Below are 57,671 nucleotides of genomic sequence, written 5' to 3'. Positions count from 1 at the left end.
AAAGCCGTTTATAGAGGAAGGACTCGTGGAACACTCGCTCTTAGTTTGGTTGTTGCCGACTCTCGCCTTGGTTGCCGGTGTCGCCATTGGATTCCTGGTTGCCCGTCTGCTGCCGAATGCCGCGCCTAACCGCACGCAGCGTCAGTTGGATGACATTCAGGAACGTTTTGACAGTTATCAGAACGAGGTTGTTACCCACTTCAACAGCACCGCGACCCTGGTCAAGAAGCTCACCCAGAGCTACCAGGAAGTACAGGATCACCTCGCCGATGGCGCCAACCGCCTGGCCCTCGACGACATCACCCGTCAGCGCCTGCTGGCTGCGTTGCATTCCGATGCCCCGCAAACTGCGCGGGAGCGCCTGACCCCACCGCGGGAAAACCAGGAGCCACCACGGGACTACGCGCCAAAAACGCCGAACGCCCCGGGCATGCTGGATGAGCATTACGGCTTGAAGAAGTAAGTCATTTTCAAGCAATAAAAAAAGCCCGGCTGATCGATGATCAGCCGGGCTTTTTGTTGGGCACTCACTTCATCAGCCAACACCGATCAAATGTGGGAGCTGGCTTGCCTGCGATCGCGGTGTGCCAGCTTACACCGCCATCGCGGGCAAGCCCGGCTCCCACATTGATCGAGTTCGGCCTCAGGAGACGAGTTGCTCCTGAAGACGCCCACCCTCGATCCGCACATGCCGCCCATGGAAGCGCTTGAGGCTGCTGCGATGGCCGACGCTGACGATGCTCAGCCCCGGCAACTCATCGATCAAGGCTTGGTACAACGTTGCCTCATCCTCTTCATCCATCGCCGAGGTGGCTTCGTCCATGTACAGCCATTGCGGTGCAAACAACAGCGCGCGGGCAAACGCCAGGCGTTGCTGCTCACCCGGCGAGAGCATGCGTTGCCAGTGGTTGGCTTCGTCCAGACGGCCGACCAAGTGCGGCAAGCGGCAGGTTTCGAGCACCTGTGCATAACGTTCCGGCGGGTAGACGCTGTCGGCCTGTGGATAACTCAGCGCGGCCTTCAGGGTGCCAATCGGCAGATACGGTTTCTGCGGCAGGAACAGGTAACGCGCCGCCGGCAGGCGGATGCTGCCGTGGCCCGCCGGCCACAAGTGCCCCATGGCGCGCAGCAAGGTACTTTTACCGCTGCCGGAACGCCCGCTGAGCATCACACGCTCGCCCGGCTCCACGGTCATGTCGCCATCGGTCAGCAAGTGGCGACCGTCGGCCAAGTCCATGCCCAAGTCTTTCACCACCAGACGCTCGCCTTCCGGGCGCACATCAATGGCCGGGGCACGCTGCTCGTTTTCACTCATGGCCTGGTGGAAGCTGAGCAGACGATCACTGGTCGCGCGCCAGCTGGCGAGGTCAGCGTAAGCGCTGATAAACCAGCTGAAGTTGCCCTGCACATTGCCGAACGCCGAGTTGATTTGCATCAGCTCACCCAGTTCGATCTTGCCGGCGAAATAGCGCGGCGCAGCGACGATGAAGGGAAAGATGGTTGCGATCTGTTCATACCCGGCGGTGAAGAAGGTCAGGCGCTTGGACACTTTCATAATGTCCCAGAAGTTGCGCCAGACCTTGCCGAAACGTGCGCTCAAGCGCTGGTTTTCATTCGGCTCGCCGTTATACAGGGCGATGCTCTCGGCATTCTCGCGCACGCGCACCATGGAGAAACGCAGGTCCGCTTCGAAGCGTTGCTGTTGGTTGCTCAGGCCGATCAAGCGACGGCCGATCAAGTGGGTTATCCAACTGCCGATCCCGGCGTAGACCAGCGCACACCAGAACATGTAACCCGGGATGGTAAAGCCAAACACCTCGATGCTGCCGGAAACGCCCCACAAAATAATCGAGAAGGACACCAGGCTGACGATATTGCGCAGCAGACCCAGGCCCAGGCCCAACGTGTTCGAGGTGAAGTTATTGAGGTCTTCGGATATTCGCTGGTCTGGGTTATCGGTGTAACCGCCCTGCTCCAGCTGGTAGTAGTTCTTGTCGGCGAGCCACCGTGCGAAGTGCTTTTCGGTGAGCCAGGCACGCCAGCGAATGGTCAGCATCTGGGTCAGGTACAGGCGGTATACCGCGCCGAGAATCGCCACGGCGGCAATCCCGCCAAAATAGCCGATCAACTGCCAGAAGGCGGCGGTGTCCTTCTTCTCCAGGGCGTTGTAGAAATCCTTGTACCAGTGGTTGATCCACACCGAGATCGCCACGCTGAACAGCGACAGGCCAACCAGTGCAGCCAGTAGCAACCAAGCCTTGCCCTTCTCTTCACTGCGCCAATAGGGCGTGATCATCGCCCAGGTTCGGCGCAAGAATTGCCCACGCACCGCGTCATTGACCGCGCCATACTCAGCGTTCTGATTCATCGTTCAGGCTCGATAGGGAAAAGATGACAGGCGTTTGAACCGATCATAGACGATCGGTTCAGAGCTCCCTGCGGCCTGAAGCGGATTGTTCAGACTTTGTTCAGCGCCGTACTGGGCGCTTCTGCAGCTTGCGCTGCAAAGTCCGTCGGTGCATGCCCAGGGCGCGGGCGGTGGCGGAGATATTGCCTTCGTGCTCGGTCAGTACGCGCTGGATGTGTTCCCACTGCAGGCGGTCCACCGACATCGGGTTTTCCGGCACCAGGGTATCGAGGTCAGCGTGCTCGGAGAGCAAGGCGGCCAGCACGTCGTCGGCGTCTGCCGGCTTGCACAGGTAGTTGCAGGCGCCGCGCTTGATGGCCTCGACAGCGGTGGCGATGCTGGAGTAGCCGGTGAGGATCACCACGCGCATTTCCGGGTCGAGTTCCAGCAGTTTAGGCAGTAGCACCAGCCCGGAGTCGCCGTCCATTTTCAGGTCGAGCGCGGCGTAGTCCGGCAAATCGGCCTGGGCGATGGTCAGGCCTTCTTCGGCCGAGCCTGCGGTGCTTACGCGGAAACCACGGCGGCTCATGGCACGCGCCATCACGCGGGTAAAGGTGGCATCGTCATCTACCAGCAACAGGTGCGGCAGTTCTTCGCCTTCGACTTGGATCTCGTCACTCATCGATATCTCCTCGTGCGACACGGGGCAGGCGCAGCTCGGTGAGCGTGCCACCTTCCTCATGACTATAGAGCTTCACTGAGCCGCCCGCGCGGGTCACGCTGGCCTTGCTCAAAAACAGGCCGAGGCCGAAGCCTTTGCCCTTGGTGGTAAAAAAGGGTTTACCGATCTGCTCGGCAATGGCCAGCGGCACGCCAGCGCCGTGGTCACGAATACTGATGGTCACGTCTTCGGCATCCCAATCCAGCTGCACGCCCAGCCCTTCGGGGCAGGCGTCGGCAGCGTTGTTGAGCAGATTGAGCAAGGCTTGGGTCAGGTCCGGCGGCGGCGCCATGCGCGGCACGCTGCCCTGGCCCAGCAGGTTGAAGCGGTAACTGGCTTCGGGGCGCATCAGGTGCCAGCGGTTCAGGGCTTCGTCGAGCCACTGGGTCACGTCCTGCATTTCCACCGCCAGGCGGCGATTGGCTTCGGCGGCGCGCACCAGTTGCTGCAGGGTCAGCTTGCACTGCTTGACCTGTTCCTGCAGCACGCTCAAATCTTCTTGCAGGGCCGGGTCGTGATGGTCCTGGGTCATTTCCTTGAGCAGTACGCTCATGGTCGCCAACGGCGTGCCCAGCTCGTGAGCGGCACCGGCGGCCTGGGTGGCGACGGCCAGGAGTTGCTGGTCACGCAGGCCTTCTTCGCGGCGAATGGCGCGTAATTCTTCCTGGCGACGCAGCTCTTCGGCCATGCGCGCGGCAAAGAAAGTAATCACCGCCGCAGACAGCGCAAAGCTCAGCCACATCCCATAAATCTGCAGATTTTCCCTAGCGATAGGGAAGGTCTGCAACGGGTAGAACTGTGCCAGCAGCAAGGTGTACAGCATCAGCGCGATACCCGACAGCACCACCGAGTAGCGCCATGGCAAGGTCACGGCGGCAATGGTCAGTGGCACCAGGTAATACGAGACGAACGGGTTGGTGGAACCACCGGAGAAATACAGCAGCACACTGTGGATAAACAGGTCGCAAGCCAACTGCAGGGCGTATTCCAGCTCGGTCACCGGCCAGGTGGTACGCAGCCGAATGGCCGTAAACACACACAGCACGGTGGAAAAGCCGAGGGTCACGGCCAGCTGCAGCCACGGCAATGGCAGCAGGTCGAACCAATACGCGAGCCCGACGGAACCGGCCTGTGCGGCCAGTACCAGGGTACGAATGAACGTCAGGCGCCAGAGGTTCTGGCGGGTGGCGGAAGTCAGTTTTACGGCGGCGAGCATGAGCTCTCCCGGTGAGCGCTGCAGGCGGATCGCCAGGAGTATAAACGAAGCAGGCCGCCTGGCACGGCGCGTGTGGCTCTTTGACGCAGGCCGAGCGAATGACCGTTCGTCGGCGCCCCCACAACTTGTAGCGAATGTGTAAACCCGAAGAACCCGACAGCACCGTCTACAGTCATACCGAACACGACTATCCCAAGGAGCTTCCATGTCTCGTTTCACTCGCAGTGCAGCCGTACTGACCCTGAGCGCCAGCGCCCTGGCCACCCTCCCGGCGATGGCCGCCGATGAGCTGCATTACAACCAGATATCCCTGCGCGCCGAGGTCAGCCAGGAAGTGGCCCGCGACAAGATGATCGTCACGCTTTATACCGAGTCGCAAAATACCGACCCGGCCAAGCTCGCCGCCGAAATCACCACCACCCTGAACAAGGCCCTTGGCGAAGCGCGCGAAGTCAAAGGCGTGACCCTGCGCCAGGGCAGCCGTAGCAGCTACCCGATCTACGACAACAAGAATCAGAAGATCACCGGCTGGCGTGAGCGCGCCGAGCTGCGCCTGGAGAGTGCGGACTTCCCGGCGCTGTCCAAGCTTACCGGCGAGCTGCTCAATACCCTGAAAATGGAAAACATGGACTTCGCCATCGCCGACAACACGCGCAAGGCCAGCGAAGATGCATTGCTCAAAGACGCGGTTGCCGCCTTCAAAGCGCGCGCCCAACTGGCCACCGATGCGCTGGGCGGCAAGGGCTACAAGATCGTTAACCTGAACTTCAACACCAATGGCTATCCGATGCCTTACGCCCGCAGTGGCGGGATGATGATGAAAGCAGCCATGGCGGATTCGGCGCCGACGCCGGAAGTCGAAGCCGGCACCAGCCAGGTCAACATGAGCGCTGATGGCGTGATCGAAGTACAGATGCAGTGACCTCTACCTGACAAACCTGAACGGCGGTAACCTCGGTGACCGCCGTTTTTGTTTGGGCGGCTTTATAGGCCTGCTACTTCAGGAGTTTCCATGCAAAGTTCTGCGTTCAAACCGCTACTCCTGGCTGCAAGCCTGCTGGCTTTTATGCCGATGGCCCAAGCGGCCAGCACCCTGGTCTACTGCTCGGAAGCCAGCCCCGCCGGCTTCGACCCCAGCCAGTACACCAGCGGCACCGACTTCGATGCTTCCGCCGAAACCGTGTTCAACCGCCTGACCCAGTTCAAGCGCGGCGGCACCGAAGTCGAACCCGGCCTGGCCACGAGCTGGGAGGTATCCAAAGACGGCCTGACCTACACCTTTCATCTGCGCGATGGCGTCAAGTTCCACACCACCGACTACTTCACCCCTACCCGCGACTTCAACGCGGATGACGTGCTGTTTACCTTCAACCGCCTGCTGGATGCCGACAGCCCCTTTCGCAAGGCCTACCCGTCCGAGTCGCCGTACTTCACCGACATGGGCTTGAACACCACGATCAAAAACCTCGAAAAACTCGACGATCACACCGTGCGTTTCAACCTGAACAACGTCGATGCCTCGTTCGTGCAGAACCTGGCGATGAGCTTTGCTTCGGTGCAATCGGCCGAATACGCCGCGCAGCTATTAAAAGAAGGCAAGGCTTCGGATATCAATCAAAAGCCCGTAGGCACCGGGCCGTTTGTGTTCAAGCGCTACCAGAAAGACTCGCAGATTCGCTACGCGGCCAATAAACAGTATTGGAAGCCCGAGGATGTGAAGCTCGACAACCTGGTGTTCGCCATCACCCCGGACGCGGCCTCGCGCTTGCAGAAACTCAAGGCCGGCGAATGCCAGGTCAGCGGCTACCCACGCCCCGCCGACATTGAAGTGATGAAGCAGGACCCGAATCTGCGCGTGCTGCAGCAAGCCGGTTTCAACTTGGGCTTTCTGGCGTACAACGTCACTCACCCGCCGCTGGACCAGCTCAAAGTGCGCCAGGCCCTGGACATGGCCATCGACAAACCGGCGATTATCAAGGCTGTTTACCAAAGCGCCGGGCAATTGGCGCAGAACGCACTGCCACCGGCGCAGTGGTCTTATGACCCCAACATCAAGGACGCGCCGTACGACCCGACCAAGGCGCGGGCGCTACTAAAAGAAGCAGGGGTTGCACCAGGTACCACCATCAATCTGTGGGCGATGACTGTGCAGCGCGCCTCGAACCCCAACGCGCGAATGTCGGCACAAATGATCCAACAGGATTGGGAAAAAGTCGGTATCAAAGCCAATATCGTTAGCTACGAGTGGGGCGAATACATCAAGCGCGCCAAAAATGGCGAGCACGACGCGATGATTTACGGCTGGACCGGCGACAACGGCGACCCGGATAACTGGCTTGGCGTGCTCTACAGTTGTGCCGCGGTCAAGGGCAGCAACTACGCTAAATGGTGTAACCCGGCCTACGACAAACTGGTGCAACAGGCCAAGGTCAGCAGTGACCGTGAGCAGCGCATCAAGTGGTATCAACAGGCACAGAAAATCCTTAAGGAACAAGTACCTATAACGCCTATCGCAAACTCGACGGTTTTCCAGCCTATTCGCAAAGAAGTGCAGAACTTCAAGATCAGCCCGTTTGGCCTGACACCGTTTTATGGTGTCAGTCTAGATAAGTAACAGCGACGCCCCAACCGAGTGCGCCAGACGCCTCGGTCGGGCTTTTTTGGTGCGTCAAATGCACTGAAAAAACCCTCTATATATATGCATTTATGTACAAACTTTCATAAATGCGACATTCCTGTACGTTCGTACCACAGTTTGGCTCTCGCGACGGTTCAGCATCTTGCAATGGGTATGGCGCCTGCATAAGTATCCGCAGGCCGACTCACGAGGTCGCCCTCACCACCAAAAATGACAACAAATCATGAGGCCAACATGCTTAAACACGCAGTCATTCCGCTTTTAGTGAGCGCTGGCCTTATGGCCGCAGCCCCATTCGCCCAAGCGGCGACTAACCTGGTGTTCTGCTCCGAAGGGAGCCCGGCCGGTTTCGACGCCGCCCAGTACACCACCGGAACAGACTTCGATGCTTCGGCCGAAACCATGTTCAACCGTCTGACCCAGTTCGAACGCGGCGGCACCGCTGTTGTTCCTGGGCTGGCCACCAGCTGGGACGTGTCCCCGGATGGCCTGACGTACACCTTCCACCTGCGCGAAGGCGTCAAGTTCCACACCACTGCGTACTTCAAGCCGACCCGTACCTTCAATGCCGATGACGTGCAGTTCACGTTCAACCGCATGATCAACAAGGACGACCCGTTCCGCAAAGCCTCCCCCACCGAGTTCCCGTACTTCACGGACATGGGGATGGACACCAACATCAAGAACATCGAGAAAGTCGATGACCACACCGTCAAGTTCATCCTTGGCACCGTGGACGCTGCTTTCATCCAGAACATGGCAATGAGCTTCGCTTCGATCCAGTCGGCTGAATATGCCGCCCAACTGTTGAAGGAAGGCAGGGCCCAGGACATTAACCAGAAGCCGGTCGGCACTGGTCCGTTCGTGTTCAAGAGCTACCAGAAAGACTCCAACATCCGTTTCACCGGCAACAAGGATTACTGGAAACCTGAAGATGTGAAGATCGACAACCTGATCTTCGCCATCACCACTGACCCGTCGGTGCGTATCCAGAAGCTCAAGAAAAACGAATGCCAGATCACTCTGTTCCCACGTCCAGCCGACCTGAAGACGCTGAGCGAAGACAAAGACCTGAAAATGCCGAACCAGGCCGGTTTCAACCTGGGTTACATCGCCTACAACGTAATGCCGGTGCTCAAAGGCCAGACTGCGCCTAACCCGCTGTCGGACCTGCGCGTGCGTCAAGCCCTGGACATGTCGGTAAACAAGCAGCAGATCATCGATTCGGTTTACCAGGGCGCTGGCCAACTGGCCGTCAACGCCATGCCACCAACCCAATGGTCCTACGACACCACCATCAAAGATGTTCCGTACGATGTGACCAAAGCCAAGGCTTTGCTCAAGGAAGCCGGTATCAAGGACGGCACCGAAATCACCCTGTGGGCGATGCCGGTTCAGCGTCCGTACAACCCGAACGCCAAGCTGATGGCTGAGATGCTGCAGAACGACTGGAAACAGATCGGCCTGAAGGTCAACATCGTCAGCTACGAGTGGGGCGAGTACGTCAAGCGCGCCAAAGGCGGCGAGAACCAGGCCATGCTGATTGGCTGGAGCGGCGACAATGGTGACCCGGACAACTGGCTGAACGTAATGTTCGGTTGCGACTCGCTGGCCGGTAACAACTTCTCCAAATGGTGTGACAAAAAATTCGATGGCCTCGTGAAAGATGCCAAGGCCACATCGGATGTCGCCAAACGCACCGAGCTGTACAAGCAGGCGCAACATATCCTCAAAGATGCAGTCCCGTTGACACCTATCGCGCACTCGACGGTGTATCAACCCATGCGCAACACCGTGCAGGACTTCAAGATCAGCCCGTTTGGCTTGAACTCCTTCTACGGCGTGAGCGTAAGCGGCAAGTAAGGATTAGTAACGGCGACGCGTCATAACGTCGCCGTTATTGCATCCGCCTGGACCATAGGAAACAGACCACATCCGAAACGTTGCCGTCCTACAGCAATGAGCCGCGACCTGTGCATCCGTTACCTACAAGGTCAATCCGTTTTGGCGTATTTACTGCGAAGTCCGAGACCCATAACGTCGTAGGACAGCAGAAGCACCAAGCACGGAAAGGCACTTGCTGTGTGTGGGATCAGTGATGTCTCCCAGGCAAAAGCCTGGGTGATTGCTCGCTGATGACAACAACAAACAAGGATTGGGATCGTCATGCGCCATACCACCGTTCTATCCGCAATTTTTGGCACCAGCCTGCTGGCTGTGGCTACGATGGGCCAAGCCGCCGACAAGAAGAGCCTGGTGTTCTGCTCTGAAGGCAGTCCGGCAGGGTTTGACACCGCGCAATACACCACCGCCACCGACAACGATGCCGCCGAGCCGCTGTACAACCGCTTGGTTGAATTCGAAAAGGGCTCAACCAATGTGGTACCTGGGCTGGCAACCAAGTGGGATATTTCCGAAGACGGCCTGACTTACACCTTCCACCTGCGTGAAGGGGTGAAGTTCCACAGCAACAAGGAGTTCAAGCCGACGCGCGACTTCAACGCCGACGACGTGCTGTTCACCTTCAACCGTATGCTTGACCCTGAATACCCGTTTCGCAAGGCCTACCCCACCGAGTTCCCGTACTTCACCGGGATGAGCCTGAACAAGAACATTGCCAAGGTCGAGAAAACCGACCCTTACACCGTGGTGATGACCCTGAACACGGTCGACGCCGCGTTCGTACAAAACATCGCCATGAGCTTTGCCTCGATTCTGTCGGCCGAGTACGCCGAGCAGCTGCTTAAAGAAGGCAAACCGAGCGACATCAACCAGAAGCCGATCGGCACTGGCCCGTTTGTGTTCCAGCGCTACCAGAAAGACTCGCAGATTCGTTATGTGGGCAACAAACAGTACTGGGACCCGAGCCGCGTGAAGCTCGACCAGCTGATTTTTGCGATCAACACCGACGCATCGGTGCGGGTACAGAAGCTCAAGGCCGGCGAATGCCAGATCACCCTGCATCCGCGCCCGGCCGACGTCGACGCTCTCAAGGCCGACCCGAATCTGCAATTGCTGACCAAGCCGGGCTTCAACCTCGGCTACATCGCCTACAACGTGCGCCACAAACCCTTCGACCAGCTCGAAGTGCGCCAGGCGCTGGACATGGCGGTGAACAAGCAGAGCATCCTCAACGCCGTGTACCAGGGCGCCGGTCAGCTGGCGGTCAACGCCATGCCGCCGACCCAGTGGTCCTACGACGACACCATCAAGGACGCCGCCTACGACCCGGAAAAAGCCAAGGCACTGCTCAAGGCTGCCGGCGTGAAGGAAGGCACCGAGATCACCCTGTGGGCGATGCCGGTGCAACGGCCGTACAACCCCAACGCCAAACTGATGGCCGAGATGCTGCAAAGCGACTGGGCCAAGATCGGCCTCAAGGTCAAGATCGTCAGCTACGAGTGGGGCGAATACATCAAGCGCACCAAGAACGGTGAGCACGATATCAGCCTGATCGGCTGGACCGGCGACAACGGTGACCCGGACAACTGGTTGGGCACCCTGTATAGCTGCGACGCCATCGGCGGGAACAACTACTCCATGTGGTGTGACCCGGCGTACGACAAGCTGATCAAGCAAGCCAAGGTCGTCACCGACCGCGAACAAAGGACTGTTCTGTACAAACAGGCGCAGCAACTGCTTAAAACACAGGTGCCGATCACGCCAGTCGCCCACTCGACGGTCAACCAGCCGTTAAGCGCCAAAGTTGAAGGGTTCAAAGTCAGCCCCTTCGGCCGCAACGTGTTCTCGGGCGTCAGTATCACCCCATAAGAAAATAACCGGATTTGCAGGGAGCGAAGTTAGCTCCCTGGCAAACGTGCAGCCTTTTGTTGGTAAATTTCCTACGGCAAACGTTTGCAAGGCTTGAACGAGTTACACACCCAATAGCCGGTTCACCTAAAAAGACCGGCATTAAAAAGAGAACCAAAGGAGCTTCACCCATGAAACTGAGCAGCAAAGCGCTTCTGGCCTTGGCCATCAGCAGCATCACGGCAACCGCCTTCGCTGAACCTCAAAGCCAGGACTTCGTTCCTACCACATTGGCCGGCACCAGCGCCCAAAGCGAGGCCAAAGGCTTTGTCGACGGTCAAAGCCTGGGCGGTACTACCCGTAACTGGTTCTCCAGCGAGCGTAAATTCCGTGGCCAGCGCTTCTCTTACAAGAAGCACGGCGTGACAGAAACCGACGCGAACCGTACGAACTGGCTGCAAGGCACCATCCTTAACTACTCCTCGGGCTTCACCCAAGGCACCGTGGGCGTGGCGACCGAAGTGGCGGCTTACAACGTTGTGGCCCTGGACCGCAGCAAGCGTGACATCAAGGGCGGTTCCAACCGTACGCTGGCTGACTCCGACGGCGATGCCGTAGGCCAGTGGAGCAAACTGGGCCTGGCCAACGTGAAGTTCCGTGTCTCGAACACCACCTTGACCGCCGGTCGCCAGAACTTCAGCAGCGGCATTGTCGACACCATCGGTAACCGCGCACTGCCTTCAAGCTTTGAAGGTGTGTCGTTCGACAGCCAGGAACTCAGCAACCTGTCGTTCCAGGGCGGTATCTTTGACCGCGTTTCGCCACGTACCGAACAGAGCCTGTCGAAATTCCGCTCCGAGTACGGCAATGGCCAGGAAACCGACAAGGTCAAAACCCTGGGCTTCAACTACCAGCCGTTCAAAAGCCTGAAAACCAGCGTTTTTGCCGCTAACGTCGAAGACTTCTGGAACCAGTACTACTTCGGCGCTACCCACGAACTGGGTGATGCCCAGACTCTGGCACTGACCACCGGCTTGAACTACTACAAAACCACCGACACCGGCAGCAAGAAGATGGGCAAAATCGACAACGACACTTACTCGTTGTCTCTGGGCCTGACTCACCAAGCCCACAGCCTGACCTTCTCCTACCAGGCCGTTAACGGTAACGAGTACTTCGACTACCTGCACGAAACCAACGGCATCTACCTGGCCAACTCCCTGACCTCTGACTTTAACGGTCCGAACGAGAAGTCCTTCCAGGTTGCCTACGGCCTCAACATGGCTGAATACGGCGTGCCAGGCCTGAAGTTCAACATCTACTCGGCTCGCGGCTGGGGCATTGATGGTACTCACTACACCGGCGACGGCGGCGTGAAAGGCTTCGCTTACAACGGTATTCAGTCCCAAGACGGCGAGAAGCACCAGGAATACGGCGTAGGTACTTCCTACGCTATCCAGAGCGGCCCTCTGAAAGCCACCACCATCCGTGGCACCTACGTCACTCACCGTGCCAGCGCCCAACAGGCTGACGGCAACATCCGTGAGTTCCGCCTGGTCACTACCATCCCGTTCAACATCCTTTAATTAGCGCCAGGTAGACGGCGGGTTCATGACGAACCCGCCGTCTACGCTTGTCTGGTTCAATCGATTGCAGAGGGCTCTGAATGAAAATGCTCCCGCTACAAGCTGCCATTGCCGCTGCGCTGTTGAGCGTCGCGATCGGCGTTTCGGCCAAACCGCTGGTGGTCTGCACCGAAGCCAGCCCGGAGGGTTTCGACCCGGTCCTGTACACCACGGCCGTCACCGCTGACGCCGCTGCCGAAACCATGTTCAACCGCCTGGTGGACTTCAAGCCCGGCACCACCGAAGTGATTCCTGCACTGGCCAAGGCCCTGCCGGAAATCAGCGCCGATGGCCTGACCTACACCTTTCACCTGCGTGACGACATCAAGTTCCACACCACCGACTACTTCAAACCCACGCGCAACATGAATGCCGACGACGTGCTTTGGAGCTTCCAGCGCCAGCTGGACCCGAACCACCCTTGGCATAACAAGTCCGCTGTGGGCTACCCGTACTTTGAAAGCATGGGTTTCAAGGAACTGCTCAAGAGCGTAACGAAGACCGACGACCACACCGTTGTCTTCACCCTGACCCGTCCTGAAGCACCGTTCCTGGCCGACCTGGCCATGGCGTTTTCCTCGATCCACTCCGCCGAATACGCCGACCAGTTGCTCAAGTCCGGCAAGACCGATGACCTGAACGCCAAGCCGATCGGCACCGGCCCGTTCATCTTCACCCGCTACGCCAAGGACGCCCAAGTGCGCTTCAAGGCCAACCCGGATTACTTCCGTGGCAAGCCGCCAGCTGACCCGTTGATCCTGGCCATCACTACCGACAGCAACGTGCGCCTGCAAAAGCTCAAGGCCAACGAATGCCAGATCGCGCTGTATCCCAAGCCCGATGACGTGCCGAGCGCCAAGGCTGATCCAAACCTGAAAGTCGCGGAACTGGCGGCCATGACCACCAGCTACACCGCCATGAACACCACCCACAAGTACATGAGCGACGCGCGGGTGCGTCACGCGATCAACATCGCGTTCGACAAGAAAGGCTACAACGAATCCCTGTATGGCAAAGGCAACGCCATCGACGCCACTGGCCCGTATCCACCGACGCTGCTGGGTTTCAGCGACAAGCTGAAGAACCCGCCACGTGACCTGGACAAGGCCCGCGCCCTGCTCAAGGAAGCCGGCGTACCGGAAGGCACCGAGTTCACCCTGTTCACCCGTAACGGCGGTGGCCCGACCAACCCTAACCCAATGCTCGGCGCCCAGCGCATGCAGGCAGATCTGGCTCAGATTGGCCTGAAGGTCAACATCAAAGTCATGGAATGGGGCGAAATGCTCAAGCGCGCAAAAAACGGCGAGCACGACATGGTTTCCGCCGGCTGGGCTGGGGATAACGGTGACCCGGATAACTTCCTCACGCCAAACCTGAGTTGCGATGCAGCCAAAAACGGCGAAAACTACGCCCGCTGGTGTAACAAAGAGTTTCAAGACTTGATCGATAAGGCACGCGCCATCGAGGAACCCTCGAAACGGGCTGCACTCTACGAACAAGCCATGGACGTTTTCGAGAAGGATCAACCCTGGATTCCCATGGCTTACCCGAAAATGTTCACCGCCATGCGCAAAAACGTCGAAGGCTTTACCCAAAGCCCTCTGACTACAAATAACTTCGCCACCACCCAGGTGAAGTAATAAGAGACGCTCGGCACCGTCGACATTGACGGTGCCGAACCTGCCTAACCGGCTGATTGAGGTACACAACAAGATGTTTAGCTTTATTGCCCGCCGATTGGGGTTACTGATCCCCACGTTTTTCGGCATCACGTTGCTGACGTTTGCGTTGATTCGCATGATCCCCGGCGACCCTGTCGAAGTCATGATGGGCGAACGACGAGTCGACCCAGAGATGCACGCACAGGCAATGGAACGCCTCGGCCTTAACAAGCCGCTGTACGCGCAATATTTTGACTACGTAGGCAAGCTCGCCCAGGGCGACCTCGGTGAATCCCTTCGCACCCGCACCAGCGTGTGGACCGAATTCACCGCCCTCTTCCCCGCGACCCTGGAACTGTCCATGGCCGCCCTGTTGTTCGCCGGTATCCTGGGCCTGTTGGCCGGGGTGATCGCGGCCTTGAAACGAGGATCCCTGTTCGACCATGGGGTGATGGGCATCTCCCTCGCGGGATATTCGATGCCGATCTTCTGGTGGGGCCTGATCCTGATCATGTTCTTCTCGGTAAGCCTGGGCTGGACCCCGGTTTCCGGGCGTATCGACCTGCTCTATGACATCGAGCCACGCACCGGCTTTATGCTGATCGACACCTTGCTGGCTGACGAGCCGGACGCTTTCTGGGATGCCTTGCACCACCTGATCCTGCCGGCCATCGTGCTCGGCACCATCCCGCTGGCGGTGATCGCCCGGATGACCCGTTCATCGATGCTCGAAGTACTGCGCGAAGACTACATCCGCACCGCCAAGGCCAAAGGCCTGTCGCCGGCGCGCGTGGTGTTCGTACACGGCCTGCGTAACGCGCTGATCCCAGTACTCACCGTGGTCGGCCTGCAAGTCGGCACCCTGCTGGCCGGTGCGGTCCTGACCGAAACCATTTTCTCGTGGCCCGGCATCGGCAAATGGCTGATCGAAGCCATTGGCGCGCGAGACTACCCGGTGGTGCAAAACGGCATCCTGCTGATCGCCTGCCTGGTGATCCTGGTGAACTTCGTGGTGGATATCCTCTACGGCTTCGCTAACCCACGCATCCGTCACCAGCGCTGAGATCATGACCATGACCCCATCTACACAAGCGGTAGCAGTCGATCAAAGCCTGCTGTACCCGTCCCCTTACAAAGAATTCTGGCAAGCCTTCTCCAAGAACAAAGGTGCGGTTGCCGGCCTGCTATTCATGACCCTCATCGTGTTTTGCGCGATCTTCGCCCCGTGGGTTGCGCCGCATAACCCAAGCGAGCAATACCGCGATTTCCTGCTGACCCCGCCGTCGTGGCTGGAAGGCGGGCAGATCCAGTTCCTGCTCGGTACCGACGAGCTGGGCCGTGACCTGCTTTCGCGCCTGATCCAGGGTTCGCGCCTGTCCTTGCTGATCGGCTTGTCGTCGGTGGTGATGTCGCTGATTCCAGGCATCCTGCTAGGCCTGTTCGCTGGCTTCTTCCCGCGCCTGCTTGGCCCAACCATCATGCGCTTGATGGACATCATGCTGGCCCTGCCGTCGCTGCTGCTGGCTGTCGCCATTGTCGCGATCCTCGGCCCTGGCCTGATCAACACCGTGATCGCTATCGCCATCGTGTCGTTGCCATCCTATGTGCGTCTGACCCGTGCTGCAGTGATGGGCGAACTGAACCGCGACTACGTGACGGCCGCCCGCCTCGCCGGCGCCGGCCTGCCACGCCTGATGTTCATCACCGTGCTGCCTAACTGCATGGCGCCGCTGATCGTACAGGCCACTTTGAGCTTCTCTTCGGCGATTCTCGATGCCGCGGCCCTGGGCTTCCTTGGCCTTGGCGTACAACCGCCAACCCCTGAGTGGGGCACCATGCTGGCTTCGGCCCGTGACTACATCGAACGCGCCTGGTGGGTCGTGAGCCTGCCGGGTCTGACCATTTTGCTCAGCGTGCTGGCAATCAACTTGATGGGTGACGGCCTGCGCGATGCGCTGGACCCGAAACTCAAGAACGCCGCCTGAGGAGATTCCCATGTCACTGTTAGAAATCAAGAATCTCAATGTGCGCTTCGGCGACAAGACCGCCGTGCCGGTGGTCGATGGCCTCGACATTTGCGTCGACAAAGGCGAAGTACTGGCGATCGTTGGCGAGTCGGGCTCGGGTAAATCCGTGACCATGATGGCGCTGATGGGCCTGATCGAGCACCCCGGGATCGTCACCGCCGACGCGCTGAACTTCGACGGCAAGGACATGCTCAAGCTGAGTAACCGTCAGCGCCGCCAGATCGTCGGCAAAGACCTGGCGATGGTGTTCCAGGACCCGATGACCGCGCTGAACCCCAGCTACACCGTGGGTTTCCAGATTGAAGAAGTGCTGCGCCTGCACCTGAAAATGTCCGGCAGACAAGCACGTAAACGCGCTATCGAGCTGCTCGAAAAAGTTGAAATCCCAGGCGCCGCCAGCCGTATGGATGCCTACCCGCACCAACTGTCCGGCGGTATGAGCCAGCGTGTGGCCATCGCCATGGCGATTGCCGGCGAGCCGAAACTGCTGATCGCCGACGAACCGACCACGGCCTTGGACGTGACCATCCAGGCGCAGATCATGGAGCTGCTGCTGGCCCTGCAGAAAGAGCAGAACATGGGCCTGGTGCTGATCACCCACGACCTCGCCGTGGTGGCCGAAACCGCCCAGCGTGTGTGCGTGATGTACGCCGGCCAAGCCGTGGAAGTCGGCCAGGTGCCGCAGTTGTTCGACATCCCGGCGCACCCGTACAGCGAAGCGCTGCTCAAGGCAATCCCGGAGCACAGCCTGGGCGCCACGCGCCTGGCCACGCTGCCGGGCATTGTTCCCGGTCGTTATGACCGGCCGCAGGGTTGCCTGTTGTCGCCGCGCTGCCCGTATGTGCAGGAATCCTGCCGTGCCCAGCGGCCTGGCCTTGACCCGAAAAGCAACAGCCTTGCGCGCTGCTTCTACCCCTTGAACCAGGAGGTGGCGTAATGGCCGTCGTTCTTACCGCCCGCGACCTGACCCGTCACTACGAAGTGTCCCGTGGCCTGTTCAAGGGCCACGCGCTGGTACGCGCGCTTAATGGTGTGTCGTTTGAGCTGGAAGCCGGCAAGACCCTGGCGGTCGTTGGCGAATCCGGTTGCGGCAAATCCACCCTGGCCCGCGCCCTGACGCTGATTGAAGAACCGTCGTCAGGCTCGCTGAAAATCGCCGGCCAGGAAGTCGCCGGCGCCAACAAGGCCCAGCGCAAGCAATTACGCAAAGACGTGCAGATGGTGTTCCAGAGCCCGTACGCGTCGTTGAACCCGCGCCAGAAAGTCGGTGATCAACTCGGCGAGCCGCTGCTGATCAACACTAATCTGTCCGCCGCTGAACGCCGCGAGAAAGTCCAGGCGATGATGAAGCAAGTGGGCCTGCGCCCTGAGCACTATCAGCGCTACCCGCACATGTTCTCCGGTGGCCAGCGTCAGCGCATCGCATTGGCCCGCGCCATGATGCTGCAACCCAAAGTGCTGGTGGCGGATGAACCGACCTCGGCGCTGGACGTGTCGATCCAGGCCCAGGTGCTCAACCTGTTCATGGACCTGCAGCAGGAATTCAACACCGCCTACGTGTTCATCTCCCACAACCTGGCGGTGGTGCAACACGTCGCCGACGACGTGATGGTGATGTACCTCGGCCGCCCGGTGGAAGTCGGCCCCAAGGACGACATCTACGCCCGCCCTCTGCACCCGTACACCCAGGCGCTGCTGTCGGCCACCCCGACCATCCACCCGGACCCGAACAAGCCGAAGATCAAAATCGTCGGCGAACTGCCCAACCCGCTGAACCCGCCACCTGGCTGCGCGTTCCACAAGCGCTGCCCGTATGCGACCACGCGGTGCAGCAGCGAGGAGCCGCAGTTGCGTGCCTTGGATAACCGTCAGGTGGCTTGCCACTATGCGGAGCAGTTTGTGGCCTGACCGATAAAAGATGCCTTGGGGGTCAACCCAGGGCATTAAGTGTGTTCTACAAGCCCTTCCCATCAGGTTGCGCATCAGCCTGTTGGGAGGGGCTTTTTTTCGGCTTATCACCGAGTGCTTTCTGTTAACAAACCCCATTAAGTATTCGAAAGCAATCTAATCACCTGTGAGTTCTCACAGTAGCCAGCACGACCTGTTTAACCTTTCATGAGCGCACGACCTTTATCCAACGGAAGGGTATGTACTCATGACAACTTTTACGGTTTTTTTCTGCGGCACCGGCTCAACTAAATTTGATGATAGCAACGCCAATTATTGGAATGGCGAACTCATTTCTACCTTGGCGCAAAATACCCAAAGCCTCAGTAAGGAGTTTGCCGAATGGATCGTCATTGACGGCCCCGGCAGCGGAAACTTGCAAGCAGACGAGATGTTCACTGCGTCAGGTAACTACCTTCAGCTAAAGGGAACAGCCCTGGGTTCCGGTTGGGAAGAAAATGTGGCACACGCTGTCAACATCATGAAGGGAACGGTTTTGTGGCAGCGCTTAAAACTGACCGAGGAAAACTACAACCAACTGCAGAACGCCGGCGTCCCCATTGAAGAAGTCAACGTCACAGGCAGTTGGTATTGGCGCACGTACGATTACGGTACGCGCAAAGTGACGCAGCAACAGCTGCAACAACAAATCATCAAGACCTTTCGAAAAGACGGCATTATTCCGACCCAAGTGAATCTGGTCGGTTGGAGCCGCGGCGGGATCAACTGCCATATGCTGGCCAATGCCATGCTGAATGACAGCGCCTTAAAAAATGTGCCTGTCAACATTTTTGCTGTGGACCCTGTTCCCGGGCTGCTGAACTTCCAGGACAGCAGGGTAAGACTCGGTAGCAACGTCAAAGAGTATGTGGCGTTTTACGCCAGAGATGAGCGCTCCCTGGGGTTCGCCTGTGTTGTTCCAGAATGTGATAAAACTACCCAGGTTCATATTTACCCCATGCCCGGCCGCCATGCGACTTTAGTGGGTAATGCTGCCGCCAATGGGAACGAAGGTGCAAAGGTTTATGCAGAACCCGGCCAGCTTGTTCGCCACTTTGCGGAAACATGCCTGACGCGCTGGGGCGTTCGCTTGGAAAAGAAACTCAACCTCACGCCCGAGCAGATAGAAGAACGGCTCGCAACGATCAAAAATGATCTGGGCGGCTATATGAAAATGCGCAGTACCGTTTACACCACCTCGACCCAAACTGCAGGTGAGCGGAGTATTACAAAGGGCAGTAAGGATATTAAGTTTACTGCCGCAAAGGGCGCCGACTATATCCCAGAGCCAGGGCTTTCAATTGAACACATCCTGAGCAACGACCATTTCAAAGAAATCGGTTGATTCACGCGTGGGGTGAGTTTGGTTGTCGAAAGCCCTTCCGATCAGGTGGCGCATAACCCTGGCGGGAAGGGCTTTTTTCTACGGCGACTCAGGTATCGCTGTCACCTTGCGTGTCATCGTCGTCTGGCGGGACTTGCTGGTCGTCATCGTCCTTGGAGCCACCCTGATCTTCGTCACCCGCTTCGGATTCAGACTTGGCCAACTGCAACCCTTTCCCCTGCGTCGTCTGCACCGCCGAAAAGCCCGCCTGGCTGCCCTGCGCCGGGTTATGCGCCCAGGCCGTCGACATCCCCAACGACAACAGCACCAACACCTTTAGCAACAGCACAACTCGTTGAAAAATACTCATGGTCGATTTCCGTCCAGTCAGTAGATGAATCCTGCACGACAGCTGTTTACCGTCGCCCAGTAAGAAGCTAGTCCCAATGCCCGGTTTGCGCCAGGCTTCAGGTGTCGCCGTCATCGTAGGTTTCGCTGTCTTCACCTTCGTTGTAGGGGTTTTCTGCGTCCTCCTTGGGAGCAGGTTGGGCTTGTGGTTGCCAACTACCGGAATTGACCTCGTTCTGCTTTTTCTTGGTGACTGGGCCCGTGTCTTTCCACTGGGGCGTTCCCGCATCCGCAAATAGCAGGCCGGAGACCGGCACTGGGGTGTGCGTCCAGGCGTTGGCTACGCCCAAGGTTGCCAGCAGCACCAGTTGGGTAGCACGTTGAATTCTCGGCACGACGGCCTCCTTTTCAGTCGATGGGTGAACTGTTTCAGGCCCCTTTATCAACCTAGTCGCGCATCAGGGTTTTCGCAATTGAGGCCATGCGCCACCCGGCCTGCCGTAAAGGTTACGCACACAACCATTTCCATCCCACCCGTAGGACGATTCTGAAAGTTTTAACTATTCAACGAGTTTATTGCATCTAGCGAACACCCTTCACTAAAGTCTTAGCTCCACGAACTCCTATCGAGAAAAACAAAGTGAAGCCTATCCTTGTCGCCTGTGCACTCATCGCCGTCTTTGTGAATACCACCGCCTGCGGAGGCCTCTACAACACGATTTACAATGACAACTGGGACTATTCCGATCGAAATAAAGATGGACAACTTTCAAGACAGGAATGGAACTTATATATGGATGACCGCTACGTTAAAACAGCAACCGAATTGGGTTACTCGAACAAGTCAGAATTTGATGACGTTGCCTTTAAGGCTGCAGACAAAGATGCTAACGGCTTTATCTCACGCCCCGAATACGACCGTTTTATCAATGAGGCAAAGACCGACAGTTACTTTCCAACTAAACGATAGTCAGTTGAATGCCAGCCTGAGTCGTTTGCGTAGTTGTCGCTGATACGAAACACTCCAAGACGGGCCATACGTAGCGTATGGCCCGCATCGGTTTTTAGTGATGCTCTCGGGTCGCGCGGAATTTCACATCCGGCCAGCGCTCTTCCATCAACGCCAGGTTCACCCGCGTCGGCGCCAAGTAGGTCAGGTGACCACCGCCGTCGATCGCAAGGTTTTCCACAGCCTTGTTGGAGAACTCTTCCAACTTCTTCTTATCACTGCAATCGATCCAGCGCGCGGAGTACACGGTGATCGGCTCGTAAGAGCATTCGACCTTGTATTCCTCTTTCAAACGGCTGGCGACCACATCGAACTGCAGCACACCGACGGCGCCGAGGATGATGTCGTTGCTGCGCTCGGGGAAGAACACCTGGGTGGCGCCCTCTTCCGCCAACTGCTGCAAGCCTTGGCGCAGTTGCTTGGATTTGAGCGGGTCACGCAGGCGTACGCGGCGGAACAGTTCCGGGGCGAAGTGCGGGATACCAGTGAAGCCCAGCGCTTCGCCTTCGGTGAAGGTGTCGCCGATCTGGATGGTGCCGTGGTTGTGCAAGCCGATGATGTCGCCGGCAAACGCCTCTTCCAGTTGCTCGCGCTCGGAGGAGAAGAACGTCAGGGCGTCGCCGATGCGCACGTCCTTGCCGGTGCGCACGTGGCGCATCTTCATACCTTTTTCGTATTTGCCCGAGCAGATACGCATGAAGGCGATACGGTCGCGGTGCTTGGGGTCCATGTTCGCCTGGATCTTGAACACGAAGCCGGTGAATTTCTCTTCGACCGGTTCTACGGTGCGCTCGTTGGCAACCCGGGCCAGAGGCTTGGGGGCCCAGTTCACGACGGCATCCAGCACGTGGTCGACACCGAAGTTGCCCAGTGCGGTACCGAAAAACACCGGCGTCAGTTGGCCGTCGAGGAACTCTTGCTGGTTGAACTCGTGGCAGGCACCCTGCACCAGTTCCAGCTGGTCGACGAAGCGGTCGTACTCGTCACCCAGGTGGTCGCGGGCTTCGTCGGAGTCGAGTTTCTCGATGATCTTGACGTCGGTGCGCTCGTGACCGTGGCCGGCGGTGTAGACAATGATGTAGTCGTCGGCCAGGTGGTAGACACCCTTGAAGTCGCGGTAGCAACCAATCGGCCAAGTGATCGGCGCGGCCTTGATCTTCAGGACCGCTTCGATCTCATCGAGCAACTCGATCGGGTCGCGGATATCGCGGTCGAGTTTGTTAATAAAGCTGACGATGGGCGTGTCGCGCAGGCGGCAAACGTCCATCAGCGCGATGGTACGTGGCTCAACGCCCTTACCGCCGTCGAGGACCATCAAGGCCGAGTCCACTGCAGTCAGGGTGCGGTAGGTGTCTTCGGAGAAGTCTTCGTGGCCCGGGGTGTCGAGCAGGTTGACCATGTGGTCGCGATACGGAAACTGCATGACCGACGTGGTAATGGAAATACCCCGTTGTTTTTCCATTTCCATCCAGTCGGAGGTGGCATGGCGGTCGGATTTGCGGGATTTCACCGTGCCGGCCACCGCGATTGCCTTGCCCATCAGCAGGAGCTTCTCGGTGATGGTGGTTTTACCGGCATCGGGGTGGGAAATAATGGCGAAAGTGCGGCGTTTCGCGACTTCGGCGGCCTGGTGGGTCATGGGAAATCGCCTGGCAGGTGAGTCAAAAAAGGGCGGCGAGTATAGCGCAAACCCAGGGAGCCGGACCACCGTTCAGCCCATTGAGGGTGGCTAAATGCAGCCAAGTGTGGAACCTTTTAAAAGGTAGAGACGTCCACTCCCCTGCTATCGCACTCGGAACAGGGGCTGATAAATCAGCAAGTTAGCCTGACGAGGCTGCGCTCATGGCTTGACCTCATGCCGTCTTACCGGCATTGGCGAGCTGCTTTTCGCGACCACATTTAGAGGCAGCCAGCAATGGCATGCCACGAAGAAATGTGTTCGCCGACAAAAGAAAAAAGGAGTCCGCCTGTGGCTATTCGCTATGGCAAAGGGCTGATAGGTGGAGCGGTTGTCGTCGCTCTCCTGGCCCTGCTGGTCCACTGGATCGGCATCAACACGATCGAACTGTACCGCGACGATTTGTTGTTTTACCTGCAAGCACACCTGATCCTCGTTTTTGTCTCCATGCTGGCAGCCCTCGTTGTAGGGATCCCCGCCGGTATCCTGCTCAGCCGACCGAACATGGTCGGGCGCGCAGAACGCTTCATGCAGATCTTCAACATCGGCAACACCGTCCCTCCCCTGGCCGTACTGGCCATCGCCCTCGGCGTCCTCGGCATCGGCAGTGGCCCGGCCATCTTCGCGTTGTTCCTCGCCTCGTTGCTGCCCATTGTGCGCAACACCTACGAAGGCCTCAAAAACGTTCAAGGCTCGCTGAAAGAAGCCGCCACCGGCATCGGCATGACGCCGCGCCAGGTGCTGTTTCGCGTGGAGTTGCCCAACGCCGTGCCGATCATCATCGGCGGTGTGCGCGTGGCCCTGGCGATCAACGTCGGCACCGCACCGCTGGCGTTCCTGATCGGCGCCAACAGCCTGGGCAGTCTGATTTTCCCCGGCATCGCCTTGAACAATCAGCCGCAATTGCTGCTCGGCGCCGCGTGCACCGCGTTGCTGGCATTGCTGCTCGACGGTCTGGTGACCATGGCCAGCCGCCTCTGGCTGGAACGCGGGTTGCGTCCGTCTTAAGGCTTGGCAAAGGAAATCACATGAAAAAACTGACGTTGATATTAAGCTGCGTCCTGCTGTTTGCAGGCATTGCGCAAGCCGCCGAAAAACCGGTCATCCGCATCGGCGCCCGGGTGTTCACCGAACAGACCCTGCTTGCCGAAATCACCGCCCAGTACCTGCGCACCAAGGGTTACGACACCCGTGTGACCGGCGGCCTGGGCAGTAACCTGGCACGCAGTGCCCAGGAAAGCGGGCAACTGGATATGCTCTGGGAATACACCGGGGTGTCGCTGGTGAATTACAACCATGTAGACGAGAAGCTCGACAACGAGCAGTCCTACGCACGGGTGAAAGAACTCGACGCAAAGAAAGGCCTGGTCTGGCTGTCGCCGTCGAAATTCAGCAACACCTACGCATTGGCGCTGCCAGAAAACGTGGCCAAGGAATTCCCGCAGATCAACAGTATCAGCGACCTGACCCAAGCCCTGGCAGAAAAAAACACAGGCACGCGCCTGGTGGCCCTGGACACCGAGTTCGCCAACCGTTCCGACGGCATGGCCGGCATGGTCAAGCTGTATGACATGAACCTCACGCGCAAAAACACCCGGCAGATGGACGCCGGCTTGGTCTACACCGCGCTGCGTAATGGCCAGGTGTTTGCCGGTCTGGTCTACACCACCGACGGTCGCCTGGATGCCTTCAAGTTGAAGCTGCTGGATGACGACAAGCACTACTTCCCGGACTACACCGCCGCACCGGTGGTGCGCCAGGTTTATCTGGACGCCCACCCGCAGCTGGAAGCTGACCTCAAACCTCTTGCCGCGCTGTTCGACGACGCAACCATGCGCCAGCTGAACGCACGGGTCGACGTCGACCACGAAAGCCCGTCCGCTGTCGCTGCAGATTTCCTGCGCCAACATCCGATCAATCAATAAGAGGAGAAGACATGGAATTCCTGAACGCCTTTTCCCATCTTGATTGGGCACTTGTCCTGCATCTGACCTGGCAGCACATCACGTTGGTCGGCATTGCCGTCATCCTGGCAATCGTCGTCGGCGTACCGCTCGGCGTGCTGATGACGCGCTTCCCGACCCTGGCCGGCCCGCTGCAAGCCAGCGCCACGGTACTGCTGACGGTGCCGTCCATCGCCCTGTTCGGCCTGCTGCTGCCGTTCTACTCCAAGTTCGGCCAGGGCCTGGGCCCGATGCCGGCGATTACTGCGGTATTCCTCTATTCCCTGCTGCCGATCATGCGTAACACCTACTTGGCGTTGACCGGGGTTGATCCGGGTATTCGCGAAGCCGCGCGGGGTATCGGCATGACCTTCGGCCAGCGCCTGCGCATGGTCGAACTGCCCATCGCCGTGCCGGTGATCCTCGCCGGTGTGCGCACCGCCGTGGTGATGAACATTGGTGTGATGACCATCGCCGCCACCATCGGCGCCGGTGGCCTGGGTGTACTTATTCTGGCTTCCATCAGCCGCAGCGACATGTCGATGCTGATCGTTGGCGCCGTACTGGTCAGTCTTCTGGCCATCTCCGCCGACCTGCTTCTGCAATGGCTGCAACGCTCGCTGACTCCAAAAGGACTGCTCAAATGATCGAACTTCAAAACCTGACCAAGACTTTTCAAAGCAACGGCAAAACAGTCTCTGCCGTGAACGACGTAAGCCTGACCGTCAACGAAGGCGAAATTTGCGTATTCCTCGGCCCGTCGGGTTGCGGCAAGAGCACCACGCTGAAAATGATCAACCGCCTGATCAAGCCCACCTCGGGCAAGATCCTGATCAACGGCGAAGACACCACCGACCTCGACGAAGTGACCCTGCGCCGCAACATCGGTTATGTGATCCAGCAGATCGGCCTGTTCCCGAACATGACCATCGAGGAAAACATCGTGGTCGTGCCAAAGCTGCTCGGCTGGGACAAGCAGAAATGCCACGACCGCGCCCGCGAGTTGATGAGCATGATCAAGTTGGAGCCCAAGCAGTACCTGCATCGCTACCCGCGTGAACTGTCGGGCGGCCAGCAACAGCGTATCGGTGTGATCCGCGCGCTGGCGGCCGATGCGCCACTGCTATTGATGGACGAACCGTTCGGCGCGGTCGACCCGATCAACCGCGAGATGATCCAGAACGAGTTCTTCGAGATGCAGCGCGCGCTGAACAAGACCGTGATCATGGTCAGCCACGACATCGACGAAGCGATCAAGCTGGGTGACAAGATTGCGATCTTCCGTGCCGGCAAGCTGCTGCAGATCGACCACCCGGACACCTTGCTGGCGCATCCGGCTGATGAGTTCGTGAGCAGCTTCGTCGGTCAGGACAGCACCCTCAAGCGCCTGCTGCTGGTGAAAGCCGAAGACGCGGCGGACAACGCGCCGTCGGTGAGCCCGGAAACCCCGGTGGCCGAGGCGCTGGAGCTGATGGACGAAACCGACCGTCGCTACGTGGTGGTCACCTGCGCCGAGAACAAAGCGCTGGGTTATGTACGACGTCGCGACCTGCACCGCCAGACCGGTACCTGCGGCCAGTACCTGCGCGAATTCAACGCCACGGCGGCGTATGACGAGCATTTGCGCATCCTGTTGTCGCGCATGTACGAGTTCAACCGTTCGTGGTTGCCGGTGATGGATGCGGAGCGGGTGTTCCTGGGTGAAGTGACTCAGGAGTCGATTGCTGAGTACCTGAGTTCTGGTAAGTCGCGTGGCGGTAAGACCAGCATTGTTTCGCCCGCCGAGACAGCGTTGGCCTGATAGACCGCTATCGCGGGCAAGCCCGGCTCCCACAGGGAAATGCATTCCAACAGATGAATGCAATTCAAATGTGGCAGCTGGCTTGCCTGCGATGAAGGCACCGCAAATCCTCCTGATTTACCCCATCCGGGGAACATCAATCCGTCACACCTGTCGGTTACATAAGTAGCTGCACGAGGTCGCGCGACGAACGCGTGCAAAAACGCGACATTTTTAGTTGATCTATAGCCCCTCACGTCCTAAAGTTCGCGCCGAACGTCCATGCTGGAAACGATCCATCCGGCTCAAGTACTGACGACGAGACAGCAAGGCCAAGGGCAGCGTTTATTCCCATGGCCTTTTTGCTTTCGGCGACATGCCTTGGGAAGTAGGCGAACCAAAGTGGGGATACGGAGGACGTTCATTTGCACCCATTGCTAATTTTAGTTTGCCCTTAGGAGTCCCCAGCATGTCGATCAACGTCGAAGATTATTTCGCGCGCGCCACTTTTGACAAAATGAAGGCGTTCGCCGACAAGCAAGAAACCCCGTTCGTGGTGATCGACACCGCGATGATCAGCCAGGCCTACGATGACCTGCGCGCCGGTTTCGAATTCGCCAAAGTCTATTACGCGGTCAAGGCCAACCCGGCCGTCGAGATCATCGACCTGTTGAAAGACAAGGGGTCGAGCTTCGACATCGCCTCGATCTACGAGCTGGACAAGGTCATGGACCGTGGCGTCAGCGCCGACCGTATCAGCTACGGCAACACCATCAAGAAATCCAAAGACATTCGCTACTTCTTTGATAAGGGCGTGCGCCTGTTCTCCACCGACTCCGAAGCCGACCTGCGCAACATCGCCAAGGCCGCGCCGGGTTCGAAAGTTTATGTGCGTATCCTCACCGAAGGCTCGACCACGGCTGACTGGCCTCTGTCGCGCAAATTCGGCTGCCAGACCGATATGGCCATGGACCTGCTGATCCTGGCCCGCGACCTGGGCCTGGTGCCTTACGGCATTTCGTTCCACGTCGGCTCGCAACAGCGCGACATCAGCGTGTGGGACGCAGCCATCGCCAAGGTCAAAGTGATCTTCGAACGCCTGAAAGAAGAAGACGGCATTCATCTGAAGCTGATCAACATGGGCGGCGGCTTCCCGGCCAACTACATCACCCGTACCAACAGCCTGGAAACCTACGCCGAAGAAATCATCCGCTTCCTCAAGGAAGATTTCGGCGACGACCTGCCGGAAATCATCCTGGAACCAGGCCGTTCGTTGATCGCCAACGCCGGTATCCTGGTCAGTGAAGTGGTATTGGTGGCGCGTAAATCGCGCACTGCCGTCGAGCGTTGGGTGTACACCGATGTGGGCAAATTCTCCGGCCTGATCGAAACCATGGACGAAGCCATCAAGTTCCCGATCTGGACCGAGAAGAAAGGCGAGATGGAAGAAGTGGTCATCGCCGGCCCGACCTGCGACAGCGCCGATATCATGTACGAAAACTACAAGTACGGCCTGCCGCTGAACCTGGCGATTGGTGACCGGATGTACTGGTTGTCGACCGGTGCGTACACCACCAGCTACAGCGCGGTTGAGTTCAACGGGTTCCCGCCGTTGAAGTCTTACTACGTGTAAGCACTTCGCACACAAAAAACCCATGACATGTCATGGGTTTTTTTATGGGTGCCTACTATTAACGGTCTTAGCGGACGTGCCACAAGCGCAGAATATAGAGTGTTGATGTTTGAATTTCGTACCGCATTTCGTAGGGGCCGACCAATAGTCTTCTTACGTCTCGCGGCTCGAACTCTTCAACTCGTTCACCTATACGCGGATGACTCAATAAGCTCGTAGGCGCCTGGAAAAGTGACTGCACTGTGCGCGCCGCCGCGATCCGATTTCGAGGGCTTGCTTAACAAGCAAGCCACGCGGACGATCCATTCGCGCCGCCATCTGATCGACTTTTTGCGCCAAGGCCGTGGGGACGTGAGCTGTCAGTACTTTAGTGTCGGCGCCCATGCATCCTCTCTTCGCAACATCGCGAAATGTCTGATTAAATTTGAATCAGCCTCAATCATGGTGATTTAGGCTTGTGCAGCAACCTCTGCGCGAGGACGTTCATCGCTTAATAGAATTGCTCGATGCTCAAAATCCTTCGCCAAGCACCTGATTTCAGGCTGCACTGCATTCAATAGCGCGATATGCGCCACCCGCAAAAACTTCAAATTGCCGCCCACCAACGCCTTGCGCAACCATGCCAACGCCTCTTCGACCTGGCCTCTATCGGCCAACACTGCCGCATAACTGAACTGCCCGCGAAAATCCCCGCCTTCGGCTGAGCGGCGATACCACTCGACAGCCGCCTCCAGATCCCTTGGGCAATACTCGCCATCTTCCAGATAACGCCCCAGCAGGTTCATCGACTTGGCGTGGCCCTGCTCTGCGGCCAGCCGATAAAACCCCAGCGCTTGCGGTGGGTCTTGCGCGACACCACGACCGGTGGCCAGCAGGTTGGCGTAGTTGTACTGGCCCCAATCTAACCCGGCCTCTGCCGCCAGGCGGTACTCCCGCGCCGCCGCTGCTTCATCGACGGCGCAACCCCAACCATGCTCCAGGCAACGCCCGGCCATGTTGCGTGCCATCAAGTGCCCGCCATTGGCCGCGATCTGGAACCAGCGCAGCGCCAGCGCTTCATCGCGTGCGATGCCGCGCCCTTCCAGCAGGATTTGCCCCAGCAATGCCTGAGCGTCGACCACGCCCTCTTTCGCCGCCATCAGAATCGCCTGGGCTGCACGCACCGGGGAGTCGTCGAGCATGCTTTGCAGTTGCTCAACATTGAGCACTTCTTCACGGCGCACTAAAAAGCCCATCTCAGACCTCGACCCAGCGGCGCAACAAGTTGTGGTAGGTGCCGGTGAGCTGGATCAGCGCCGGGTGGTCAGGGACATCGCGGGTCAGTTGCTGAATCGCGCCGTCCATCTCGAACAGCAAAGTGCGCTGGCTGTCTTCACGCACCAGGCTTTGGGTCCAGAAGAACGAGGCGTAACGCGCGCCACGAGTCACGGCGTTGACTCTGTGCAGGCTGGAGCCGGGGTACAGCACCATGTCGCCGGCCGGCAGTTTGACCCGCTGCAGGCCGAAGGTGTCCTGGATCTCGAGTTCGCCACCGTCGTATTCATCCGGGTCGCTGAAGAACAGCGTCGACGACAGGTCTGTTCGCACGCGCTCGTGACTGCCCCGCGCCTGGCGTACAGCGTTGTCGATATGGAAATCGAAACTGCCGCCCGCTGTGTAGCAATTGAGCAAAGGTGGGAAGACCTTGTGCGGTAACGCCGCTGACATAAACAGCGGGGTTTTCCACAAGCGCTCCAGCATCGCCGCGCCGATTTCCTTGGCCAACGGGTGCCCTTCAGGCAATTGCAGGTTGTGTTTGGCTTTGGCGGATTGGTGCCCGGCGGTGATTTTACCGTCGGCCCACTCAGTGTTTTCCAGGGCTTGGCGAATGCGCAGCACCTCCTCGCGAGAGAACAGGCCGGGAATGTGCAGCAGCATGGGGCAGTACCTGAATGCAGAGAGGCGCCAATGGTATTGATTCTTATCCGCCCTGTAAAACGCGCGAGACGAACGCGTTGGTAAAAACCGTAAGCAAAAAGTGTAAAGAATGTAAATTCAGTGCGAATAGTAATGTATCGCAATTGATAGAAACTCTTATTGATCCTATATTCCGCGGCCTCACAACCTTGGGGAAGGGACACGTCGATGTCGCGCACAATGCTAAAAACACCTGCCAGTTCACCACGTATGTTGGCTTCGGCCATCGGCGTCGCGCTCAGCGCCAGCTCTGCCGCCCACTTGGCGCAAGCAGCGCAAAGCACTGAACAAAAAGGCGAGCGCAACAGCATCTCCCTCGGTGCCACCAGCATTACCGGCCAGGAACAGGACAACACCTCCTACCAGGTGGAAAAAGCCTCATCGCAGAAGTACACCGCGCCACTGGTGGACACCCCGCGCTCGGTAACCGTGGTACCGCAACAAGTGCTCAAGGACACCGCCGCCACCTCGTTGCAGGATGCCTTGCGCACCGTACCGGGGATTACTTTCGGCGCCGGTGAAGGCGGTAACCCACAGGGCGACCGTCCATTTATCCGTGGCTTTGACGCCCAGGGCGACACCTACCTGGACGGCGTACGCGACACCGGCGGCCAAAGCCGCGAGATCTTCGACATCGAATCGATTGAAGTCAGCAAAGGCCCGAACTCCTCGTTCGGCGGCCGCGGTTCGGCCGGCGGCAGCCTCAACCTGGTGAGCAAAACCCCACAAGCGCGCGACTTCACCAACGGCGGCTTCACCTACGGCTCCGACCAGACCCGTCGCTACGTGCTCGACGTGAACCGCCAGTTCCTCGACAACGCCGCGTTCCGTCTGAACCTGATGAGCCACGAGCAGAATGTGGCGGGTCGCGACACGATCAACTATGACCGCTGGGGCGTGGCGCCCTCGCTGACCTTCGGCCTGGGCACACCGACCCGCGTCAACCTCAGCTACTACCACATGGAAAGCGACGACCTGCCAGATTCGGGGATCCCCTACGGCTACGGCTCGCCGACCGCCACCGCCCACGTGCATGACAAACCCAATGACGGCGGCGACAGCAACAACTTCTACGGGCTCAAGAGCCGCGACTTCCGCAAGACCCGCGCCGATATCAGCACCGTCTCCATCGAGCACGACCTGAACGACAACATGACGCTGAAAAACACCCTGCGCCATGGCAGCACCGGCCAGGACTATGTCCTCACCCAACCGGACGACAGCAAGCTCAACGTCAACAAGTTCGGCACTGTATGGCGCCGCGCCAACAGCCGCGTGTCCACCACCACAACCACCACCAACCAGACCGACCTGTTCGGCAGTTTCCAGGCGCTGGGCTTCAAGAACACCTACTCCACCGGCCTGGAATTCACCGGCGAAGAAACCCGCGTGAGCAGCTACACCGTGAGCCCGAACGCCAACCCGACCTGCACCGTGGCCAAAGGGAGCCTGGGCGGCCAGTGCACATCGTTGAGCAACCCGACACCAGACGACGCCTGGACCGGCAGCGTCGCACGCAATTACTACGGCACCAACACCAAAGCCGTCAGCCGCGCCGCCTATGTATTCGACACCATTGAGCTCGACCCGAAATGGCTGCTCAACGTCGGCCTGCGCTACGACACCTTCGACACCGAAGCCAGCACCAATGCCGCCGCCGGGCGCAGCAAAATCAAGGAAGACAGCCAGTTCTTCAATTGGCAGGCCGGCCTGGTCTGGAAGCCGATGGAAAACGGCAGCATCTACGCCTCGTACGCCACCTCGGCTACACCGCCCGGCGGCCTGGTGGGCGAAGGCTCCGACGGCAATCCACTGACTGCTGGTGCCGCCAGCAGCGATTTGCAGCCGGAAGAAACCGTCAACTATGAACTGGGCACCAAGTGGGACCTGTTCCACGATCGCCTGTCGCTGACCGCCGCTGTGTTTCGCACCGAGAAGAAAAACACGCGCATCCTGGTCGACGCCTTCACCTACCAGAACGCCGGTGAGTCGCAGGTCGATGGCCTGGAATTGTCCGCCAGCGGCAAAATCACCGATCAATGGCAAGTGTTCGCCGGCTACAGCTACCTCGACAGCGAACTGGTCAGCGCCGGCCTCAATGGGCGTAACGGCGTAGTCAGCAAAGGTTCGAACAAAGGTAACCAGATGCCGAATACGCCGAAGAACACCTTCAGCCTGTGGACCACTTACGACATCACGTCGAAGCTGACCATCGGTGGCGGTGCGTTCTATGTCGACGACGTGTATGGCGATGTAGGCAACACCGTGTACGTGCCGTCCTACACCCGCTACGACGCCATGGCCAGCTACAAACTGACCAAGAACGTCGACCTGCAATTGAACGTGCAGAACCTCACCGACAAGACCTATTACGACAAGGCCTTCTCGACACACTTCGCCAACCAGGCCGCCGGTCGCACGGCGCTGTTGACCACCAGTTTCCACTTCTAAACGGGGCACTCCTTCAGCCCAAAGCCCCACGCATCGGATGCGCGGGGCTTTTGCGTGTAAAACAGAATTTTTCTCGTTAACCCACGGCATAATGCGCGCCGTGACCTAACTATCCAGCTCAGCGAGGCCGTCAGACGTGTTGAAGAAAACCCTGTTCCAGTTGCACTGGTTCTTCGGCATTACCGCCGGGCTGGTGTTGGCGTTGATGGGGATCACCGGGGCTGCGGTCTCGTTTCAGGATGAGATTCTGCGCGCGCTCAACCCCACGGTATTGAGCGTGCAAAAACGCGAAGCCGGTGTGCTGCCGCCCGCCGAACTGGTGCGCAAGCTCGAAGCCACCGAAGGTAAAACCGTATCGATGCTGTGGGTGGAAAACGAAAGCGGCAACGCCGCGCGCGTGTTCTTCACCCCGCCGCCGGGCGAGCGCCGTGGTCAGATGCGCTACTTCGACCCGTACACCGGCGACTACATGGGCGACGCCGTCGGCCAGGATGTGTTCGATTTCATCTTGCAGCTGCACCGCTTCCTGGCCGCTGGCGACACCGGCCGGCAAATCACCGGCGCCTGCACGCTGATCCTGGTGTTCTTCTGCCTCTCGGGCCTGTACCTGCGCTGGCCGCGCCAAGTGGCCAGCTGGCGTGCCTGGCTGACGCTGGACTGGCGCAAAAAGGGCCGCAGTTTCAACTGGGACCTGCACTCGGTGTTCGGTACCTGGTGCCTGCTGTTTTATCTGTTTGCCGCGCTGACCGGCTTGTATTGGTCCTATGACTGGTACAACCAGGGCGTGACCAAACTACTCTCCGACGCCCCGCATAATGAGCGCATGCGCAAACGCGGCCCGCCGCCCGCAGGCCCGGCGCCGGTGGCCGACTACGCTGCGATCTGGAGCAGCATCTACGCTAACGCCGGCCCTGGTTTGAGCGCTTACAACATCCGTATGCCGGCCGTCACCGGGCCGCCGGCCATCGTCTATTACCTGCTCAAAACATCGCCCCATGACCGCGCGCAGAACCAGATCAACCTCGACCCGGCCACCGGCGAGGTCAAGTCTCACGACCGCTACGCCAGCAAAAGCTTCAAGTCGCAATTGCTCACCAGCGTTTACGCGCTGCACACCGGCAGTTACTTCGGCTTGCTAGGCCGCATCATCCTCACCGTCAGTGCGCTGTGCATGCCGCTGTTCTTTATTACCGGCTGGCTGCTGTACCTCGACCGGCGCCGCAAAAAACGCCATGTGCGCGATGCGCGCAAAGGCCTCGGCGCCAACCACAGCGATGCCCCCGCGTGGCTGATCGGCTTTGCCAGCCAGAGCGGCTTCGCCGAACAGCTGGCGTGGCAGACGGCTGGGCAATTGCAGGCCGCCGGCCTGCCGGTGAAGGTGCAGCCCTTGAGCAACGTCAGCCAGGACGACCTGCGCCAGTCAGAAAATGCACTGTTCGTGGTCAGCACCTTTGGCGACGGCGAAGCCCCCGACAGCGCCCGTGGTTTTGAGCGCAGCGTGCTCGGCCAGGAGCTGTCGCTCAAAGGCCTGAACTATTCGGTACTGGCCCTGGGTGATCGCCAGTACCAACACTTCTGCGGTTTTGCCCGGCGCCTGCACTTCTGGCTGACCAACCAGGGCGGCAACCCGCTGTTCGCCCCAGTGGAAGTCGACAGCGGTGACACCGAGGCCTTGCAGACCTGGCAACAGCAACTCGGCCAGATCACCGGTCACGCGCCGGCAGCAGCCTGGCAGCCCGCCCAGTACGAAAACTGGACCCTGAGCCAGCGCACCCTGCTCAACCGCGACAGCGTCGGCTCGGCCATCTACCTGCTGGGCCTCACACCGCCCTCGCCACACAGCTGGTTGGCCGGTGACTTGGTGGAAATCCTGCCACGCAATTGCACATGGGCCATCGAGCACTTTCTCGCAGGCCTGGGCCTGGCCGGCAGCGACGGCGTGCTGATCGATGGCCTGGCGCAAACCCTCAACCAGGCACTGGCCACCCGCCAACTGCCGGACAACCGCGCGCACTTGGTCGGCCTGCATGCCCAGGCACTGGTGAACGCATTGGTGCCGCTGGGCATGCGCGAATACTCCATCGCCTCGATTGCCGCTGACGGTGTGCTGGAGCTGATCGTACGCCAGGAACGTCACCCCGACGGCAGCCTAGGCCTGGGTTCCGGCTGGCTGACCGAACACGCCGCCCTCGGTTCCAGCATCAGCCTGCGCCTGCGTCGCAACAGTGGCTTCCACCTGCCGGACGCGCCGGTACCGCTGATCTTGCTGGGCAACGGCACCGGCCTAGCCGGCCTGCGCAGCTTGCTCAAGGCGCGCATTGCCGATGGCCAGCAGCGCAACTGGTTGCTGTTCGGCGAACGCAATATCGCCCACGACTACCTGTGCCAGGACGAGCTGCAAGGCTGGCTGGCCAGCGGTGATCTGGCGCTGCTGGACCTGGCGTTTTCCCGCGACCAGGAAGAGAAGATCTACGTACAGGATCGCCTGCGCGAGTCGGCGGATGTGCTACGTCGATGGCTGGCGGATGGCGCCGCCATTTATGTCTGCGGCAGTTTGCAGGGCATGGCGACAGGCGTGGATCAGGTGCTGCACGAGGTGCTCGGCAGCGAGGCGGTGGAGCGCTTGATTGAGCAAGGGCGCTATCGTCGGGATGTGTATTGACTGATCGTTCCCACGCTCTGCGTGGGAATGCATCCTGTGACGCTCCGCGTCACGACCTTAAGAGCGGACGCAGAGCGTCCAAGCCGGCATTCCCACGCAGAGCGTGGGAATGATCGTCTATACGGGCTGCAGTTTTTGCTCGAACACGGAGACTCCATCCAGGTCGCGCAAAATCACCGTCAACTCAGCCGTCTGCCCATCAATCTGCACCTCACCAAAAAACTGAAACCCGGCAAACGGCGAGGTGTTTTGCGCAGGCGGCGCCTTCTCGAACACCACCTCGGGGCCAAAAGTTTTATCCAATGGGTTAGGCCCAAAACTCCCCGCATTTAACGGCCCCGCGACAAACTCCCAGAACGGCTCGAAATCCTGAAACGCCGCCCGGTCCGGGTGATAGTGATGCGCCGCACAGTAGTGCACATCCGCCGTCAGCCACACGTGGTTACGCACCTGTTGCGCGCGCAAAAAACCCAACAATTCGGCAATCTCCAGTTCACGGCCTTGGGCCGGGCCAGGGTCGCCGTTGGCAATCGCTTCCCAACGCGGTACGCCGGGGCTGACCTCGCCGTCGGGCACGCCTAGGCCGATAGGCATGTCAGCGGCGATGACTTTCCATTGCGCCTGGGAGGCCTTGAGTTCGCGCTTGAGCCAGTCCAGTTGCTCACGGCCAAGGAAGGGTTTTTCAGCGCCCAGGTTGTCATCGTTGGGGCCGCGATAACTGCGCATGTCCAGCACGAACACATCCAGCAACGGGCCGTAGCTGAGCTTGCGATAAATCCGCCCGCCGCCGTCGGCGCTTTGCCGGCGCATCGGTGAATATTCCAGCCAGGCCTGGCGTGCACGGCCAACAAGGGTGTTGATATCCCGGGTTTGATAACGCTCATCGAGCTGCTTGCTCGGCGACCAGTTATTGACCACCTCGTGATCGTCCCACTGCCAGATCTGCGGCACCTCGGCGTTGAAGCGGCGCACGTTTTCGTCGAGCAGGTTGTAGCGGTAGTTGCCGCGATATTCATCCAGGGTTTCGGCCACTTTGCTCTTGGCTTCGGTGGTGATGTTGCGCCAGATGCGCCCACCTTCGGTGGTCAGCTGCGCCGGCACTGGGCCGTCGGCGTAGATGGTGTCGCCGCTGTGGATAAAGAAGTCCGGCAGGCGCAGGCGCATGGCTTCGTAGATGCGCATGCCGCCGATGTCGGGGTTGATGCCGAAGCCTTGGCCGACGGTGTCGCCACTCCACACAAAACGGATGTCGCGACGTTGCTGCGGCACACTGCGCAAGTGGCCGAACCACGGCTCGCTGGCGACGCCGGTCTGGGCGTCTTCAAAATGCACGCGGTAAAAGATCGCCTGGTCGACCGGTAACCCAGTGAGCTCGACGCGCGCGGTGAAGTCGGTGCGGCTGTCGGCCAGCGGCGAAATGAATTTGCGCGGGTTACTGAACACGCTGCGGGTGTCCCACTCCACCACCATTTTTGCCGGGCGGTCGCTGCGGCTCCAGATCATCGCGCGGTCGCCCAGCAGGTCGCCGGACTGCACCCCATCGGTGAGTTGCGGCCGGTCTTTGACCGACGCGATCACAGCCGGAGCGAGGCCCGGCAGCAACAGGCCAGCGCCGACGGCTTGCATCACGCGGCGACGGCCGAGGTCGAAGTGGCTCATGCAGGTGCCCTCTGAATATTCAAAAGGGCAACTTAACCATGCCCGGATGAAGCGGTTATGACAGCCCCAGTGTGGGATGCAGCCGTCAACGCATTACTCGGCGACGAAGACTGCGCTGATTTTTCCGCTGCGATAAGCCTCGAATATCTGGCCAATGCTGGATTGGGCATCGCCCTTCGCCGTGAAAATCCCGCCGCAACCTTGGTTGGCAGCGGCGTAACGCTCATCGTCCATCAGCACCTGATGGGCTTTCTTCAAGTTCCAGAACGGAATACCGGCAAACAGGTGGTGGGTGAGGTGGTAGTTATCGCCATGCATACCGATGATCAAGCGCTCAAGCAGCACGGGGAAGCGGTTACGGGTGAGCTCCACCTCTTCGTTGTAGAGACCGAACCTGCCGAAGTGCTCAGAGACTTCGGATAACCAGCCAATCACCTGGAACACCGTGAAATACGGCACCAGCCAAAACAATACATAGGCCCATGGCCCGATGAAGTAGCTGAAAACCAGCAGCAACACCGCGTGAGCAGCCAACAGTTTCAAGCCCTGCGACGGGTTGGCCACAACGTCCCCAGCTCGGTTTTTCACGAGGTAGAGGAAGTAGCGATAGGTATTGGCCAGTGTCAGGCTCTTGAGCAAATGCCCGATCAAGAAATCGAAGCGGTCGGTCGCGTTATACAAGCCCGATTCAATGTAATAGCGATGGTCCGGATCTTTATCGGGGTCACCGAGGTTGTGATGGTGAAGCTGCACATGCGAGCGACGGTAAGCCTCATAGTTTTGAAAGATCGGGTACCCGAGCAGGTACTCGCCGATGATTTTGTTGAGCTTCTTACTTTGGGTCAGCGTCATGTGCGCCGCTTCGTGCAGCAGCGAAGCCAAGGCGCGTTGGCGGGACCCTATAAACAGCAGCGCCAGCGGGTACAGGTAGTGGTAGCGATCGGCAAAAAACACCGCCAGCGCGATAACGGCCACGTCGGCCAATACTGCCAACATCCAATGCCAGTTGTCCTTTTGGTAAAGTGCACGCAGGCGCTGTTTCACTTCATTGGAAGGGTTAAATCTTTTTACGTTACCCATCAGAATTCCTTTTCCTCAACTCGAGGCGCTCAGTGCAATTAACGCTGATGCGCGACACTATGGCAACAAGTCACACCCCACGAGATTGATGGTCACCCATTAATACCCGAAGTAACTTCCGACGTTTATAAATGCTTTGCCTGATCGATTCATTCACATAAGGAGACTGCTTTGATTGGCACCTGATCATCCCACATGACCGGCGACGCTGGCGCGACACCTCCCTCAGTTTTATAACATGCGATTATTACAACTTGGCCAACAACGCCATAAATACACCGACATCCTCAAGATTATTCTTGTTATTAATTGACAGGCGTACGAAGCGATCATGGCCTTGCCCCAACATATAATATGGCGTGTGCGAGGCATAACCTGGCCAGCTGTTCACACCCTGCGTGCGCATATAAGCCACCAGTTCGGTAGCCGAACAGCGATCATGGGTAAATGCAATGATTCCCGCCTGTTGCGTACCCGGGGCGATTACATGGATGTGCGCCGTCTGTGCCAATTGCTGATACAGGTGTCGGTAGACCCCACGCTCAACGCTGTAAGCCACCGATAGACGCTCTTTGATCGCCTGATTCAACCCAACAACGGCCGCGTTATTGCGCTCGGCATATTCATAACGCCGGGCATCATCGGCCCCCAGGCTTACGCCCCCTTGGGCGTCCACACTGGCCCTGCTCAGGTCGGTGAAGCGCGGTTGTGCAGCCGCCAGAAAAGCATCGGACAGGTAGGCAAACCCCGTACCTCGAGGCCCGCAAAGAAACTTCCTGCCCGCAGCCGTCAGCACATCAGCGCCAATCGCCAGCATGTCCAGAGGCAGCAAGCCCGCAGATTGACAGGCATCGACAAAGTAGTAGCACGGGAAATCGCGCAGGATGTGACCCACCGCCTCAACATCATTCACGATGCCGCAGCACGAAGGCACATGCACCACCGAGACCAGCATGACTTGCGCACTCATGTGCTGCGCCAGCCATTGCAGATCCAAGTCGCCATTGGGCAGCAGTGGCATGACGTCAATCACGATACCGTAGCGGCGCTGTAACTCGGACAGCGCGATCAGGTTGCCGGCGTACTCGTAAGGCGTGACCACGACACGCGCACCGGGGGACCAGTTCAGCGCGTTCAGCGCAGTGATCCAGGCCTTGGTAGCACCGTCGAAAAGTGCAATGTTGCGTGGTTTGGCGCCGAGCAACCGAGCGATGTTTTCATACACTTCGCCGTCCAGCGTTGCCGCGTAAGACAGTTCGGTTTCATAGGCGCCGGTTTCATATTCCTCTTGCAGGTAAGTCTGCATCAAACGCAATGTTTCAGAGGAAACGCGCCCCGCGCCTGCCGTATTGAAATGGATCATTAATCAGCCCTGTGCCGTGAACCCATAAAATAGAAACCGCTCGCCAACACGATACACATGGACAATACATAGAACATCGCCTGAGGCGCATAAAACGACAACGCCACGCCACAGAGTACCGGCCCGAGCGCCGCGCCCAAGTTCGACAAGTTCTGCGCGCCGTAATAAACGCCGCGCATATCTTCCGGCGCGATGTAATCAATAAACAAGTACTCCGCCGGTATGATGATGATCTCGCCCACGGTGAAAATAATCATTGCGAGTACCCAGACAACCGGTACCTGTGCGTGAGCGAAGCCCATCAGCCCAACCACAAAGAACAGCATCCCCAGCATCAACATGCGGAACAGGTTGTGCTGATTAATCCGAGAACCGATCAGGTATTGCAGGCTGATAACCACACAGGCGTTGGTGGTCACCAGGTAGTTGATAATTTGATAGGCGTTTTGCGGGTCACTCGTCACGATCAGGTATTGCGACAAGTAGGCCGTGAATTGCCCGAAGACGATCGCACTGAGAATGCCGCCGACGGTGAAACACACCAGCCGGTAGTTCCTCAGCAAATGCATCAACACGTTGGCAAAACTCGTCCCGGCCGCGTCACTCGCCACGGCCGATGGCCGAGGAATTCGCGCCCCAACCAGCCCATACAGTACGACAAAAACCGCCCCGATCAGCGCGGCCGCCGCAAACGGCAGGCCGGGACTGACTTTGGCAAACAGCACACCCAGAAAAGGGCCGATGGCATAGCCGACGTTGGTCAAGGTGTACTTGAGCGAGAACACCCCGCCGCGCTTGTCCGGCGCCACCAGGAAACCTATGCCGGATTTCACCGCGATATCCACCACCGCGTAGGCCAGGTTCACCACCACAATCGAGATGATGAACGGCACTAGGCTGGTGACCTGGAAGGCCACCGCAAACGCGAGCGCGAACACCGTGGCGGCAGCGAGCATGATCCGGTAGTTGGAGAACCGGTCCACCAGAAACCCACCATAGACCCCAAGAACTGAACTGACGATCAACGCCCCGCCGACGGCAAGGCCAATATCGGCCACTCCCAGACCGAACGCCTCAGAGAAGTAAATAACCAGATAGGGCAGCGCCAACGCCCGGGCAATGGTCAAGATAAAGGTCGCCGACAGCAGCAGGATCACTGGCCGGTCATAGACTTTGGCTTGACTCTGGATTACCAGCCCCTCCGAGACTTCTTTCATATCAGCATTTCCCTGTAGACGCTTGGCTCGTGCTCACGCAGCAGCTCAATGCTGTTCTGAATGTTCGCGCGGTTGCTATCGAGGATGAATACATGACCGGGGCTGTTTTCCAGGGAGACGGTTGGCTTGAGCACGCCTTCATCCTGGATTTTTATGCTGTGTACGCCGGGGATCGCCTTCCACGCCGTGATGTCCGGTGTGCGTTTGATCGGCCCTGCCTGGCGAGCAATAAGGAACACACAGCTGGAATGAAAGTAGAGCTTTTTTCGCGGCCGCTGGCGGTAATCGAGAAACGCTTGAGGGTTAACTAGCGAGTCGATCCACAAGCTCAACTGGTTGTGCCCCAAGGCGCGGGTATAGGCCGACAGATCGATGCCGCCCGGCATGCGTGCAGCGGTTTCAAGCAACACGGGCTGATCATCGACGATCATCAATTCGCTATGCCCGACACCGTGCCGGATGCCCAAGGCGTCGAGCACGCAAAAGATGTAACTCGACAGTCGGCTGTAGACGTCGGCATTGTCCACCGGGCACATCAGCTGGTTGTAGTCATGCACCGGCGAGGCACCGATACGGGTGCGGTAAACGCGGATAATTTCACTGACATAGTGCAGGCCATCGACACTCACGGTATTCACGCAGTATTCGATGTCGACATCCTTGGATTTGCTCAGCAACAACTCGGATTTGAAATCGGAGTTATCCAGGTATTGCTGCACCAGAATCGTTTCATTACTTTCCAGAAAGATGTTGCGGCTGGATTTGATGACCTCAAAGGCGTGTTCAATTTCGCTGACTTGCGTGCAAATATGAATATTATCGGAGCCCGCGCTTTTCACCGGTTTCAACACCACCGGCAACATGTTGTGCTCCTTGACCCACTCCAGAATGCTCGGCAGCGAATCTGATTTGAAGTGTTTGATCGAACGCACACCCGCCTGCGACAAGGCCTCATGCATTTGATACTTATCGCGCCAGCGCACGGCGTGGGCCGGATTGTTATGGCGCTCGACATTGAATAGCGCAGCCAGATGCGCAGCCATTTCAACCCCGAACTCACAACCGGCCAGTACGAACTGCACGTTGTACTCGGACAATGCCTGCTGCAGTTCGGCATCCGAACGGTAAAGCAGGTCGTGGATAAAGTCCCCGGTGCGCAACCAGGCTTGGTAAAACCCATTCACTTCGGCGGTCGAGCGCACGTGCACACATTCATACCCACGTGAGATGAACGCGGGCGCGATCAAACTGCCAATCGAATAAGCATCGACGATCAGTACAATATTTTTCTTATAAATCACTGGGCGACCTCCCGCGCTGAAGCGAATTCACGCACAGCGGCCTTAATAATGCCGGCCGCCTTGAGGACATCGGCACGACTAATATTGATGTGCGGCATGAAGCGCATTTCCCGCGCGTTATAAGGCAAGCCGGCGATACCTTGTTGACTCAGGAACGTACTGAATTGCATCGGCGTGACACCCAGCGAAGAAACATCCAGGGTCACCATATTCGTGCCTTTGTAATGCGCAGGCGTCTCATCGATATCGCTGAGCAAACGATGCAGCAAGGCCGCATGCTCATGATCTTCGGCCAACCGCTCAATATTGTTGTGCATCGCGTAAAGCCCGGCAGCGGCCATCATGCCGGCCTGATGAAGATCGCCGCCAAACCACTTACGGTATTTTTTGGCACGCTGAATCAACTCTTTGGAGCCGACCATGATCGAGCCCACAGGTGCGCCCAATGCCTTGGACAGGCACATGGACATGAGGTCGGCGTTTTCCGTGTACGACGTCACGTCAATGCCGGAGGCGATAGAGGCATGGAGGATGCGTGCACCGTCCAGATAACGATAGGCATCGATCGACTTGGCATAACTGAAGACGTCGTTCATCTGCGCCAAGGGAAAGATCGCGCCGCCTTTGCACCCCAGGGTATTTTCAACCACCACCACGCGCGGCAAGGCATAGTTCTGATTCCAGCGGCAGCGGGAGGCGTAGAGCTTTTCCAGGTCACTGACGTCGAACAAGCCGTTTTCATGGGATGACAGCGAAAAGTTGACCCCCGAAAACGCCGACGTCGCCGCGGCCTCGTAATAGTTAATGTGATAGGAGGCATCCAGAAAAATCTCATCACCTGGCTGGGTGAGGGACTTGATAGCCAACTGGTTACTCAAGGTGCCACCCGTGGTGAAGAGCGCCGCTTCCTTCTGGAAGTAATTGGCACAGAACTCCTCAAGCGCACGCACACTCGGGTCTTCACCGAAACATTCATCCCCGACTTCCGCCTGGTAAATAGCCTTGCGCATGCCTTCCGTTGGCTTGGTGACCGTATCGCTTCTGAGATCGATAAACATAAATGCTCCGTTAATAACCTGCGCCAAACGTGATACGGGATGGGTCGTAGAAGTCAGCAAGCGCCTCGAGGACGTTGTCCGGTGACTCCGCCAGGCGGTGCAGGAAATGCAGGTACCAACTGTCACCATAGACCGCCGCAATGCGGCAGGTCAGGCCGGCTTCTCGGGCGCTGCGCAATACTTCAGGTTGGACGCCGTGGAGCATTTCCAGCTCCTCGATCTTCGAGTGGTAACCCCCCTCGAACAGGCGCTTGATCAAGTTGGGATCTTGCGTTGCACAACTCACTGGAACATGGGCGGCCAGTAAATCATCAAGCAACATCAAGTAACGGTTATCCAGTTCTTCACCACGGGGCAAAGCAATGTCGTGCGCTTCGTTATAGACGCCTTTGACCAATCTGACTTTTCGCCCATAACTAATGAGGCGAGGCAAGTCATTGACGGTTCGGTGCAAGTGCGCCTGTACGGTCATACCCACATTGTGATGAGCCGGCGCAAGTTCGGCATACACTTCTAGAATTTTATCGACGGCCGAAGAGTGCTCCATGCTGATCATTACCGGGATATCGTGCTGAGCCGCCGCCGACAAAATAGTCGCAGCGTTGCGATAAGCCGTTTCCTGAGAAATGAGCATGCCCACAGCACTTAAATCAAAGCCCAACTGTGGTTTTAAACCAGCGTCGGCAAATCGTTGAACAGCACTCAGGTACTCGCTGACGAAGCGCTGTACAACCTGCGGGTCGTGATTCTCTTCCCCCACATACTCCACACCAAGCTGATAGCCTTTAGCCGCCAATGTGTGCAACTTACGGTTCAGTTCCTGCGCGTCCGAGGCAATAATGTAGCGATGGGCAGCCTGCTCGAACAACTTGAAAAATAAAGAGTTTTTATTGAATGCGTCACGACATTCCTGATTAAGCACCAACTTCTTAAGCCCTGCACACGCCAGTGTATAAATTTCCTTGGACGGCACTTTTTTCTCCTTACTAACGAGGGTTGCGCAACTACAAGCTTCTTATAAAACAGCACATTTAACGTATTACAAATGCTTCTACTTATATCCATTAACCGCTGCGCTTAGACAAAGCGCTGCCTGCCGGACAAATGCCTTTATTCGGCATAAGACGGGAATATTAATTCATGAGGAAACGTGGGCTGTCGATGCCGAACGGCGCGCTATTAATCAGCTGCGCCGCAGCAGAGGTAGGCGTTCTCACCCCAGCCCTGATACAAAAGAGCGTCGGGGGAGCAAAACAAAGCCGCCCCATGAACAGGCAACCAGAGCAAACAAGTTGCGGGTTCGAAAAGGGTTCAATATCAGAAGTGCTGAAAACAGGACACTGACTGTCACCCGATATCTTTTTAACGCCACCAGCATCCTTGCCTCGTCGATCAATAGGTCACTTTTATGACAGCGTTTATAGCCAATCACTGACAGATGTTCATGCACTTAGATTACCGCCGTGCCACGTTCTGATTTATGATCTTTTTTACCAGATAGGTGGAACTGAATTCATGGATACAGGGTGTGTATGTTTTCCTCAGAACGCTTGAAAGGGATTGATGTGTTCGTCTGCGTCTCGGAGACCGGTAGCTTCAAGGCTGCTGCCGAGAGAATGAATTTGACAGGCTCCGCCATCAGTAAAAGCGTCGCCCGGCTGGAGAGCCGATTGGGCACCCGACTCTTCCAACGCACCACCCGAAGCCTGGCGCTGACAGATGCGGGGACCGCGTTCTACAGCACCTGCATCGGTGTGCTCGCCGACCTTGAAGAGGCCGAGCTGTCACTGCAAATCGAAAATACCGAACCGCGTGGCCGGATTCGAATTGACCTTCCAGGCGCGTTCGGCCGTGCGCAAGTGCTGCCCACCCTCCTGCGGTTTATGCAGGATCATCCGCTGCTGATTCCGCACGTGACGTTCTCCGACGGTTTGATCGACCCGTTCCAGGAGGGAGTGGACGTGGTCGTGCGCATTGGTGGCACAGACATCTGGCCCGAACGCGTGGCGCATCGTTACCTGGCCAGTGAATGGCATACCTTCTGCGCATCCCCGGCCTATTTGGCCAAGCACGGCACGCCTCTCACGGATCAGGACCTGGAGCACCACCAGTGCATCGCCTATGGCTGGGTGGACGGCAACATCACCCCGTGGGGTTTCGCAGGCGCACACCCCGGCGCCATAAAACGCCAGCCAGTACCCGCCCAGTTGGTGATTGGCAATGGAGAGGGGTTGTTGATGGCGGTCATGGCGGGCTGTGGGATCGCGCAACTACCCTCGTGGCTGATTAATCAGCAGCTGGAAGAGGGAACATTGGTGGAGGTGCTGCCCCATTTGGCGACCGAGGGCATGCCGATCAACCTGGCCTGGGTCAAAAGCCGTCAGGCGCTGCCAAAGGTCAGCGCTCTGCTGGATATGCTGACTGCCAGCCTGACGCCAGCGGGCGGCATATTAGGTGGGCTTAGGCGAACGTAACACCGTTGAGATGCCAGGCGACCCCGAGGTCGCCTTTCCACGCCGATGGGCAACTGCGATCACCCAGGCTCAGCTACCACGCCGTAATCCCATTGCCGGTTCGCGCCGTCAGGTCGGTACGGCCGCCAGCTCGACGGCTTCCGGGCGCTTGATCAGCGCGTACACCAACCCCGTCAACAGGCTGCCGGCAACGATTGCCAGCAAGTACAGCAACGCATGGTTCATGGCATTCGGGATCACCAACACAAACAAACCGCCGTGGGGCGCTGCCAGCTTGCAGCCAAAGTACATCGACAGCGCGCCGGTCAAGGCGCCACCGGCGATGCTGGCCGGGATCACGCGCAGCGGGTCTTTGGCCGCAAACGGAATCGCGCCTTCGGAGATAAAGCACAGGCCCAGAATCATCGCGGCCTTGCCGGCTTCGCGCTCGGTCTGAGCGAACTTGCGCCGTGCCAGGAACGTGGCGATGCCCATGCCAATCGGCGGCACCATGCCAGCGGCCATGGTCGCGGCCATCGGCGCACCGCTGGAAGCCGCCAGCAAGCCGACGGAAAACGCATACGCCGCCTTGTTGATCGGCCCGCCCAAATCGACGCACATCATGCCGCCCAACAGGATGCCCAGTAGCACCGCATTGGTGGTGCCCATGGTGCTGAGAAAGTCCGTCAGGCTAGTGAGCAGCCGCGCGACCGGCGGCCCAACCAGATAGATCATCGCAAGACCGGTGAATAAACTCGCCAGTAACGGAATGATCAGAATCGGCTTGAGCGCCTCCAGGCTCTGCGGCAACTTCACCGCACGGGTGATCAGCTTCACGCAATAACCGGCGAGGAAACCGGCGAGGATGCCGCCGATAAAACCCGCGCCCAGAGTACCCGCCAACAACCCGCCAATCATGCCTGGCGCCAGGCCAGGACGGTCGGCAATCGAGTAGGCGATGTAGCCCGCCAGCAGCGGCACCATCAGCATGAAGGCCTGGTCGCCGACGGTCTTAAGGGCGGCGGCCAAGGTGCCTTTTTCTTCAAAGGCATGAATACCGAACACAAACGACAAGGCGATCAACAAACCGCCCGCCACCACCATCGGCAACATGAACGACACGCCGGTGAGCAGGTGTTTGTACACACCGGTTTTTTCTGACTTCTTGGCGACCGCGCCGCTGGCGGCACTTTCCACCGCACCTTCGGCCAAGGCCTTGTTGAGCGTGGCTTCGGATTGTTTGAGGGCAATGCCGGTGCCGCAGCGATAAATCTTCTTGCCGGCGAAGCGCTCGGTGGCGACTTCGATGTCGGCGGCCAGCAACACCACGTCGGCATTGGCGATGGCCTCCGGGCTTAAAGGCGTGCGCGCGCCCACCGAGCCTTGGGTCTCGACCTGTAAGTCGTAGCCCAGGCGCTTGGCGGTTTGCTGCAAGGCTTCGGCAGCCATAAAGGTGTGGGCCACGCCCGTCGGGCAGGCAGTGATTGCAACGATACGCGGCGCGTTTTTAGCGGTTTGCGCAGTCGCCACATAGACCGCAGCCTCTTCGGCGCCGCGACGCAATACCGCGTCCACATCCGCCAGCGCCTGGGCCGGCGTGCTCTGGAACACGCGCTTGCCGACAAACCGCTGCATATCCACCGGCGTGCTGCTGACCAGCAACACCCACTCGGCCTCATCGATCGTGGCCTGGGACAACTGGCGTTCCGGGCGCTGCACGTCCACCACTTCGACGCTGGTGCGCAAGCCTTGGCGCTGCGCAGCAGCGTCCAACAAGCGGGCGCACAGCACACTGGTGACCATGCCGTTCGGGCAGGCGGTAACAATGGCTAACTTCATCACAAACCCTCTTATTGTTCTGTCAGCGCGCGCACGTGGACGCCGCTTTCGAGACGCGCCAACTGCGCGTGATCGCTGATGCCAAACCCGATCTGCGTGACCGCCATCGCCGCAATCGCCGTGGCGCGCCGCAGGGTGGTTTCCGGCAGATCAACACTGAGCAAACCGTGCAGCATCCCGGCCAGCAACGAGTCGCCCGCGCCCACCGTGCTGGCGACGCTGACCTTGGGCGGTGTGGCGTGCAGCGCAGTGCCCGGGCTGAACCAGTTCACACCGTCGGCGCCGTGGGAGATCACCACATGCTCCACGCCTTGGGCGTGCAGGCGTTCGGCGGCCAGGGCCTGTTGCGCGAGGGAATCGGTGGAGCAGTCGAGCGCTTCAGCTAATTCTTCAGTATTGGGTTTGATCAACCACGGGCCAGCCTTGAGACCTGCGCGCAAGGCTTCGCCGCTGGTGTCGAGGGCGACTTTCAAACCGAGGCTTTTCAGGTGCTCCAGCAAGCCTTGAAACCACTGCGCGCTGATGCCACGCGGCAAGCTGCCGGCGACCACCACCGCATCGTGACTCGGCGCGATCAGCGTCAGTTGATTGAGCAACGCCTGCTGGGCCTGCTCAGTGACCTGCGGCCCTGGCGCATTGATGTCGGTGACCCGACCGTCCTGCTCGGCGATCTTGATATTGCTGCGGGTTTCACCCGGCACGCGGATGAACGCATCGGCAAAACCACGCCGGGCGATCAGCGCCTCAAAGGCTTGTGGATTGTCTTCGCCGAGAAAGCCGCCGACGGTGACTTGATGGCCGAGGTCCGCCAGCACTTGGGCGACATTCACACCCTTGCCAGCGGCATGGGTCAGCAGGGTTTCGCTGCGGTTGACTTCACCCGGTGCCAGGTGCGCCAGGCGCACCGTGAGGTCCAACGCCGGGTTCAGCGTCAGGGTCAGAATCTTCGCCATTTACACGGCCTCCACTAGGGCTCGCACTTGCGCAGGCGAACCTACCGCAAGGGCTTTTTGCGCCAGGCCCTGGGCCTCGCTCAGACTGAATTCACGTACCCGCGCTTTCACCTCAGGAATGCTACGGGCAGACACACTCAACTCATCCACACCCAGGCCGATCAGCACCGGCACCGCCAGTGGGTCCGCCGCCAGTTCGCCACACACGCCGACCCATTTGCCATGGGCATGGGCGGCGCGCACGGTGATGTCGATCAGTTGCAGCACCGCCGGGTGCAGGCCGTCGGCTTGGGCCGACAAGGTCGGGTGGCCACGGTCGATGGCCAGGGTGTACTGGGTCAGGTCGTTGGTGCCGACGCTGAAAAAGTCGACTTCCTTGGCAAGTACCGGCGCCAGCAACGCGGCGGACGGCACTTCGATCATGATGCCCAGCTGCAAGTCGGCCACCGGGATTTCCAGGCGCAGGCGCTCGGTCATGTCACGGGCGGCGCGCCATTCATCCACGCTGCCGACCATGGGGAACATGATGCGCAACGGCCGGTTATCCGCCGAGCGCAGCAGTGCACGCAATTGCGCTTCCATGATCTGCGGGCGTTGCAACGTCAGACGAATACCGCGCACGCCGAGGAACGGATTCTCTTCCCTGGCAATCGGCCAATACGGCAAGGGTTTGTCGCCGCCCACATCAAGGGTACGCACCACCAACGGGCGACCGCCGAGGCCGTCGAGTACGCGACGGTATTCGGCTTCCTGGGTGGCCTCATCCGGCGCTTGCGGGTGGGCCATGAAAATCAGCTCGGTACGCAGCAGGCCAATGCCTTCGGCGCCCTGCTCCACCGCAGCGGCGACGCCGGCGCTTTCGCCGATATTGGCGAACACTTCCACGGCGTGGCCGTCGCGGGTCAGGGCCGGCTCATGGCGCTGGGCCGAGGCGGCTTGCAGGCGTTGTTCGCGGGTGTCGCGTTCGACCGTGGCGCGTTGCAAGGTGGCGGCGTCGGGGGCGACGTGCAGGCGACCGCGTTGGCCATCAAGCAACAACGGCGTGCCGGACGCCAGCAGCAACACCGCCGCGCCCGCGCCAACCAAGGCGGGAATGCCCAAGGCGCGCGCGACGATGGCGCTGTGCGCCGTGGCGCCGCCACGGGCGGTGAGAATGCCGGCAACGCGGGCCGGGTCCAAACGGGCGACGTCGGAGGGGCCGACTTCGTCCATCACCAGGATGTAGGGTTCATTCGGCTCCTGGGCGGTGTCGAGGCCACACAGTTGCGCCAGCACCCGGCGGCCAATGTCACGCAAATCGGCAGCGCGCTCGGCGAGCAAGGCATCCTGCAACGACTCCTGCTGCTTGGCGGCGGCTTCGATCACGCTCATCCACGCGGCTTCAGCGCTTTCGCCTTGCTTGAGCCGGGTGTCGACTTCGTCGGTCAGTTCCGGGTCGTCGAGCATTTCCTGGTGGGTGATGAAAATTTCGCGAATGGCTTTAGATTGACTGCGCTCGATCAAGCCTTGGATATCAGCGCGCACATCGCTGAGCGCGGCGTGCAAGCGCTGGCGTTCAACCGCTGAAGATTCGCCGCGCAGTGGGTAGTCGAAGACTTGCTGAACCTGGATATGCGCAGGGCCAATGGCGATGCCCGGTGCGGCGGCGATGGCCTGGACCTGGCTGCCGGCCTGCGGCGCGCTGATCACCGGTTCAATATCGAATGTTGCCGGTTGGGCACTGACGGTCGGCAGCGCTTCGACCTCTTCACCAAGGCCTTCTTCGACCGCCGCCAGCAACGCCGGCAGTGCATCGCCGGCAATCGTCGGCTCAGCGACAAACTCCAGCACCTGGCCGCGACGCGCGCCAAGGCTCAGCAGCTTGCTCAGGCTTTTCACCGACACGGCGCCCACCGGGCCATCTATGACGCGCACGCGGATATCGCCGTCAAAATTTTTCGCCAATTGCGCAAGGATCTTCGCCGGCCGGGCATGCAGGCCGTGGGCGTTGGCCAGGGTGATGCGCGCACTCGGCCAGTCCGGCGGCAGTTCGCCGCCGAGCACTTCGAGCACCGCACGGCTGCTAGTGGCGCGGCCGAGTTCCTGGCCGCGCCCTTCAATCAGCAACGCGCATAGGCGTTCCAGCAAGGTCTGGTGCGCTTCGCCGAGGCTGGCCAGGCAGAACAAGCCATTGAGTGGCTGGCCGAGGTAGCGCATCGGTTTGTCCGGCGTCACGAACGCAAGGCCCGGGCGCTTCACGGTCTGCTCGCTGTGCAACCACCACAGGCCATCGCCCAGCGGCAGCGCGTCAACTTGTTGCAACACGGCGGCAAAGCCGTTGCTCACACAGTCAGCCTGGCGCAGCAGGCGTGCACCTCGCCAGACCAGCTCTTCAAAATCATCGGCGGACACGCCGAGGCTGATCATCTGTGCATCCAGCGCCAGTTCCTGCGGCGCACCTTGCAGCAGTTTCAGCAAGGCTTCGGCGGAACTGGCACGTCGCAGCGCCTGGCCCAGGTCGGTCTCGCCGAGGGCGCGGGTCAGCAATTGCAGCAGGCGCAGGTGTTCATCGGATTTGGCCGCGATGCCAATGGCCAGGTAGACGATCTGGCCGTCGCCCCAGTCCACCCCTTCGGGGAACTGCAGCAGGCGCACGCCGGTAGAAAACACTTGGTCGCGGGTTTGCGGGGTGCCATGGGGGATGGCAATACCTTGGCCGAGAAAGGTCGAGCCTTGGGCTTCACGGGCTTGCAAGCCACTGAGGTAACCCTCGGCGACCAGGCCATCGGCCACCAATTTGTCAGCGAGCAGGTGCAAGGCAGCAGATTTATCCACAGCCACCTGGCCCATGGATATCTGCTCTACAGTGAGCTCAAGCATGCCGTTCTCCTAGTTAGTGCGGTGTGCGCACTAGGTATTGTTTTGAATAAATCAGCGTACGGGCGTTCATAAATAACTGACTAAGTGGTCAATTGGCAGTAGCCACTCAGCGGCGAACATCGTAAAAATACGCCTGCTGAAACGTTTAATCTAGAATTTATGGCAGATTACGCGTTAATTGCGCAAGCTTGAAGGACCACTCGGCACTTGAGCTCAGACAATAGTCGTGTGCAGTAATCGGTTACGATCGGACAAAATGTCGGGGCAGGCTCTAAAAAACAAGGAAATCCCGGTTTGAAACTCAGTGATATCGCACGTCTGGCCGGTGTGTCCGTTACCACCGCAAGCTACGTCATCAATGGCAAGGCCGCACAGCAACGTATCAGCCCCGCAACCGTGGAGCGGGTACGGGCGGTGGTCGACGCTCATGGTTTTACTCCAAACCCCCAGGCGGCCGGGCTGCGCAGCCGGCATACACGCACCTTGGGCTTTATCCTGCCGGACCTGGAAAACCCCAGTTACGCACGGATCGCCAAGCTGTTGGAACAAGGCGCGCGAGCACGCGGCTATCAATTGCTGATTGCCAGCTCCGATGATGAAGCCGACAGCGAGCGTCAGTTGCTGCAACTGTTCCGCGCGCGGCGCTGCGATGCGTTGTTCGTCGCCAGCTGCCTGCCGGCCAGCGATGACAGCTACCGCGAGCTGCAAGCCAAAGGCCTGCCGGTGATTGCCATCGACCGGGTGATGGAGCCGGGGCAATTCTGCTCGGTGGTCAGCGACGACCGCCAGGCCTGCCAGCAATTGACCAGCAGCCTGCTGCAACCGGTGCCCAAGGAGATCGCATTAATAGGTGCACGGCCCGAGCTGAGCATCAGCCAGGAGCGTGCCGCCGGCTTCCGCGAAGCCCTGCAAGGGTTCACCGGTGACGTCATCATCGAAGAGGGTGAAGCCTTCAGCCGTGATTGCGGCCGACAGCTGATGGAGCAACTTCTCCAGCAACTGGGGCATTTGCCTGACGCACTGGTGACCACCTCCTACGTGCTGCTGCAAGGCGTGTTTGACGCGTTGCACGACTTCCCGCTCAAATCCCGACCGCTGCGCCTGGGCACCTTTGGTGACACCCAATTGCTGGACTTTCTGCCGTTGCCGGTCAACGCCATGGCCCAGCAACATCAGCTGATTGCCGACACCGCACTGCGCCTGGCCCTGGCCGCCATCGAAGAAGAACAGTACCAACCGGGCGTGCACGCCATCGGCCGGACCTTCAAGCAGCGTATTCACGAGGCTTGAGCGTGGAACTGATCGACACCCACACCCACCTGGACTTCCCGGACTTCGACATTGATCGCCGGGAAGTGCTGGAGCACAGCCGCCAACTCGGCGTGCAGCGCATGGTGGTGTTGGGGGTGTATCAGCAAAATTGGCAACGGCTGTGGGACCTGGTGCAAGCAGATGAAGGCTTGTTCGCCGCCTTCGGCCTGCATCCGGTGTACCTCGATGAGCATCGCCCCGCCGACCTGACCGCGCTGGGCGAATGGCTTACCCGCCTGCACGGCCACCGCCAACTGTGCGCCGTCGGCGAGATCGGCCTGGATTACTTTCTCGAACAGCTGGACCGCGAGCGCCAGCAAAGCCTGTTTGAAGCCCAGTTGAAACTGGCGGTGGACTTCCAGCTTCCGGCCTTGCTGCACGTACGCCGCAGCCACGCAGCAGTGATCGCGACCCTCAAGCGCATCCGCCTGCCACGCGGCGGCATCATTCATGCGTTCGCCGGCAGTGTTGAGGAGGCTCGCGAGTACATCAAGCTCGGCTTCAAGCTGGGCCTGGGCGGCGCGGCCACCTGGCCCCAGGCGCTGCGCATGCACAAAGTACTGGCCCAACTGCCCCTGGAAGCCGTGGTGCTGGAAACCGATTCGCCGGACATGGCGCCCGCCATGTACCCGGGCCAGCGCAACAGCCCGCAACACTTGCCGGACATCTGCACCGCCCTGGCTGAACACATGGGCATCAGCCCTTTATTGTTGGCCGAGTCGAGTACGCGCAACGCGTGCGAGCTGTTCAATTGGTAGCGTGTTGACCGCCTGCAAGTCCAACGTCAGTCGTTGCCGGTGACGGGCATAACGCAGCACCAGAAAGTGCACCAGCACCACTACCAATGAAATATTCAGCTGCCCGATCACACTGATCAGCCCTACCCACTCGGCCACCAGCGCCACGACCATCACCACGCAAGTCAGCACGATCATGCTCGGGCGCACCATCGCCCAGTGGTCCAACGACTTGAACTGGCGCTGTTGTTTGGGGCAGTTCAACTGCAAGATGCGCTGACAGTAAGGGCATCCAAAGGGCTCATGGATAGCAATGGCGTTCAGCTGCCAAGGCTTGAGTGAAAACGTGATGTCGCAATGGGCGCAGTGCCCTTTGACGCCGATAACAGCGGTCATCGCCGTGCCTCCCTTGGTCTGTGACTGGTTGAAACAAACTCTCACCCCTTCACGCACTCAGAAAAGATCCACAGGCAAATCAGGACGGGCACCACACCACACAAGGATAAATTCCTACGCCCCGGACCTACACACGAAACGCCCCAATCAGTTGCTTCAACTCGATGACCTGTATTGATAGCAGTCGGCTGGCGGCCTCGGTCTGATGCGCACCTTCGGCCGCATGCTCGCCGGCACGATTGATTTCGACGATGTTCTGATCGATATCGTGGGCGACGGCGGTTTGCTGCTCCACGGCCGCGGCAATCTGCTGGTTCTGATCGACGATCATGCCGACGGCACCGAGGATGTTTTCCAAGGCCTGCTGGACCTTTTCCGACTGCCCCACGGTGCCATTCGCCATCGCATGGCTGGTGCCCATGGCCTTCACTGCCGCACCGACCCCGCTGTGTAATCGGCTGATCATCTGTTCGATTTCTTCGGTGGACTGCTGGGTGCGCCGGGCCAGGGTACGGACCTCATCGGCCACCACCGCAAAGCCTCGGCCCTGCTCGCCGGCACGCGCCGCCTCAATCGCGGCATTCAGCGCCAGCAGGTTGGTTTGTTCGGCGACGCTCTTGATCACCTCCAACACGCTGCTGATGGACTGGCTGTCGGTGGCCAATTGGTTGATGACCCGTACCGACTCATCAATCTCCGACGCCAGGCGCGCGATGCTGCTCTGCTGGGATTGCACCAGGCCACGGCCGCTGACCGTTTCATCGTTGACGCTGTGGGCACTGCTGACCGCCGCCGCCGCGCTGCGCGCCACTTCCTGGGCGGTGGAAGACATCTGGTTCATGGCTGTCGCCACCTGTTCGATCTGACTGCGCTGCCCGGACACCGCCTGGTTGCTCTGAGCGGATACGGCCTGCACCTGGCCGGCTTGCAGCTCGACCTGGCTGACGGTGTGGCCGACACGCTCGATCAGGTCATGAATCTTAGCCACGGTGCCGTTGAATACCTGGCCCAAATCCCCCAGTTCATCGCGGCTGTCGGCGACAAAGGTGACGGTCATGTCGCCGGCCGCAACCTTGCCCATCATCGCCCCCAAGCGCCGCAAGGTGGTGCGGGTCGAGGCGTAGAAACCGGCATACAGATAAAAAATCAGCAAAAACACCGCCGCCAGGGCCGAGACCAGCACCACCATGTGCGTTCGGTTTTGCGCCAGGCGCTGCTCAAGTTGCTGCTCGAGGAAGGTCAAAGTCGCTTCATTGAGCTGGTAGGTCTGGGCCATCAGCTTGCTGACGTCTTCGTAGAAGGCCTGCCAGGGCGCATCTAGGGTTTCGGCCATCACCACCTGCTCTTCAAACACTTCACTGCCTTGCTTGAGGCTCGCGCTGCTGGCCTTGGCCTGGCTGTCGAGCGCGGCATGCGCGGCACCGCTGCCGCCCAGGGCATCCTGCAACTTCAAGGCGTATTCGGCCTGGAGTTTCTCCACCTGTTGCAGCAGTTCGTCAAAGCGCGTACTGGAGGATGAATTGAGAAAGCCTTGGCCCAGGGAATACGCGCCCATGGCGCGCCCTTCGCCCAACGTTTGGGTGACTTGCGGGGTGACACTGGTGACCAGCTCGCTGAGTTGGCGCACATCACTCTGGGCATCACGGCTCAAGCCAGACTGGCTGGCGATGATCTGGCTGAGCATCTGGGCCTTGTTGAGCAATTTGCCGATCAGCGCGCTTTTGCTCAGCAGCGAGGTTTCTTGTTGCTGAGCCTTGAACGCGGCGATCATCTCGTCGCGTTTGCCGTCAAAGGCGCTGATTTGCTCAGGGTCGGTGGTCATCGCATTAAGGCTTTGCAAGCGACTCAGCACGCTTTGTTCCAAAGCACTGATCTGGCTTTCAAGATCGCCAGCCTTGCCGGATTGGCCGAGCACCGCGTTGATCTGCACCTGGTTGTTGAGGGTTTCCAGATCGCGACGTAGGGCCAGGCTGCTGCCGAGCAGGTCGAGACTTTGCAGCTCGATGCGGGTGCCCTGGAATTCAGACCAGGAATCGCGCACCAGGAAATAATTGGTTGCCAGCATCGGTAGCAGGAACAACACGCTGATCAGGCTGAATTTCATGCCGAAACTCAGGCGGTTCATCAGCGCTACGGCGGGATAGAGCAAGCTCTTCACAGGTGAACTCCCTTTCTTATTTTTATTGAGGCGCAGGGGCACGGCAGATAGCCACTATTTGGCGCTGTGTCTGTATAGCTCAATCTGAAAGGGAGTTTTGTAACGTAAGGTTAACGACTTTAAACAACGGTGGGAGCGACGGTGCGAGTCGAATCCTCGCACCGCCGCTCCCACATTTTTGACCGCGTTCGCTTAATTACGGCAACACAGTCCAGATAGCAAACCCGGCATACCACAGCACCGCCGCACGCAGCAGCAACTCCCACAGCCGATCCAGGCTATTGATACCGTCAGCCCCCACCACTGGCGCCGGAATTTCAGCGGCCACCAGGCCAACCTTCTCCACCAGTTGTGCGGCGCTGATGTCCCAGCTCAGCAGCTCATGCAGCATCACCCGACCGACCGCAACAAAATTACCCACCAGCGCAAAACTTGCCGCCAGCAGGCGCACCGGCAGCCAGTCAAACGCGTGGCGCAACTGCCCGGCACGTTCGGCGACCAAGGGGTTCTGACTATGCTCGCTGGCCAACGCCAGCAGTCGATAGGCCAGTGCGGCGACCGGGCCCAACAGGAAATACCAAAAAATCACCGCGAAAAAGCTTTGATAGGCCTGCCACAGCAGATGGCCCTGCACCCGCTCCAGCAACTGCTCGCCACTGTCGGCCGCCACCTTCAGGTCGCGCTCGGCCACGTGTTCGGCGGCCTGCAGATCGCCGCGACGCCAGGCATCGCGAAACGGTCCAAGCCCGGCCAATAGATCGCCACGCCCCAGGCTATAAATCACCACCAGCAAGTGCACCGGCAGCGCCAACAGGCCATAAGCCACCGGCTCCAGCACCATCAGCAACAGGGCTAGCAAGGCCACCGGCAACAACACCAGCAGTACTAAAATCAACCAGGGCCGCTTGCCCATGCGCGCGCTAGATTCCAGCTTGGCCAGCTCACGCAGCCATCCACCGTCACGCTGCAACCGCCGACGCAGGGCCGAAAACTTCTCGATCCAGACCGCCAGCACTAACACCAGGAAACTCATCGTGCGTGTCCTCCATCCTGCAGGGCGCTGCGAAAGCGCGTCCAATCAAAAGCCTGGCCCGGGTCAGTCTTGCGTCCCGGGGCGATATCACTGTGGCCACAAATACGCTGCTGGGTAATGTCCGGATACGCCACCAGCAGCTGGCGGGCCAGGTCGATCAGGGATGCATATTGGGCCTCGGTAAACGGTAGCTCATCGGTCCCTTCCAGCTCGATGCCTAAAGAGAAGTCGTTGCAGACTTCACGCCCCCCAAAGCTGGATATCCCGGCATGCCAGGCGCGGTCCAGGCACGATACAAATTGCGTCACGGTACCGTCGCGTTCAATCAGAAAATGCGCAGACACCCGTAGGTCGGCAATACCTTCAAAGTAGGGATGTTCCGTGACATCCAGGCGATTCTGGAAAAACTCATGCACCTTGCCGGTGGCAAACTGCGCCGGGGGCAAACTGATGTTATGCACCACCAACAGTGAGATTTCGCCTGCGGGGCGCTCGTTGTGGTTGGGCGAAGGGCAATGACGAATGCCCTGGCACCAACCGCTGGTGGGGTCCAACTGCATACAGGTTCCTTGAATGAGACGAGGTATCACCAGTATGCCGCGTTCAGCCCTGCGGTTGCGATCACTTGCCGCGATTGAGTTGACGCAGGTTACCCACTACGCACGCCAACGCGCGGTCGAACAGCAACCCATCGTCCAAGGTGCGCAGCGCGCCGCGCTTGAACGCCATGGCCAATTGGCCGGCGGTTTTGTCCAGGACTTTGAGCCCGGTACGGCTGACAAAAATATAGCGGTTGGCCGGTGCCATGATCGCCGTCAGCTTGCATCGCAGGGTGGCGACTGCCTCTTGCTGGAACTCAACCCAGCCGCCAATGCGCAGTTGATGAGCCTTGAGCAGGTCCGGGTCATCGCTGGGCAGGCCTTCCATGGCGTCAGGCAACACGGCACCGAATGAAAACGGCTCACGCACCTTGATCAGCACATCAAGGGGCTCGCCTTCGCACGATTGAACATGCATGGCCTGCAAGCGCACAAAAAACTCACGGGTGCTGAAGGAATCGAACGCCGCGCGGGTCAAGCCGTTGCGCAACGCCGTGAGCAACCCAGGCAGTTGCTCCAGCAGGTGCCGCCCGGCCTCGGTGTCTTTCTGCAGGCCCACGCTCCAGATCAACTCGTCCATGGTCCGTACTGCCGACTGCCACTGCACCGACTGTTCGCCTTGCTTGAGGCTGGCCAACAACAGCACCTGGCTCCAGGCCTGCTGCAGAAACTCCACCACGGATTGCGGCAACACCTTGCCGAGCAAGCGCCGGTTAAGCAGGTCAGCCACACGCTCACGGGCGGCTTGCGTGCGCACACGCCCTTCTTCGGCTTCGCGGGTGTGCTGTTCAAGCAGCTCGCTACGGCGGCGTTCATCCAAGGTAAACGCACTGAACTGCGCCAGCAGTTGGGAAAAAATCGCCAGGTCTTCGACGAAGTCATTCAGCAAGCACTGCACCACTTGCTCGATCTGCAGGTACAGGCTGTCACGCTGATAGT

46 protein-coding genes and 3 pseudogenes are annotated in these 57,671 nt (G+C 59.2%); 23 read left to right on the top strand and 26 right to left on the bottom strand.

The annotated features are described in order from the left end of the window. The first annotated feature begins 25 nt into the window (after nucleotides 1-25). Entirely contained in the window at nucleotides 26-463 is a 438-nt protein-coding gene (locus ACI77I_RS09015; protein ID WP_094950395.1) for a YhcB family protein, read from the top strand. A 180-nt stretch (nucleotides 464-643) separates the two neighbouring features. Here ACI77I_RS09015 and ACI77I_RS09010 read toward each other — a convergent pair whose 3' ends face one another. From ACI77I_RS09010 to ACI77I_RS09000, 3 genes are all read right to left on the bottom strand, one after another. Then, nucleotides 644-2,368 (bottom strand): ABC transporter ATP-binding protein/permease, encoded by a 1,725-nt coding sequence (locus tag ACI77I_RS09010; protein ID WP_406997351.1) that lies wholly within the window; start codon nucleotides 2,366-2,368, stop codon nucleotides 644-646. 100 nt (nucleotides 2,369-2,468) lie between these two features. After that, nucleotides 2,469-3,029, bottom strand: coding sequence for a response regulator transcription factor (locus tag ACI77I_RS09005; RefSeq protein WP_003171731.1), 561 nt, complete (start codon nucleotides 3,027-3,029; stop codon nucleotides 2,469-2,471). Next, the gene (locus ACI77I_RS09000) at nucleotides 3,022-4,284 is read right to left on the bottom strand and encodes an ATP-binding protein (protein WP_242154457.1); all 1,263 of its coding nucleotides are present in this window, start codon (nucleotides 4,282-4,284) and stop codon (nucleotides 3,022-3,024) included. The genes ACI77I_RS09005 and ACI77I_RS09000 overlap by 8 nt, the downstream gene beginning before the upstream one ends. Nucleotides 4,285-4,489: 205 nt before the next feature. Between ACI77I_RS09000 and ACI77I_RS08995 the strand changes: the two genes are divergently transcribed. The 11 genes from ACI77I_RS08995 to ACI77I_RS08945 all read left to right on the top strand — a co-directional run bounded on the left by ACI77I_RS08995 (nucleotide 4,490) and on the right by ACI77I_RS08945 (nucleotide 19,277). Beyond that, nucleotides 4,490-5,206, top strand: a complete 717-nt coding sequence (locus ACI77I_RS08995) for an SIMPL domain-containing protein (RefSeq protein ID WP_094950392.1) — start codon at nucleotides 4,490-4,492, stop codon at nucleotides 5,204-5,206. Nucleotides 5,207-5,296: 90 nt separating this feature from the next. Continuing rightward, nucleotides 5,297-6,898 (top strand): ABC transporter substrate-binding protein, encoded by a 1,602-nt coding sequence (locus ACI77I_RS08990; protein ID WP_263274505.1) that lies wholly within the window; start codon nucleotides 5,297-5,299, stop codon nucleotides 6,896-6,898. Between the two features lie 258 nt (nucleotides 6,899-7,156). Continuing rightward, the gene (locus ACI77I_RS08985) at nucleotides 7,157-8,785 is read left to right on the top strand and encodes an ABC transporter substrate-binding protein (protein ID WP_406997350.1); all 1,629 of its coding nucleotides are present in this window, start codon (nucleotides 7,157-7,159) and stop codon (nucleotides 8,783-8,785) included. A 363-nt stretch (nucleotides 8,786-9,148) separates the two neighbouring features. Further along, nucleotides 9,149-10,693, top strand: coding sequence for an ABC transporter substrate-binding protein (locus ACI77I_RS08980; RefSeq protein ID WP_371917669.1), 1,545 nt, complete (start codon nucleotides 9,149-9,151; stop codon nucleotides 10,691-10,693). Nucleotides 10,694-10,863: 170 nt separating this feature from the next. Beyond that, nucleotides 10,864-12,258, top strand: coding sequence for an OprD family outer membrane porin (locus ACI77I_RS08975; RefSeq protein WP_094950388.1), 1,395 nt, complete (start codon nucleotides 10,864-10,866; stop codon nucleotides 12,256-12,258). A gap of 80 nt (nucleotides 12,259-12,338) precedes the next feature. Then, complete coding sequence (locus ACI77I_RS08970) at nucleotides 12,339-13,937, top strand: ABC transporter substrate-binding protein (protein ID WP_406997349.1); 1,599 nt, start codon at nucleotides 12,339-12,341, stop codon at nucleotides 13,935-13,937. A gap of 73 nt (nucleotides 13,938-14,010) precedes the next feature. After that, nucleotides 14,011-15,021 (top strand): ABC transporter permease subunit, encoded by a 1,011-nt coding sequence (locus ACI77I_RS08965; protein WP_094950443.1) that lies wholly within the window; start codon nucleotides 14,011-14,013, stop codon nucleotides 15,019-15,021. 10 nt (nucleotides 15,022-15,031) lie between these two features. Next, nucleotides 15,032-15,943 carry an ABC transporter permease subunit gene (locus ACI77I_RS08960; protein WP_094950444.1) on the top strand — a complete coding sequence of 304 codons (912 nt, stop codon included), beginning with the start codon at nucleotides 15,032-15,034 and terminating at the stop codon, nucleotides 15,941-15,943. A gap of 10 nt (nucleotides 15,944-15,953) precedes the next feature. After that, the gene (locus ACI77I_RS08955; RefSeq protein WP_094950386.1) at nucleotides 15,954-16,922 is read left to right on the top strand and encodes an ABC transporter ATP-binding protein; all 969 of its coding nucleotides are present in this window, start codon (nucleotides 15,954-15,956) and stop codon (nucleotides 16,920-16,922) included. Next, nucleotides 16,922-17,893 (top strand): peptide ABC transporter ATP-binding protein, encoded by a 972-nt coding sequence (locus ACI77I_RS08950; RefSeq protein WP_094950385.1) that lies wholly within the window; start codon nucleotides 16,922-16,924, stop codon nucleotides 17,891-17,893. The genes ACI77I_RS08955 and ACI77I_RS08950 overlap by 1 nt, the downstream gene beginning before the upstream one ends. A gap of 247 nt (nucleotides 17,894-18,140) precedes the next feature. Beyond that, nucleotides 18,141-19,277 carry a hypothetical protein gene (locus ACI77I_RS08945; protein ID WP_406997348.1) on the top strand — a complete coding sequence of 379 codons (1,137 nt, stop codon included), beginning with the start codon at nucleotides 18,141-18,143 and terminating at the stop codon, nucleotides 19,275-19,277. 88 nt (nucleotides 19,278-19,365) lie between these two features. Here ACI77I_RS08945 and ACI77I_RS08940 read toward each other — a convergent pair whose 3' ends face one another. Both ACI77I_RS08940 and ACI77I_RS08935 read right to left on the bottom strand, forming a co-directional pair. Beyond that, complete coding sequence (locus ACI77I_RS08940) at nucleotides 19,366-19,626, bottom strand: hypothetical protein (RefSeq protein ID WP_094953912.1); 261 nt, start codon at nucleotides 19,624-19,626, stop codon at nucleotides 19,366-19,368. A gap of 97 nt (nucleotides 19,627-19,723) precedes the next feature. Next, nucleotides 19,724-19,999, bottom strand: coding sequence for a hypothetical protein (locus ACI77I_RS08935; RefSeq protein WP_406997347.1), 276 nt, complete (start codon nucleotides 19,997-19,999; stop codon nucleotides 19,724-19,726). Nucleotides 20,000-20,244: 245 nt separating this feature from the next. On the opposite strand from ACI77I_RS08935, the gene ACI77I_RS08930 reads away from it, so the two are divergent. After that, nucleotides 20,245-20,574 (top strand): hypothetical protein, encoded by a 330-nt coding sequence (locus ACI77I_RS08930; RefSeq protein WP_242154448.1) that lies wholly within the window; start codon nucleotides 20,245-20,247, stop codon nucleotides 20,572-20,574. A gap of 94 nt (nucleotides 20,575-20,668) precedes the next feature. Here the strand turns inward: ACI77I_RS08930 and ACI77I_RS08925 are convergent, their stop codons facing one another. Continuing rightward, nucleotides 20,669-22,252: a peptide chain release factor 3 gene (locus ACI77I_RS08925; protein WP_094948977.1), complete on the bottom strand. Its 1,584-nt coding sequence runs from the start codon at nucleotides 22,250-22,252 to the stop codon at nucleotides 20,669-20,671. A gap of 330 nt (nucleotides 22,253-22,582) precedes the next feature. On the opposite strand from ACI77I_RS08925, the gene ACI77I_RS08920 reads away from it, so the two are divergent. The 5 genes from ACI77I_RS08920 (at nucleotide 22,583) to ACI77I_RS08900 (ending at nucleotide 27,647) form a co-directional block, all read left to right on the top strand. Continuing rightward, on the top strand, nucleotides 22,583-23,299 hold the full coding sequence (locus ACI77I_RS08920; RefSeq protein WP_094948976.1) for an ABC transporter permease: 717 nt from the start codon (nucleotides 22,583-22,585) through the stop codon (nucleotides 23,297-23,299). A gap of 20 nt (nucleotides 23,300-23,319) precedes the next feature. Next, nucleotides 23,320-24,216, top strand: a complete 897-nt coding sequence (locus tag ACI77I_RS08915; RefSeq protein WP_094948975.1) for a glycine betaine ABC transporter substrate-binding protein — start codon at nucleotides 23,320-23,322, stop codon at nucleotides 24,214-24,216. A gap of 11 nt (nucleotides 24,217-24,227) precedes the next feature. After that, complete coding sequence (locus ACI77I_RS08910; RefSeq protein ID WP_406997346.1) at nucleotides 24,228-24,881, top strand: ABC transporter permease; 654 nt, start codon at nucleotides 24,228-24,230, stop codon at nucleotides 24,879-24,881. Further along, a complete protein-coding gene (locus ACI77I_RS08905) occupies nucleotides 24,878-26,035 on the top strand; it encodes a betaine/proline/choline family ABC transporter ATP-binding protein (RefSeq protein ID WP_242154446.1) in 1,158 nt (385 codons plus the stop codon). The genes ACI77I_RS08910 and ACI77I_RS08905 overlap by 4 nt, the downstream gene beginning before the upstream one ends. A 448-nt stretch (nucleotides 26,036-26,483) precedes the next feature. After that, nucleotides 26,484-27,647, top strand: a complete 1,164-nt coding sequence (locus ACI77I_RS08900; RefSeq protein WP_083360185.1) for a type III PLP-dependent enzyme — start codon at nucleotides 26,484-26,486, stop codon at nucleotides 27,645-27,647. A 67-nt stretch (nucleotides 27,648-27,714) separates the two neighbouring features. On the opposite strand, the pseudogene ACI77I_RS08895 reads toward ACI77I_RS08900, so the two are convergent. The 4 genes and pseudogenes from ACI77I_RS08895 to ACI77I_RS08880 all read right to left on the bottom strand — a co-directional run. Then, nucleotides 27,715-27,912 (bottom strand): annotated as a pseudogene (locus ACI77I_RS08895) (type II toxin-antitoxin system RelE/ParE family toxin); the annotation flags it as partial. A 2-nt stretch (nucleotides 27,913-27,914) separates the two neighbouring features. Further along, a pseudogene (locus ACI77I_RS08890) lies at nucleotides 27,915-28,031 on the bottom strand (ribbon-helix-helix domain-containing protein); the annotation flags it as partial. Nucleotides 28,032-28,096: 65 nt separating this feature from the next. Continuing rightward, complete coding sequence (locus ACI77I_RS08885; RefSeq protein WP_406997345.1) at nucleotides 28,097-28,882, bottom strand: tetratricopeptide repeat protein; 786 nt, start codon at nucleotides 28,880-28,882, stop codon at nucleotides 28,097-28,099. Between the two features lies 1 nt (nucleotide 28,883). Then, on the bottom strand, nucleotides 28,884-29,564 hold the full coding sequence (locus tag ACI77I_RS08880; RefSeq protein ID WP_242154442.1) for a Fe2+-dependent dioxygenase: 681 nt from the start codon (nucleotides 29,562-29,564) through the stop codon (nucleotides 28,884-28,886). A 207-nt stretch (nucleotides 29,565-29,771) separates the two neighbouring features. On the opposite strand from ACI77I_RS08880, the gene ACI77I_RS08875 reads away from it, so the two are divergent. Next, the gene (locus ACI77I_RS08875; protein WP_263274501.1) at nucleotides 29,772-32,054 is read left to right on the top strand and encodes a TonB-dependent siderophore receptor; all 2,283 of its coding nucleotides are present in this window, start codon (nucleotides 29,772-29,774) and stop codon (nucleotides 32,052-32,054) included. A 136-nt stretch (nucleotides 32,055-32,190) separates the two neighbouring features. After that, nucleotides 32,191-34,716 (top strand): PepSY domain-containing protein, encoded by a 2,526-nt coding sequence (locus ACI77I_RS08870; protein ID WP_406997344.1) that lies wholly within the window; start codon nucleotides 32,191-32,193, stop codon nucleotides 34,714-34,716. Between the two features lie 117 nt (nucleotides 34,717-34,833). Here the strand turns inward: ACI77I_RS08870 and ACI77I_RS08865 are convergent, their stop codons facing one another. From ACI77I_RS08865 to ACI77I_RS08835, 7 genes are all read right to left on the bottom strand, one after another. Next, a complete protein-coding gene (locus ACI77I_RS08865; RefSeq protein ID WP_094948967.1) occupies nucleotides 34,834-36,375 on the bottom strand; it encodes an alkaline phosphatase in 1,542 nt (513 codons plus the stop codon). Nucleotides 36,376-36,468: 93 nt separating this feature from the next. Beyond that, a complete protein-coding gene (gene gntB / locus ACI77I_RS08860; RefSeq protein ID WP_263274499.1) occupies nucleotides 36,469-37,455 on the bottom strand; it encodes a guanitoxin biosynthesis L-arginine gamma (S) hydroxylase in 987 nt (328 codons plus the stop codon). 247 nt (nucleotides 37,456-37,702) lie between these two features. Further along, nucleotides 37,703-38,818, bottom strand: a complete 1,116-nt coding sequence (locus ACI77I_RS08855; RefSeq protein WP_406997343.1) for an aminotransferase class V-fold PLP-dependent enzyme — start codon at nucleotides 38,816-38,818, stop codon at nucleotides 37,703-37,705. After that, the gene (locus tag ACI77I_RS08850; RefSeq protein WP_406997342.1) at nucleotides 38,818-40,035 is read right to left on the bottom strand and encodes an MFS transporter; all 1,218 of its coding nucleotides are present in this window, start codon (nucleotides 40,033-40,035) and stop codon (nucleotides 38,818-38,820) included. The genes ACI77I_RS08855 and ACI77I_RS08850 overlap by 1 nt, the downstream gene beginning before the upstream one ends. Next, on the bottom strand, nucleotides 40,032-41,336 hold the full coding sequence (locus tag ACI77I_RS08845; RefSeq protein ID WP_406997341.1) for a hypothetical protein: 1,305 nt from the start codon (nucleotides 41,334-41,336) through the stop codon (nucleotides 40,032-40,034). The genes ACI77I_RS08850 and ACI77I_RS08845 overlap by 4 nt, the downstream gene beginning before the upstream one ends. After that, nucleotides 41,333-42,394: a threonine aldolase family protein gene (locus tag ACI77I_RS08840; protein ID WP_406997340.1), complete on the bottom strand. Its 1,062-nt coding sequence runs from the start codon at nucleotides 42,392-42,394 to the stop codon at nucleotides 41,333-41,335. The genes ACI77I_RS08845 and ACI77I_RS08840 overlap by 4 nt, the downstream gene beginning before the upstream one ends. 10 nt (nucleotides 42,395-42,404) lie before the next feature. Continuing rightward, nucleotides 42,405-43,367: a proline dehydrogenase family protein gene (locus ACI77I_RS08835; protein WP_406997339.1), complete on the bottom strand. Its 963-nt coding sequence runs from the start codon at nucleotides 43,365-43,367 to the stop codon at nucleotides 42,405-42,407. Nucleotides 43,368-43,926: 559 nt separating this feature from the next. Here ACI77I_RS08835 and ACI77I_RS08830 point away from each other — a divergent pair. Continuing rightward, nucleotides 43,927-44,868 (top strand): LysR family transcriptional regulator, encoded by a 942-nt coding sequence (locus tag ACI77I_RS08830; RefSeq protein ID WP_242154424.1) that lies wholly within the window; start codon nucleotides 43,927-43,929, stop codon nucleotides 44,866-44,868. 108 nt (nucleotides 44,869-44,976) lie between these two features. Here ACI77I_RS08830 and ACI77I_RS08825 read toward each other — a convergent pair whose 3' ends face one another. Genes ACI77I_RS08825 through ptsP form a run of 3 tightly spaced genes read right to left on the bottom strand, consistent with a single transcriptional unit; the run spans nucleotide 44,977 to nucleotide 50,498 of the window. Then, nucleotides 44,977-46,686, bottom strand: coding sequence for a PTS fructose-like transporter subunit IIB (locus ACI77I_RS08825; RefSeq protein ID WP_263274495.1), 1,710 nt, complete (start codon nucleotides 46,684-46,686; stop codon nucleotides 44,977-44,979). 11 nt (nucleotides 46,687-46,697) lie between these two features. Next, nucleotides 46,698-47,639, bottom strand: coding sequence for a 1-phosphofructokinase (pfkB, locus tag ACI77I_RS08820; RefSeq protein WP_406997338.1), 942 nt, complete (start codon nucleotides 47,637-47,639; stop codon nucleotides 46,698-46,700). Next, a complete protein-coding gene (gene ptsP, locus ACI77I_RS08815) occupies nucleotides 47,640-50,498 on the bottom strand; it encodes a phosphoenolpyruvate--protein phosphotransferase (protein WP_406997337.1) in 2,859 nt (952 codons plus the stop codon). Between the two features lie 294 nt (nucleotides 50,499-50,792). On the opposite strand from ptsP, the gene cra reads away from it, so the two are divergent. Both cra and ACI77I_RS08805 read left to right on the top strand, forming a co-directional pair. Next, complete coding sequence (gene cra, locus ACI77I_RS08810; protein ID WP_406997336.1) at nucleotides 50,793-51,788, top strand: catabolite repressor/activator; 996 nt, start codon at nucleotides 50,793-50,795, stop codon at nucleotides 51,786-51,788. A 2-nt stretch (nucleotides 51,789-51,790) separates the two neighbouring features. Then, nucleotides 51,791-52,567, top strand: coding sequence for a TatD family hydrolase (locus ACI77I_RS08805; protein WP_406997335.1), 777 nt, complete (start codon nucleotides 51,791-51,793; stop codon nucleotides 52,565-52,567). Here ACI77I_RS08805 and ACI77I_RS08800 read toward each other — a convergent pair. From ACI77I_RS08800 to ACI77I_RS08775, 6 genes and pseudogenes are all read right to left on the bottom strand, one after another. Next, nucleotides 52,514-52,942, bottom strand: a complete 429-nt coding sequence (locus ACI77I_RS08800) for a hypothetical protein (protein WP_094948954.1) — start codon at nucleotides 52,940-52,942, stop codon at nucleotides 52,514-52,516. The genes ACI77I_RS08805 and ACI77I_RS08800 overlap by 54 nt on opposite strands. Before the next feature lie 127 nt (nucleotides 52,943-53,069). Then, nucleotides 53,070-53,774: a methyl-accepting chemotaxis protein gene (locus ACI77I_RS08795; protein WP_406997371.1), complete on the bottom strand. Its 705-nt coding sequence runs from the start codon at nucleotides 53,772-53,774 to the stop codon at nucleotides 53,070-53,072. Nucleotides 53,775-53,927: 153 nt separating this feature from the next. Beyond that, nucleotides 53,928-54,131 (bottom strand): annotated as a pseudogene (locus ACI77I_RS08790) (HAMP domain-containing protein); the annotation flags it as partial. Between the two features lie 1,165 nt (nucleotides 54,132-55,296). Further along, the gene (gene ampE / locus ACI77I_RS08785; protein ID WP_263274492.1) at nucleotides 55,297-56,133 is read right to left on the bottom strand and encodes a regulatory signaling modulator protein AmpE; all 837 of its coding nucleotides are present in this window, start codon (nucleotides 56,131-56,133) and stop codon (nucleotides 55,297-55,299) included. Continuing rightward, entirely contained in the window at nucleotides 56,130-56,693 is a 564-nt protein-coding gene (ampD, locus tag ACI77I_RS08780) for a 1,6-anhydro-N-acetylmuramyl-L-alanine amidase AmpD (RefSeq protein ID WP_094948951.1), read from the bottom strand. Before ampD ends, ampE begins: the two co-directional genes overlap by 4 nt. A gap of 61 nt (nucleotides 56,694-56,754) precedes the next feature. Continuing rightward, nucleotides 56,755-57,671 (bottom strand): DUF1631 family protein (locus ACI77I_RS08775; protein ID WP_406997334.1); only part of this gene is annotated, 917 nt, incomplete at its 5' end.

It is taken from the genome of Pseudomonas sp. D47 (assembly GCF_045447305.1).
GTDB lineage: Bacteria > Pseudomonadota > Gammaproteobacteria > Pseudomonadales > Pseudomonadaceae > Aquipseudomonas.
Note: the sequence above shows the minus strand (reverse complement) of the source record. Positions and strands in the feature narration are given on the sequence as shown.

What these genes read in the sequence shown, in the direction of transcription:
- ACI77I_RS08950 (WP_094950385.1), top strand. Translation starts at nt 16,922, where the DNA reads ATGGCCGTCGTTCTTACCGCCCGCGACCTGACCCGTCACTACGAAGTG.
- ampE (WP_263274492.1), bottom strand. Translation starts at nt 56,133, where the DNA reads ATGAGTTTCCTGGTGTTAGTGCTGGCGGTCTGGATCGAGAAGTTTTCG.
- ACI77I_RS08880 (WP_242154442.1), bottom strand. Translation starts at nt 29,564, where the DNA reads ATGCTGCTGCACATTCCCGGCCTGTTCTCTCGCGAGGAGGTGCTGCGC.
- ACI77I_RS08840 (WP_406997340.1), bottom strand. Translation starts at nt 42,394, where the DNA reads ATGTTTATCGATCTCAGAAGCGATACGGTCACCAAGCCAACGGAAGGC.
- ACI77I_RS08830 (WP_242154424.1), top strand. Translation starts at nt 43,927, where the DNA reads ATGTTTTCCTCAGAACGCTTGAAAGGGATTGATGTGTTCGTCTGCGTC.
- ACI77I_RS08970 (WP_406997349.1), top strand. Translation starts at nt 12,339, where the DNA reads ATGAAAATGCTCCCGCTACAAGCTGCCATTGCCGCTGCGCTGTTGAGC.
- ACI77I_RS08940 (WP_094953912.1), bottom strand. Translation starts at nt 19,626, where the DNA reads ATGAGTATTTTTCAACGAGTTGTGCTGTTGCTAAAGGTGTTGGTGCTG.
- ACI77I_RS08995 (WP_094950392.1), top strand. Translation starts at nt 4,490, where the DNA reads ATGTCTCGTTTCACTCGCAGTGCAGCCGTACTGACCCTGAGCGCCAGC.
- ACI77I_RS08915 (WP_094948975.1), top strand. Translation starts at nt 23,320, where the DNA reads ATGAAAAAACTGACGTTGATATTAAGCTGCGTCCTGCTGTTTGCAGGC.
- ACI77I_RS09000 (WP_242154457.1), bottom strand. Translation starts at nt 4,284, where the DNA reads ATGCTCGCCGCCGTAAAACTGACTTCCGCCACCCGCCAGAACCTCTGG.
- ACI77I_RS08885 (WP_406997345.1), bottom strand. Translation starts at nt 28,882, where the DNA reads ATGGGCTTTTTAGTGCGCCGTGAAGAAGTGCTCAATGTTGAGCAACTG.
- ACI77I_RS08800 (WP_094948954.1), bottom strand. Translation starts at nt 52,942, where the DNA reads ATGACCGCTGTTATCGGCGTCAAAGGGCACTGCGCCCATTGCGACATC.
- ACI77I_RS09005 (WP_003171731.1), bottom strand. Translation starts at nt 3,029, where the DNA reads ATGAGTGACGAGATCCAAGTCGAAGGCGAAGAACTGCCGCACCTGTTG.
- ACI77I_RS08945 (WP_406997348.1), top strand. Translation starts at nt 18,141, where the DNA reads ATGACAACTTTTACGGTTTTTTTCTGCGGCACCGGCTCAACTAAATTT.
- ACI77I_RS08965 (WP_094950443.1), top strand. Translation starts at nt 14,011, where the DNA reads ATGTTTAGCTTTATTGCCCGCCGATTGGGGTTACTGATCCCCACGTTT.
- ACI77I_RS08850 (WP_406997342.1), bottom strand. Translation starts at nt 40,035, where the DNA reads ATGAAAGAAGTCTCGGAGGGGCTGGTAATCCAGAGTCAAGCCAAAGTC.
- ACI77I_RS08905 (WP_242154446.1), top strand. Translation starts at nt 24,878, where the DNA reads ATGATCGAACTTCAAAACCTGACCAAGACTTTTCAAAGCAACGGCAAA.
- ACI77I_RS08980 (WP_371917669.1), top strand. Translation starts at nt 9,149, where the DNA reads ATGGGCCAAGCCGCCGACAAGAAGAGCCTGGTGTTCTGCTCTGAAGGC.
- ACI77I_RS08875 (WP_263274501.1), top strand. Translation starts at nt 29,772, where the DNA reads ATGTCGCGCACAATGCTAAAAACACCTGCCAGTTCACCACGTATGTTG.
- ACI77I_RS08865 (WP_094948967.1), bottom strand. Translation starts at nt 36,375, where the DNA reads ATGAGCCACTTCGACCTCGGCCGTCGCCGCGTGATGCAAGCCGTCGGC.
- gntB (WP_263274499.1), bottom strand. Translation starts at nt 37,455, where the DNA reads ATGGGTAACGTAAAAAGATTTAACCCTTCCAATGAAGTGAAACAGCGC.
- ACI77I_RS09010 (WP_406997351.1), bottom strand. Translation starts at nt 2,368, where the DNA reads ATGAATCAGAACGCTGAGTATGGCGCGGTCAATGACGCGGTGCGTGGG.
- ACI77I_RS08925 (WP_094948977.1), bottom strand. Translation starts at nt 22,252, where the DNA reads ATGACCCACCAGGCCGCCGAAGTCGCGAAACGCCGCACTTTCGCCATT.
- ACI77I_RS08855 (WP_406997343.1), bottom strand. Translation starts at nt 38,818, where the DNA reads ATGATCCATTTCAATACGGCAGGCGCGGGGCGCGTTTCCTCTGAAACA.
- ACI77I_RS08795 (WP_406997371.1), bottom strand. Translation starts at nt 53,774, where the DNA reads ATGTCTTCCACCGCCCAGGAAGTGGCGCGCAGCGCGGCGGCGGCGGTC.
- ACI77I_RS08910 (WP_406997346.1), top strand. Translation starts at nt 24,228, where the DNA reads ATGGAATTCCTGAACGCCTTTTCCCATCTTGATTGGGCACTTGTCCTG.
- ACI77I_RS08900 (WP_083360185.1), top strand. Translation starts at nt 26,484, where the DNA reads ATGTCGATCAACGTCGAAGATTATTTCGCGCGCGCCACTTTTGACAAA.
- ACI77I_RS08975 (WP_094950388.1), top strand. Translation starts at nt 10,864, where the DNA reads ATGAAACTGAGCAGCAAAGCGCTTCTGGCCTTGGCCATCAGCAGCATC.
- ptsP (WP_406997337.1), bottom strand. Translation starts at nt 50,498, where the DNA reads ATGCTTGAGCTCACTGTAGAGCAGATATCCATGGGCCAGGTGGCTGTG.
- ACI77I_RS08985 (WP_406997350.1), top strand. Translation starts at nt 7,157, where the DNA reads ATGCTTAAACACGCAGTCATTCCGCTTTTAGTGAGCGCTGGCCTTATG.
- ACI77I_RS08960 (WP_094950444.1), top strand. Translation starts at nt 15,032, where the DNA reads ATGACCCCATCTACACAAGCGGTAGCAGTCGATCAAAGCCTGCTGTAC.
- ACI77I_RS08955 (WP_094950386.1), top strand. Translation starts at nt 15,954, where the DNA reads ATGTCACTGTTAGAAATCAAGAATCTCAATGTGCGCTTCGGCGACAAG.
- ACI77I_RS08825 (WP_263274495.1), bottom strand. Translation starts at nt 46,686, where the DNA reads ATGAAGTTAGCCATTGTTACCGCCTGCCCGAACGGCATGGTCACCAGT.
- pfkB (WP_406997338.1), bottom strand. Translation starts at nt 47,639, where the DNA reads ATGGCGAAGATTCTGACCCTGACGCTGAACCCGGCGTTGGACCTCACG.
- ACI77I_RS08990 (WP_263274505.1), top strand. Translation starts at nt 5,297, where the DNA reads ATGCAAAGTTCTGCGTTCAAACCGCTACTCCTGGCTGCAAGCCTGCTG.
- ampD (WP_094948951.1), bottom strand. Translation starts at nt 56,693, where the DNA reads ATGCAGTTGGACCCCACCAGCGGTTGGTGCCAGGGCATTCGTCATTGC.